Source organism: Bradyrhizobium sp. I71 (assembly GCF_022354745.1).
In the GTDB taxonomy this organism is placed as follows: domain Bacteria; phylum Pseudomonadota; class Alphaproteobacteria; order Rhizobiales; family Xanthobacteraceae; genus Bradyrhizobium; species Bradyrhizobium liaoningense.
The window spans coordinates 4,225,261-4,282,199 of record NZ_CP059398.1 but is presented as its reverse complement, the minus strand read 5'-3'; the positions used below and the strand labels follow the sequence as shown (position 1 = coordinate 4,282,199).

At 65.5% G+C, this 56,939-nt stretch carries 50 protein-coding genes (1 of these 50 running past the window's edge); 26 read left to right on the top strand and 24 right to left on the bottom strand.

Annotated elements, in window-relative coordinates; all coding sequences use genetic code 11:
* The first annotated feature begins 284 nt into the window (after positions 1 to 284).
* Positions 285 to 1,817, top strand: coding sequence for an FAD-dependent monooxygenase (locus FJV43_RS20690; RefSeq protein ID WP_239620372.1), 1,533 nt, complete (start codon positions 285 to 287; stop codon positions 1,815 to 1,817).
* A 140-nt stretch (positions 1,818 to 1,957) separates the two neighbouring features.
* Complete coding sequence (locus FJV43_RS20685) at positions 1,958 to 3,178, top strand: MFS transporter (protein WP_239620370.1); 1,221 nt, start codon at positions 1,958 to 1,960, stop codon at positions 3,176 to 3,178.
* Positions 3,179 to 3,213: 35 nt separating this feature from the next.
* Here FJV43_RS20685 and FJV43_RS20680 read toward each other — a convergent pair whose 3' ends face one another.
* Both FJV43_RS20680 and FJV43_RS20675 read right to left on the bottom strand, forming a co-directional pair.
* Positions 3,214 to 4,347, bottom strand: a complete 1,134-nt coding sequence (locus tag FJV43_RS20680; protein ID WP_239620368.1) for an OpgC domain-containing protein — start codon at positions 4,345 to 4,347, stop codon at positions 3,214 to 3,216.
* A 193-nt stretch (positions 4,348 to 4,540) separates the two neighbouring features.
* Positions 4,541 to 5,002, bottom strand: a complete 462-nt coding sequence (locus tag FJV43_RS20675; protein WP_239620367.1) for a Spy/CpxP family protein refolding chaperone — start codon at positions 5,000 to 5,002, stop codon at positions 4,541 to 4,543.
* A 398-nt stretch (positions 5,003 to 5,400) separates the two neighbouring features.
* Between FJV43_RS20675 and FJV43_RS20670 the strand changes: the two genes are divergently transcribed.
* On the top strand, positions 5,401 to 6,555 hold the full coding sequence (locus FJV43_RS20670; RefSeq protein WP_239620365.1) for an acyl-CoA dehydrogenase family protein: 1,155 nt from the start codon (positions 5,401 to 5,403) through the stop codon (positions 6,553 to 6,555).
* A gap of 512 nt (positions 6,556 to 7,067) precedes the next feature.
* Here the strand turns inward: FJV43_RS20670 and FJV43_RS20665 are convergent.
* Positions 7,068 to 9,239, bottom strand: coding sequence for an EAL domain-containing protein (locus tag FJV43_RS20665; protein ID WP_239620363.1), 2,172 nt, complete (start codon positions 9,237 to 9,239; stop codon positions 7,068 to 7,070).
* A gap of 453 nt (positions 9,240 to 9,692) precedes the next feature.
* On the opposite strand from FJV43_RS20665, the gene mepA reads away from it, so the two are divergent.
* The 5 genes from mepA (at position 9,693) to modC (ending at position 13,884) form a co-directional block, all read left to right on the top strand.
* A complete protein-coding gene (gene mepA, locus FJV43_RS20660; protein ID WP_239620362.1) occupies positions 9,693 to 10,637 on the top strand; it encodes a penicillin-insensitive murein endopeptidase in 945 nt (314 codons plus the stop codon).
* 319 nt (positions 10,638 to 10,956) lie between these two features.
* Positions 10,957 to 11,460, top strand: a complete 504-nt coding sequence (locus tag FJV43_RS20655; RefSeq protein WP_239620360.1) for a hypothetical protein — start codon at positions 10,957 to 10,959, stop codon at positions 11,458 to 11,460.
* Positions 11,461 to 11,710: 250 nt separating this feature from the next.
* Positions 11,711 to 12,496, top strand: coding sequence for a molybdate ABC transporter substrate-binding protein (gene modA / locus FJV43_RS20650; protein WP_239620359.1), 786 nt, complete (start codon positions 11,711 to 11,713; stop codon positions 12,494 to 12,496).
* 27 nt (positions 12,497 to 12,523) lie between these two features.
* Positions 12,524 to 13,219, top strand: coding sequence for a molybdate ABC transporter permease subunit (gene modB / locus FJV43_RS20645; RefSeq protein WP_194391140.1), 696 nt, complete (start codon positions 12,524 to 12,526; stop codon positions 13,217 to 13,219).
* Positions 13,220 to 13,221: 2 nt separating this feature from the next.
* Positions 13,222 to 13,884, top strand: coding sequence for a molybdenum ABC transporter ATP-binding protein (modC, locus tag FJV43_RS20640; RefSeq protein WP_239620357.1), 663 nt, complete (start codon positions 13,222 to 13,224; stop codon positions 13,882 to 13,884).
* Positions 13,885 to 13,943: 59 nt separating this feature from the next.
* Here the strand turns inward: modC and FJV43_RS20635 are convergent, their stop codons facing one another.
* Positions 13,944 to 14,204 (bottom strand): PepSY domain-containing protein, encoded by a 261-nt coding sequence (locus FJV43_RS20635; RefSeq protein ID WP_239620355.1) that lies wholly within the window; start codon positions 14,202 to 14,204, stop codon positions 13,944 to 13,946.
* A gap of 173 nt (positions 14,205 to 14,377) precedes the next feature.
* Positions 14,378 to 16,171 (bottom strand): potassium/proton antiporter, encoded by a 1,794-nt coding sequence (locus FJV43_RS20630; protein WP_239620354.1) that lies wholly within the window; start codon positions 16,169 to 16,171, stop codon positions 14,378 to 14,380.
* A 207-nt stretch (positions 16,172 to 16,378) separates the two neighbouring features.
* On the opposite strand from FJV43_RS20630, the gene FJV43_RS20625 reads away from it, so the two are divergent.
* The 4 genes from FJV43_RS20625 (at position 16,379) to radC (ending at position 21,312) form a co-directional block, all read left to right on the top strand.
* Positions 16,379 to 17,695 (top strand): mechanosensitive ion channel domain-containing protein, encoded by a 1,317-nt coding sequence (locus FJV43_RS20625; protein WP_239620352.1) that lies wholly within the window; start codon positions 16,379 to 16,381, stop codon positions 17,693 to 17,695.
* Positions 17,696 to 17,878: 183 nt separating this feature from the next.
* A complete protein-coding gene (map, locus tag FJV43_RS20620; RefSeq protein ID WP_028179759.1) occupies positions 17,879 to 18,697 on the top strand; it encodes a type I methionyl aminopeptidase in 819 nt (272 codons plus the stop codon).
* Positions 18,698 to 18,805: 108 nt separating this feature from the next.
* On the top strand, positions 18,806 to 20,461 hold the full coding sequence (locus FJV43_RS20615; protein WP_239620350.1) for an ATP-binding protein: 1,656 nt from the start codon (positions 18,806 to 18,808) through the stop codon (positions 20,459 to 20,461).
* A gap of 137 nt (positions 20,462 to 20,598) precedes the next feature.
* Positions 20,599 to 21,312: a DNA repair protein RadC gene (radC, locus tag FJV43_RS20610; protein WP_239620348.1), complete on the top strand. Its 714-nt coding sequence runs from the start codon at positions 20,599 to 20,601 to the stop codon at positions 21,310 to 21,312.
* A 135-nt stretch (positions 21,313 to 21,447) separates the two neighbouring features.
* Here the strand turns inward: radC and FJV43_RS20605 are convergent, their stop codons facing one another.
* Entirely contained in the window at positions 21,448 to 22,164 is a 717-nt protein-coding gene (locus tag FJV43_RS20605; RefSeq protein ID WP_239620346.1) for a tetratricopeptide repeat protein, read from the bottom strand.
* A 398-nt stretch (positions 22,165 to 22,562) separates the two neighbouring features.
* Between FJV43_RS20605 and FJV43_RS20600 the strand changes: the two genes are divergently transcribed.
* The gene (locus tag FJV43_RS20600) at positions 22,563 to 23,954 is read left to right on the top strand and encodes a peptidoglycan-binding protein (protein WP_239620344.1); all 1,392 of its coding nucleotides are present in this window, start codon (positions 22,563 to 22,565) and stop codon (positions 23,952 to 23,954) included.
* 168 nt (positions 23,955 to 24,122) lie between these two features.
* Here the strand turns inward: FJV43_RS20600 and FJV43_RS20595 are convergent, their stop codons facing one another.
* From FJV43_RS20595 to FJV43_RS20575, 5 genes are all read right to left on the bottom strand, one after another.
* Entirely contained in the window at positions 24,123 to 24,815 is a 693-nt protein-coding gene (locus FJV43_RS20595; protein ID WP_239620342.1) for an AprI/Inh family metalloprotease inhibitor, read from the bottom strand.
* Positions 24,815 to 25,804 (bottom strand): 2-hydroxyacid dehydrogenase, encoded by a 990-nt coding sequence (locus FJV43_RS20590; protein ID WP_028181650.1) that lies wholly within the window; start codon positions 25,802 to 25,804, stop codon positions 24,815 to 24,817. The genes FJV43_RS20595 and FJV43_RS20590 overlap by 1 nt, the downstream gene beginning before the upstream one ends.
* Complete coding sequence (locus FJV43_RS20585; RefSeq protein WP_239620340.1) at positions 25,804 to 26,622, bottom strand: ABC transporter permease; 819 nt, start codon at positions 26,620 to 26,622, stop codon at positions 25,804 to 25,806. The genes FJV43_RS20590 and FJV43_RS20585 overlap by 1 nt, the downstream gene beginning before the upstream one ends.
* Positions 26,619 to 27,449, bottom strand: coding sequence for an ABC transporter ATP-binding protein (locus FJV43_RS20580; RefSeq protein WP_239620339.1), 831 nt, complete (start codon positions 27,447 to 27,449; stop codon positions 26,619 to 26,621). The genes FJV43_RS20585 and FJV43_RS20580 overlap by 4 nt, the downstream gene beginning before the upstream one ends.
* Before the next feature lie 251 nt (positions 27,450 to 27,700).
* Positions 27,701 to 28,723, bottom strand: coding sequence for an ABC transporter substrate-binding protein (locus tag FJV43_RS20575; protein WP_239620337.1), 1,023 nt, complete (start codon positions 28,721 to 28,723; stop codon positions 27,701 to 27,703).
* 150 nt (positions 28,724 to 28,873) lie between these two features.
* Between FJV43_RS20575 and FJV43_RS20570 the strand changes: the two genes are divergently transcribed.
* The 3 genes from FJV43_RS20570 (at position 28,874) to FJV43_RS20560 (ending at position 32,417) form a co-directional block, all read left to right on the top strand.
* A complete protein-coding gene (locus FJV43_RS20570) occupies positions 28,874 to 29,683 on the top strand; it encodes a creatininase family protein (RefSeq protein WP_239620336.1) in 810 nt (269 codons plus the stop codon).
* Positions 29,684 to 29,821: 138 nt separating this feature from the next.
* Positions 29,822 to 30,085 (top strand): hypothetical protein, encoded by a 264-nt coding sequence (locus FJV43_RS20565; RefSeq protein WP_239620334.1) that lies wholly within the window; start codon positions 29,822 to 29,824, stop codon positions 30,083 to 30,085.
* Between the two features lie 367 nt (positions 30,086 to 30,452).
* Positions 30,453 to 32,417: a carbohydrate porin gene (locus FJV43_RS20560; RefSeq protein ID WP_239629527.1), complete on the top strand. Its 1,965-nt coding sequence runs from the start codon at positions 30,453 to 30,455 to the stop codon at positions 32,415 to 32,417.
* A gap of 14 nt (positions 32,418 to 32,431) precedes the next feature.
* Here the strand turns inward: FJV43_RS20560 and FJV43_RS20555 are convergent, their stop codons facing one another.
* Positions 32,432 to 34,507: a HAMP domain-containing methyl-accepting chemotaxis protein gene (locus tag FJV43_RS20555; protein WP_239620332.1), complete on the bottom strand. Its 2,076-nt coding sequence runs from the start codon at positions 34,505 to 34,507 to the stop codon at positions 32,432 to 32,434.
* Between the two features lie 244 nt (positions 34,508 to 34,751).
* On the opposite strand from FJV43_RS20555, the gene FJV43_RS20550 reads away from it, so the two are divergent.
* A complete protein-coding gene (locus FJV43_RS20550) occupies positions 34,752 to 36,047 on the top strand; it encodes a hemolysin family protein (protein ID WP_239620330.1) in 1,296 nt (431 codons plus the stop codon).
* 39 nt (positions 36,048 to 36,086) lie between these two features.
* Here the strand turns inward: FJV43_RS20550 and FJV43_RS20545 are convergent, their stop codons facing one another.
* The 3 genes from FJV43_RS20545 to FJV43_RS20535 all read right to left on the bottom strand — a co-directional run bounded on the left by FJV43_RS20545 (position 36,087) and on the right by FJV43_RS20535 (position 39,342).
* Entirely contained in the window at positions 36,087 to 36,326 is a 240-nt protein-coding gene (locus FJV43_RS20545) for a PilZ domain-containing protein (protein ID WP_239620328.1), read from the bottom strand.
* A gap of 134 nt (positions 36,327 to 36,460) precedes the next feature.
* The gene (locus FJV43_RS20540; RefSeq protein ID WP_239629525.1) at positions 36,461 to 38,086 is read right to left on the bottom strand and encodes an FMN-binding glutamate synthase family protein; all 1,626 of its coding nucleotides are present in this window, start codon (positions 38,084 to 38,086) and stop codon (positions 36,461 to 36,463) included.
* Positions 38,087 to 38,568: 482 nt separating this feature from the next.
* Positions 38,569 to 39,342: a ferredoxin--NADP reductase gene (locus tag FJV43_RS20535; RefSeq protein WP_194391116.1), complete on the bottom strand. Its 774-nt coding sequence runs from the start codon at positions 39,340 to 39,342 to the stop codon at positions 38,569 to 38,571.
* Between the two features lie 385 nt (positions 39,343 to 39,727).
* On the opposite strand from FJV43_RS20535, the gene FJV43_RS20530 reads away from it, so the two are divergent.
* From FJV43_RS20530 to FJV43_RS20510, 5 genes are all read left to right on the top strand, one after another.
* The gene (locus tag FJV43_RS20530) at positions 39,728 to 40,546 is read left to right on the top strand and encodes a RimK-like protein (RefSeq protein ID WP_239620327.1); all 819 of its coding nucleotides are present in this window, start codon (positions 39,728 to 39,730) and stop codon (positions 40,544 to 40,546) included.
* A 110-nt stretch (positions 40,547 to 40,656) separates the two neighbouring features.
* The gene (locus FJV43_RS20525; protein ID WP_239620324.1) at positions 40,657 to 41,658 is read left to right on the top strand and encodes an NADP-dependent oxidoreductase; all 1,002 of its coding nucleotides are present in this window, start codon (positions 40,657 to 40,659) and stop codon (positions 41,656 to 41,658) included.
* Positions 41,659 to 41,803: 145 nt separating this feature from the next.
* Entirely contained in the window at positions 41,804 to 42,655 is an 852-nt protein-coding gene (locus FJV43_RS20520; RefSeq protein ID WP_239620323.1) for a cysteine rich repeat-containing protein, read from the top strand.
* Positions 42,656 to 43,029: 374 nt separating this feature from the next.
* Positions 43,030 to 44,169, top strand: coding sequence for an FAD-dependent monooxygenase (locus FJV43_RS20515; protein WP_239620321.1), 1,140 nt, complete (start codon positions 43,030 to 43,032; stop codon positions 44,167 to 44,169).
* Positions 44,166 to 45,779, top strand: coding sequence for a benzoate-CoA ligase family protein (locus FJV43_RS20510; protein ID WP_239620320.1), 1,614 nt, complete (start codon positions 44,166 to 44,168; stop codon positions 45,777 to 45,779). The genes FJV43_RS20515 and FJV43_RS20510 overlap by 4 nt, the downstream gene beginning before the upstream one ends.
* Before the next feature lie 180 nt (positions 45,780 to 45,959).
* On the opposite strand, the gene FJV43_RS20505 is transcribed toward FJV43_RS20510, so the two are convergent.
* On the bottom strand, positions 45,960 to 46,472 hold the full coding sequence (locus tag FJV43_RS20505) for a MarR family transcriptional regulator (RefSeq protein WP_239620318.1): 513 nt from the start codon (positions 46,470 to 46,472) through the stop codon (positions 45,960 to 45,962).
* Positions 46,462 to 47,094: a maleylacetoacetate isomerase gene (gene maiA, locus FJV43_RS20500; protein WP_239620317.1), complete on the bottom strand. Its 633-nt coding sequence runs from the start codon at positions 47,092 to 47,094 to the stop codon at positions 46,462 to 46,464. The genes FJV43_RS20505 and maiA overlap by 11 nt, the downstream gene beginning before the upstream one ends.
* A gap of 141 nt (positions 47,095 to 47,235) precedes the next feature.
* Between maiA and gtdA the strand changes: the two genes are divergently transcribed.
* Positions 47,236 to 48,276, top strand: coding sequence for a gentisate 1,2-dioxygenase (gene gtdA / locus FJV43_RS20495; protein WP_239620315.1), 1,041 nt, complete (start codon positions 47,236 to 47,238; stop codon positions 48,274 to 48,276).
* 147 nt (positions 48,277 to 48,423) lie between these two features.
* On the opposite strand, the gene FJV43_RS20490 is transcribed toward gtdA, so the two are convergent.
* The 4 genes from FJV43_RS20490 to FJV43_RS20475 form a co-directional block, all read right to left on the bottom strand.
* Positions 48,424 to 49,245, bottom strand: a complete 822-nt coding sequence (locus FJV43_RS20490) for an ABC transporter permease (RefSeq protein ID WP_239620313.1) — start codon at positions 49,243 to 49,245, stop codon at positions 48,424 to 48,426.
* Complete coding sequence (locus FJV43_RS20485; RefSeq protein ID WP_239620311.1) at positions 49,238 to 50,011, bottom strand: ABC transporter ATP-binding protein; 774 nt, start codon at positions 50,009 to 50,011, stop codon at positions 49,238 to 49,240. Before FJV43_RS20485 ends, FJV43_RS20490 begins: the two co-directional genes overlap by 8 nt.
* A gap of 185 nt (positions 50,012 to 50,196) precedes the next feature.
* Positions 50,197 to 51,201 (bottom strand): ABC transporter substrate-binding protein, encoded by a 1,005-nt coding sequence (locus tag FJV43_RS20480; RefSeq protein ID WP_239620310.1) that lies wholly within the window; start codon positions 51,199 to 51,201, stop codon positions 50,197 to 50,199.
* A gap of 34 nt (positions 51,202 to 51,235) precedes the next feature.
* Complete coding sequence (locus FJV43_RS20475; protein WP_239620308.1) at positions 51,236 to 52,603, bottom strand: FAD-dependent oxidoreductase; 1,368 nt, start codon at positions 52,601 to 52,603, stop codon at positions 51,236 to 51,238.
* 111 nt (positions 52,604 to 52,714) lie between these two features.
* On the opposite strand from FJV43_RS20475, the gene FJV43_RS20470 reads away from it, so the two are divergent.
* Both FJV43_RS20470 and FJV43_RS20465 read left to right on the top strand, forming a co-directional pair.
* Positions 52,715 to 53,599, top strand: coding sequence for a LysR family transcriptional regulator (locus FJV43_RS20470; RefSeq protein ID WP_239629524.1), 885 nt, complete (start codon positions 52,715 to 52,717; stop codon positions 53,597 to 53,599).
* A gap of 188 nt (positions 53,600 to 53,787) precedes the next feature.
* Positions 53,788 to 54,051, top strand: a complete 264-nt coding sequence (locus FJV43_RS20465; protein ID WP_239620306.1) for a hypothetical protein — start codon at positions 53,788 to 53,790, stop codon at positions 54,049 to 54,051.
* 3 nt (positions 54,052 to 54,054) lie between these two features.
* Here FJV43_RS20465 and FJV43_RS20460 read toward each other — a convergent pair whose 3' ends face one another.
* Positions 54,055 to 54,858 carry an enoyl-CoA hydratase-related protein gene (locus FJV43_RS20460; protein ID WP_239620304.1) on the bottom strand — a complete coding sequence of 268 codons (804 nt, stop codon included), beginning with the start codon at positions 54,856 to 54,858 and terminating at the stop codon, positions 54,055 to 54,057.
* 153 nt (positions 54,859 to 55,011) lie between these two features.
* On the opposite strand from FJV43_RS20460, the gene FJV43_RS20455 reads away from it, so the two are divergent.
* The gene (locus FJV43_RS20455; protein WP_239620302.1) at positions 55,012 to 55,986 is read left to right on the top strand and encodes a ketopantoate reductase family protein; all 975 of its coding nucleotides are present in this window, start codon (positions 55,012 to 55,014) and stop codon (positions 55,984 to 55,986) included.
* A gap of 128 nt (positions 55,987 to 56,114) precedes the next feature.
* Here the strand turns inward: FJV43_RS20455 and FJV43_RS20450 are convergent, their stop codons facing one another.
* Both FJV43_RS20450 and FJV43_RS20445 read right to left on the bottom strand, forming a co-directional pair.
* Positions 56,115 to 56,795: an alpha/beta family hydrolase gene (locus FJV43_RS20450; protein ID WP_239620300.1), complete on the bottom strand. Its 681-nt coding sequence runs from the start codon at positions 56,793 to 56,795 to the stop codon at positions 56,115 to 56,117.
* Positions 56,796 to 56,910: 115 nt separating this feature from the next.
* Positions 56,911 to 56,939, bottom strand: the end of a protein-coding gene (locus tag FJV43_RS20445) for a long-chain-fatty-acid--CoA ligase (protein ID WP_239620299.1). 1,528 nt of this gene lie beyond the right edge of the window; only the last 29 of its 1,557 coding nucleotides appear in the window; its start codon lies beyond the right edge, outside the window; it ends in the stop codon at positions 56,911 to 56,913.

Here is a 56,939-nt window from a genome sequence, read left to right as displayed (position 1 = left end):
GAGCGATTTCGGCTCGCCCTATCGATCCGACGAGCGGCGACCGACAGCCCGTTGACGAGGCCGCGCTCCCGACGCTAAATGACCACGTCGGAAAAGGCAGACTTGGTCTGGTGAGCCCAAGTCCTTTCGGTAACGAAAGCTCTGGTCTTTGGCCTCGTGCCCGGGATCCCCACGACGAACAACGGTCGCCGTTCAGGCGGCTCATGGTTCGTCCGTGAGGTCCTAAAGGTTCGGGAAACGCTCCGGTCGAACATCGACAGTCGAAGATCGACAACGGAGCATTTATGCAAAGTCCCGACACTGCTCTTTATGACGTCATCATCGCCGGTCCCGTCGGCTTGTTCCTGGCCTGCGAGCTGCGGCTTGCGGGCTCTTCGGTGCTGGTGCTGGAAAAAGCGCCGGAGCCGCATTCGCCGCTGAAGGGCTTGCCGTTCGGGCTGCGCGGACTTTCGGTGCCGACCATCGAGAGCCTGGATCGCCGCGACCTGCTGAACGAGCTCACGCGCCGGGCGGTCGGCCGCGACACGTCGGCTGCCGCGCACTGGATGCAGCAGCAGCGCCGCCCAGGCGGTCATTTCGCCGGAATCCAGTTCTTCCACGATCAGATCGACAGCACGCGATGGCCCTATCGCCTGCCCGGTCCCATCGGCAGCATCGCGGCCGATATGGCAAGCATCGAGGCTGTCCTCGCGATCCGCGCGGAGACGCTGGGCGTCGAGATCCGGCGCGGGTGTGGCGTCCAGTCTCTCACGCAATCAGACGACAGCGTCACCGTTGAAACAGCCGACGGAATGGCCCGGGGCCGCTGGCTGGTCGGCTGCGACGGCGGACGCAGCACCGTGCGAAAGGCGGCGGGCATCGGCTTTGTCGGCACCGATCCGGAATTCACCGGCTATTCCGTGCAGGCCGAACTCGCCGATCCGGCCGCGCTTGAGCCCGGTCGCCATTACACGGCGTCGGGCATGTACACCTATGCGGCGCCCGGCACGATCGCGATGGTCGATTTCGATGGCGGCATGGCTCATCGCACCGAGCCGAAACGCGACCAGATCGAGGTCGTGCTGCGCAAGGTCTCGGGCCTGGATGTGACCTTGACGAGCCTTCTGCTCGCCACCACCTGGACCGACCGCGCCTGTCAGGCGACCGGCTATCGCAAGGGCCGTGTGTTGCTGGCGGGTGATGCCGCGCATATCCATTCGCCGCTGGGAGGCCAGGGACTCAACCTCGGCCTCGGGGATGCGATGAACCTCGGCTGGAAGCTCGCGGCGACCATTCGCGGCGACGCGCCGGCCGGCTTGCTCGACACTTATTCTGCCGAGCGGCATCCTGTGGGAGCACAGATCCTCGACTGGTCGCGCGCCCAAGTCGCGCTCATGCGTCCCAGCAGGAGCTCGCGCGCGCTCGAGGCGATCATCCGCGATCTCATCGACACGCGCGACGGCGCGACCTATTTCGCCGAACGCGTGTGGGGCATCTCTCTCCGCTACGATCTCGGCGATACACATCCGCTTGTCGGCCGCAGCGTGCCGGAGTTCACGTTCGCCGATGGCACACGTCCCGCCGAGTTGCTCCGGACCGGACAAGGCCTGTTGCTGGACTTCGACGTCCGGCCATCGCTCGAGGCGCTTGCACGCCGCTGGACCGGCCGCATCAACTATGTCGCAGGCGACGTCGGGAATCGATTCGGCGTGACCGCCTTGCTCGTGCGGCCGGACGGCATCGTGGCGTGGGTCAGCGAGCAGGCGCCTCACCTCGATGACGCAGCTCGAGCCGCGATGCGATGGTTCGGTGCACCTGAAGCGAGCGATTGTCGTTGATCCCATCCGTTGCGAGGATGAGTATGGCGGACCTTCGCCTGGACGAGCGAACAACGCATGGCACCTTGCCCTCCGCCACCCAATGGTGTCACCATCCCTCCCGCGCACCGTCAACAAAACCAAGATCGCCGAGGAAACGCATGAGCAAGCCGTCAGGCTTCGACTATGGCTGGGTCGTTGTCGCCGCGGGAGCGCTGATGACCTGCGTCGGGTTCGGCACGATGCTGTCGCTCGCGGTGTTCCTGCAGCCGATCTCGGAGGCGATGGGCTGGTCGCGCGCCGGCGTGTCGGCGGCGGCGACGCTGGATTTCCTCTGCATGGGCGTGGCCGCTTTTCTCTGGGGCGCGCTGTCGGACCGGTTCGGCACCCGCATCGTGGTGCTCTCGGGAAGCCTGCTGCTGGGGCTCGGCCTCGTGACGGCGAGCCAGGCGGCAACGCTGTGGCAGTTCCAGCTCTCCTTCGGCGTCCTGATCGGCATTGCCGCCGGCAGCTTCTATGCGCCGATGATGGCGCTCGCGAGCGCCTGGATCGAGAAGAACCGCAGCCTTGCGGTAGCTCTCGTCTCCGCCGGCATGGGGGTGTCGCCGGTGACGATCGCGCCGGCCGCGAGCTGGCTGATCACGACCTATGACTGGCGCACCGCAATGCTGGTGATCGGCTTCGCTGCCTGGGCGCTGCTGATCCCCGCCTGCTTCCTGGTGCGTCCGGCTCCAGCAGCGGCAGGCAGCACGAATGCGGACGCCGCGCCTGACGTCGAGCTGAGCGCGGCGCAAGCGCTGCGTACGCCGCAGTTCATTGCGCTCGCGGCGGCGCATTTCGCCTGCTGCGCAGCGCATTCCGGCCCGATCTTCCACATGGTGTCCTATGCGATGGTCTGCGGCATCGCTCCGCTCACGGCGGTGACGGTCTACAGCGTCGCCGGCGTCTCCGGCCTCGGCGGGCGCCTGCTGCTGGGCGCGGCTGCCGATCGCATCGGCGCAAAGCCCGTGCTGGTCGGCGGCTTGCTGGTGCAGGCGATGTGCATCGCGGCCTATCTCGCGGTAGCGCAGCTCGGCGAATTCTACGCGCTCTCGGTGGTGTTCGGCCTCGCCTATGGCGGGGTGATGCCGCTCTATGCGGTGCTGGTCCGCGAATTCTTCGGCGCGCGCATCATGGGTACGGTGTTCGGCGCGGTATCGGCCTTCGCCAGCCTCGGCATGGCGCTCGGTCCCTGGGCCGGCGGGCTCGTGTTCGACAATTTCCAGCGCTACACGTGGCTGCACGCCGGCTCGTTCGCGATCGGGCTCGCCGCCGTCGCGGTGGCGCTGAGCTTCCCGACCAGGCGCCGGCCGTCGCTCGATCTCGGCCGCGTCGCGGCCTGACACCGGAACAATGCGCCTGCGCATTCGTGTTCGAATTACAACGGCCTGAGATGGGGAAACATGCCGCGATCGATTGCGGCGAGCAATGTCGCCATGGCACTCATCAGGCCCAGGCCCAGGAGAGTGATCAGCGTCTGCCATCCCAGGCTGTTCCAGCCCAGGCTGAGCAGTGCATGAGCTGCAAAGGACAGCAGAACACTGGCGCAGTAGATCGCGAGCGAATACTCGCCGCATCGTATCAGCGGTCGCAGTGCACCGGCTTTCAAGATGCTGGCATTGCTTGGAAGAAGGCGCCAGCAGAGCAGCGCGAGCGCAGCAAAATGCAATAATCGCAGGATATCGAGATTGGTCTTGTCGACCGGATAGATCAAACGCGACAGCCAACCCGGCACATAGGCCTCGATCGCGTGGAACTGCCAGCCCAGGGTGATCACGAACGAGAACAGCACGTAGCCCGCCGCCAGAACGGCAAGAGCCCGGGAATTGAGAACGGCAAGCTGCCAATCGCCGCGGTTTGCTCCCCAGCAGATGCCGATCACGAACAGCAGCTGCCAGTTCAGCGGATTGAAATAGAGCTGCCCCCTCGGATAGGCCGGGATGTACCAGTCAAACTGATGGGCGAGAACATAGAGAGCAACGGATCCGGTCAGGGCCAGCGGCCAGGCGCGTATCGTCAGCGGCACGATGAGAATGAGCGCGAAGTGGAGTATGACCATCAGGAGCAGAGGGTCGAGATTGACCGGGGAATAGCGCAGCAGTGCCACCTGAACCAGTGTTTCTGCAGGCTCCTGCAGCAGGATGGCCAGGTTGGCGTGATCGAACATGCCGGGCTGCCATGCCGCGATGTACGCCACTTCCGCCAGCAACAGGACGACAGTCATGATCTGCGCGACATAGATTTCGAACGAACGCCGCAACATGCGCAAGCTCGCGGCCGCAAAGCCGGACTGACGCATCAGGTCGCCGTATACGATGCCGGACGCAAGGCCCGACAGGAATACGAGAATCTCCGCCGCATCGCTGAAGCCGAAATTCTTGGGCGTGAACCGGTTCAGATAGCTTTCCGGGATGTGATTGATATAGATCCACCATAGGGAAAGGCCCCGAAAGAGGTCGATCCGAAGATCGCGCTCCTTCAGGGGTGGTGGTTTGGTCGCAGTCCACTTCACTCCAGCGCACTGCCTCTCTTGATAAGAGCGTCTCGCCACGGCGAGCGCTGACCGGGCCAGCGCGGTGATGTCGTGGACGCCGGCTCATTAATTCAATCAACCGCCGAAGCTACATTGCCGCGCCGCTACGGTCCAGAAAGCATGCCGCAGTTGCCAACATTCTCGAGACATGGCGAGGATGCGGGTGAAGCCCTCATCTTCCGCCCTGCATCGGCATGGCGCCCATCCGGCCACCCTGCATCATCGGCATCATGCCCATGTTGGGCGCGAGCAATTCGTCCGCGGTCTTTTTCTGCTCGTCGGAAAGGGTGCCGACAAGGTTGGTCAGCGCCGACTTCATCGCACGGGTGGCCTCCAGCCGCGCCGACAGCCATTTTTCCTGCCAGGTCACGCGATCCAGCAAGGTCTCTGACCCGGAGCCGGCCATCGACCCGCGGAGCTCCCCGAGAGCCTTGGCATTCGCGCGCAGCGCATCGGCGAACGCGTTCCAGGCCGGCGCTTGAGCATCGGTGATCTTGAGCTCGGTGCGCAGAAAGGCAATCCGGCCCTCCACGCGATCGACGGTCTCCATCCCGCTGATGCAGTCACCGCCGGACTGACGCATCATGCCCATCATCCGCATCATGTCGGACATCGGCATGTTGCCGCCCATCATGTTCATCATACCGCCGCCCATCCTGCCCTGAGATGGAGCGGTGCTGCGCGGCGGCTCCGGCGGCGCGGCCGGACTGGCCGCAGGCGCGTCCTTCTGATCCGGATGATGGGCCTGGTGGTCGGCAGGCGCTTGCGCGAGCGAGGAATTGCCGAGGAGGGGGAGCAGCAGGGCTGCTGCAAGCATCTGATGTCGCATCGTGTGCCTCCCGAGGTCCCGCCCTTCGTTGCAATTAAATTATGGGGCTCGCCCGCCGAATTCGACTTGACCCAAGTCAACGGAACCGCCGCGGCAGGCCATGACGCGCCCGTTCCGGCCGACGGCGTCGCCTTGATCCCATCAGCCAGATGGATCACCATCGCGCCTCTACCGCTCACGGCAGAAGGGGCGAGACAGCGCGAATGTCCGAGCTTCCCGGATTTGGTCTGGTCGAGCGGGCGCGAGCCCTCGCCCCCTTGATTGCACGCGAAGCCGACGCGATCGAGCGGACACGGCGGCTGACGCCGGGCGTCGTTGCCGCGCTGATCGAGAACGGGCTCTACCGGGCGCTGCTGCCGCAGAGCCTCGGCGGCGCGCAAGCCGCGCCGGAAGCCTTCATGCAGATGCTGGAGGAAATCGCCAAGGCGGATGCCTCGACGGCCTGGTGTCTCGGCCAGTGCAGTGTCTGCGCGATGATCGCGGCCTGGCTCGATCACGACACCGCGCAGGAAATCTTCAACACCCCGCCCGGCATCCTCGCCTGGGGCGCGATCGCGCATGAGGCACGCATCGGCGAGGGCGGCTATCGCGTCACCGCGCGCTGGGACTTCGCCTCAGGCTCGCGGCAGGCGAGCTGGCTGGGCGCGCATGTCCGCATCGTCGGAGCTGACGGCGTGCCGCGCAAGAATGCCGACGGGTCGCCGGAGCTGCGCACCATCCTGTTTCCGGTTGCGCACGCGACCCTGCACGACGTCTGGCAGGCGATCGGGCTCGCCGGCACCGGCACGGACTCTTACGAAGTCAACGACCTCTTCATCCCCGAGCGCTTCACGGCGTTTCGCGACGTGCCGTCGGCGCTGCGCGAGCCGGGCCCGCTCTACAAGATCGGCACCGGCGCGACCTTCAGCCTCGGCTTTGCCGCGGTGTCGCTGGGCGTCGCGCGCGCCACGCTGGATGCCGCTATCACGCTGGCACGGGAGAAGCACCAATCGCTGGCGGCCGGCGCCATGCGCGACAACGGTGCGGTCCAGGGGCTGATCGGCCGCACCGAGGGTGATTTGCGTGCCGCCCGCGCCTATCTCTATGCGGCTGCGAACGCGATGTGGCGCGACCTGTCTGCGACCGGCGAATTCAGCGCGGCGCATCGCAGCGCGGTCCGCCTCGCCGCGACCTGGACCATCCATCAATCCGCACGCGTGGTCGACACGGCCTATCACATGGCCGGCGCGACCGCGGTGTTCCGCAGCAACCCGTTCGAGCGCCGGTTCCGCGACATGCACGCCATCGCGCAGCAGATCCAGGCGCGGGACACGCACTATGAGGATGTGGGGAAGACGCTCTTGGCGGAAGGTCGCTAACCGCAGCCACAAGTGACGCTGCGCTCCCTCCCCCGCTTGCGCAGGGCAATCGCATATGGTGCGCATGGTGCGGCGGCATCGGCACTAGGCTCCCTCCCCCGCTTGCGGGGGAGGGTTGGGGAGAGGGTGTCTCCGTGCTGGGATTATTGAGATTAACTGAGAACGTCCCTGCGTGGCGAGAGCCCTCACCCGCCGCGCTCTGCGAGCGCGTCGGCCTCTCCCGCAAGCGGGAGAGGCCGAGCAAGCCTGCAGACAGTCCCCGTGTCATTCATATGCGATAGCCCTGCCCGCAAGCGGGAAAGGCGGAGCAAGCCAGCGGACAATCCCCGTGAAATCCATATGCGATTGCCCTGCCCGCTTGCGGGGGAGGGTTGGGGAGAGGGTTTATCCGCAACGAGGCAATCCCCCAGAGGAAAGAACCCTCACCCGCGCCCCCGGCGCGACCTCTCCCGCAAGCGGGAGAGGTTAACCGAGAGAGCGGCGCGTCCCTTACGTACCAAAGGAACGAGAGATCACGCCACCAGCGCAGCGTCCTCGTCATCGGCGGCATCAATCCCGCGCTGTGCGGCGAGCAGGCTGACGATCTCTGCATTCGGCCGGGCCTTGCTGAACAGAAAGCCCTGGCCCTCGTGGCAGCCTTCGGCGCGAAGACAGCTCAGCTCGGCTTCGGTCTCGACGCCTTCGGCGGTGATGGTGACGCCCAGTCCTTTGCCGAGGCTGACGATGGAGCGGATGATCGCCTGCGCCTCGCGGTTGGCGCCGAGATCGCGCACGAAGGACTGGTCGATCTTGATCTTGTCGAACGGGAAGCTGCGCAAATAGCTGAGGCTGGAATAGCCGGTGCCGAAATCGTCCATCGAGATGCGCACCCCGAGCGCGCGCAGCGCGTGCAGCGTCGCCAGCACCTGCGCGCTCTTCTCCAGGAGCAGCGTCTCGGTGATCTCGAGCTCGAGCCGGCGCGGCGGCAGGCCGGAATGTTTCAGTGCGTCCGTCACCACCGAGAGCAGATTGCCGCTGCGGAACTGGAGCGGCGACAGGTTGACGGCGACGCGAACGTCGTCGGGCCAGGCCGCGGCATCGAGGCAGGCACGACGCAGCATCTGCCCGCCGAGCGGATTGATCAGGCCGGTGTCCTCGGCGACCGGAATGAATTCGGCCGGCGAGACCATGCCCCGCTCGGCATGCGGCCAGCGCACCAGCGCCTCGAAGCCGGTGATGCGGCCGCTCTGGAGATCGATCAGCGGCTGGTAATAGGGACGGAGCACGTCGTTCTGGATCGCGTCGCGCAGCTCGACTTCGGTCTTGCGGCGGCTCTGCGCTTTTGCATCCAGCGCGGCCTCGAAGAAGGCGAAGGTGCCGCGCGCGTCCAGCTTGGCGCGCGACAGCGCCATGTCGGCGCTCTTGAGCAGCTTCTCGGAATCGTCGCCGTCGCCGGGCGACATGGCGATGCCGATCGAGGCGCCGATCACCACGGAATGGCCGTCGAGCAGATAGGGATCGGCGATGGCTTCCAGGAGGCGCTTGGCCAGCATCACCGCGTCCTCGGGACGGGTCAGTCCGCCCTGCACGATCGCGAACTCGTCGGAATTGAGCCGCGCCAGCGCGTCCTCTTCGCGCAGGGTCGAGCGCAGCCGCTTGGCGACACCGCGCAGGAGCTTGTCGCCGACTGCATGCCCCAGCGTGTCGTTGACCGCCTTGAAATTGTCGAGCCCCAGCATCAGGAGCGCGACCTTCTCGGCGCTGCGCCGCGTGTGCAGCAGCATTTCATCCATCTGCTGCCGCAGCAGGCTGCGATTGGGCAGGCCGGTCAACCCGTCATGCTGGGCCATGAAGGCGAGCCGCGCCTCGGCGCGCTTGCGCTCGGTGATGTCCATCAGCGCGAGCAGCACCGCGGGGCGCTCGGCATAGGTCAATTCGCGGGAGTAGATTGCAAGGTCGATCAGCGTCCCGTCGGCCTTGACATGCTTCCAGGTGCGGCCGGCCTGTTCCTCGCTGGAGTGGTCGGCGGTCCAGGGCGGCTCGCTGTCGAAGGCCTGCAGGGAGCGGATCTTCAGCCTCTCGAACTCGGCCCGGCTGTAGCCGTAATGCGCGACCGCGGCGTCGTTGACGGCGATGATGCGCTCGTCATCCAGCGCGCAGACGATCATGGGCACGGGATTGCCGTCGAACAGCAGGCGGAACGAGGCCTCGCGCTGCTTCAATTCGGTGATGTCGACGCGCAGGCCGACGACGCCGCCGTCGTCGGTCAGGCGCTCGTCGATCAGGATGACGCGGCCGTCCGACAGCTTCTGCTCGTGACGCGCACCGGGCTGATAGAGCTTTTGCAGACGTTCGGCGATCCACTCGTCCTCATGACCGATGGCCTCGGGATAGTCGCCGCGGGCGACGCCGATGCGCAGCGTGTCCTCGAGGCGCGCGCCTTCCTCGAACAGATCGGCGGTCTTGCTGTAGATTTCGGCGTATTTCTTGTTCCAGAGGACGTAACGGCCTTCGGCATCGAGGAACACGATGCCCTGCGGCAGGATATCGATGGCCTGGCGCAGGCGTTCATGGGATTTGCGCGCTTCCGCAATCGCGGCTTCCGCCTCGGCGCGGCTGCGCAGGACTTCGTCGCGCTCGACAAGGTCTCGCGGCGCGCACGCGAAACGCGGCTTGCGCGCCTTTCTGCCGGCGCGGGCAAGCACGTCTTGCTTTCGCTTTTTCGTTCTTCGAGACCCCAAACTCAACTTCACTCGTCCCAGTCGCGCGCCCCGGCGGCCGCAAGTCTTGAGGCAAGTGTCTGAAAAAAAAGTAATCTTGCCCGGCCGCGGTCCGCGCGAGGCGCACCTTGCTGCCTGTTTGCGCGGCGCGGCCGCGGCGGCAAGCGCCTTCGGACCGAGTCCGGCATCGCAATCAACGGGCGATCTGGCGCAAAACTGCGCGCGCACCTGAATCAGTTCCGAAATTGCCCGCGATTGCATGCGAACCGCAGATATTCCTCCCTCCACGCACGAATTTTGGTCAATGCAGGATACGGTTATTGCGCCGTTAAAAAGCGGCAATTTGAGACGCGATTTGGACCGTGCGCCGCGACGTTGCGATCCGCTCAATGCCTCGTTCTTAACCCTGATGGCGCATTGGGCTATAAGGACATCAGCATGAGTCGCCGCAGCATCACACTCCTCCTGCTCTCGCTCGCTCTCCTGGCTGCCGGCGGCGCGCTGGCCCAGGACAAGGGCAGCACCAATGCGAAGCCGCTGCCGCCGCTCGCCAATCCGAACGACCCCGATCTCCCCGCCAAGGAGCTGTTCGCGCGAAAGCTGCTGCCGTCGAAGGGGCCGGCCCATGTCATCGGCTCCTACGCCAGGGGCTGCATCGGCGGCGCGGAGCAGATTCCGGTCAACGGCGACCATTGGCAGGTGATGCGGCTGTCGCGCAATCGCAGCTACGGCCACCCCGACATGATCGCACTGATCAAGCGGCTCGCGGCGAAGGCGCACAAGGACGCAGGATGGCCCGGCATCCTGGTCGGCGACATCGCCCAGCCGCGCGGCGGGCCGGCGCTGTCAGGCCATACCAGCCACCAGATCGGTCTCGACGCCGACATCTGGCTGACGCCGATGCCGAACCGCCGGCTCTCGCGCGAGGAGCGCGAGGACATGTCGGCGGTGATGATGGTGCGCCAGGACCGGCTCGATGTCGATCCCAAGGTGTTCACGCCTGGCCATGTGCTGGTGCTGCGCGATGCCGCGCGGGAGCCCGCCGTGCAGCGCATCTTCGTCAACGCCGCGATCAAGAGGGCGTTGTGCCGCGAGGCCAAGGGCGATCGCGCGTGGCTGTCGAAGATCCGGCCGTGGTGGGGCCACGACTACCACTTCCACATCCGCATGCGCTGCCCGCCGGGGGCGGGCGAATGCGAGGGCCAGCCGTCACAGGCCGAGGACGAAGGCTGCAAACCCGCCGATCTCGCCTACTGGTTCTCCGACGCGGTGCTGCACCCCAAGCCGCCGCCGGAGCCGCCAAAACCGAAGCCGCCGATGACGCTGGCGCAGATGCCCGCGGCCTGCAAGGCGGTGCTGCACGCGGGCGACGCGAAACCGTAATATGTGCGGGTGGGCATGCTGTCGCCGCCCGATCGATGTCGTCCCCGCGAACGCGGGACCCATCATCACAGGGAGAAGTTTGGCGCGAAGTGAGAACTCCGAAGTCTTCGCCAAATTGCTGCCTGTGGCTATGGATCCCGGGCTCGCGCTGCACGCGCCCCGGGATGACGAACTCGTTGATTGGTTCGTACTCCCCTGATGCGCTAACATCCTCTGCCGCCGTGCCGTAAGCCCGCGGCATCCCGGGATGTGCATCCCATCTTTCAACAAGCCTGACCGCAAGCCTCGCGCCGTCGCGTGGCCAATGATGGGATTTCACATGCGCGCCCTCACCTTCCTCACTGCGCTCACGATCAGCATGACCTCCGCCCTCGCTGCCGAGGAGCCGAGCGGCTGCGACAAGTTCAAATGGCCGATCGAGCGCGAGCGCGCCGCGCTGACCGCACCCGATCGCGCCAGGCTCGCCACGGGAAGCGAGCAGGCTGCCCTGCCCGCATCGGCCATCACGCTGGGGCTGGTCGCCCCGAGCGACGCGAAATTGCCCGCGCCGCCGGAGCGGGCGCCGAAGGACGGCACCTTTGCCGGCTTCACCAGCATCAAGGCGCCGAAGGCCGGGCTCTACACGATCAGCCTGTCGGCCGGCGCATGGGTCGACGTGGTCCAGGACGGGCAGGTCCTCAAGCCCGTGGACTTCAGCGGCGCGACCGATTGCGATGGCATCCGCAAGACCATGAAGTACGAGCTGTCGGCACAGTCTTTCGTCCTGCAGGTCAGCGGAGCCAAGGAAAATTCGGTCTCCATTGCGATCCTGCCGGCGCAATAAACGGGTACGTCGTTGTTTGCGCATGACCTTTCCGGAAAGCCGCTGCGCACCGTCCGGGTCATGCGGTCAGACCAACGGTCGCCTTTGACCGGAGGCGCAAGCCTGCTATCTTCGCAATCGCGATATCCCTGCCGGTCGTAAGCCGCTGCCGGGCCCCGTGGAGCAGCGCTTCCACCCATCGCATCAACCCACCCAACGCCAGACTTGCGCGTGCATCTTGCCGCGCGCGGACTCGCACGGAGCGCTCCCCATGTTACGCATTTCAGGACTTTTCGCCGCCTTCATGATCCTCGCGGGCGCGGCCCTCTCGCCCGCCGCCGCCGAGGACAAGACCATCACCGTGTTCGCCGCCGCCTCGATGAAGAACGCGCTGGACGAGATCGACGCCGCCTACACCGCCAAGACCGGCGTCAAGTTCAGCGTCAGCTATGCGGCAAGCTCGGTGCTGGCCAAGCAGATCGAGCAGGGCGCGCCGGCCGACGTGTTCGTCTCGGCCGACACCGACTGGATGGACTACGCGATCTCCAAGAAGACCATCAACGAGCCGACCCGGGTCAACCTGCTCGGCAACAGCATCGTGCTGATCGCGCCGAAGGATGCCAGGATCGACAACGTCGACATCGCGCAAGGCTTCGACCTCGCCAGGCTCGCCGGCGACGGCAGGATCGCGACCGGCGACGTCAAGTCCGTGCCAGCAGGCAAGTATGCCAAGGCCGCGCTGGAGAAGCTCGGCGCCTGGCAGGCCGCGGAGCCGAAATTCGCCATGGCCGAGAGCGTCCGCGCCGCGCTGACGCTGGTGGCCCGCGGCGAAGCCGGTCTCGGCATCGTCTACTCGACCGACGCCAAGGTCGAGCCCGGCGTGAAGACCATCGGCACCTTCCCGGCGGCTTCGCATCCCGCGATCGTCTATCCCGTCGCCGCGACCGCGACCGCGAAGGGTGAGACCGGCGACTATCTGGCGTTCCTGCGCTCCTCGGCGGCCAAGTCCATTTTCGAGAAGTACGGCTTCAAGTTCCTGGTCAGTCCCATAACTTAGGGCTTGCGATGTGATATCTGCGGCTTGATGTCGGACCTCTCTCCCGCCGAATGGACGGCGATCCTGCTCTCGCTCAGGGTCGCCATCATCGCAACGCTGGTGGCGACGCCATTCGGCATCGCGCTGGCGTGGCTGCTCGCGCGGCGTGATTTCTGGGGCAAGTCGCTGCTCGACGCGGTCGTGCATCTGCCTCTGGTGCTGCCGCCTGTCGTCACCGGTTATCTGCTCCTGCTGACGTTCGGCCGCCGCGGCCTCGTCGGCGGCTTCCTCGCCGACTATCTCGGCATCGTCTTTTCATTCCGCTGGACCGGCGCAGCACTGGCCTGCGGCGTGATGGCGTTTCCGCTGCTGGTCCGCCCGATGCGGCTGTCGATCGAGGCGATCGATCGCCGGCTCGAGCAGGCGGCCGAGACGCTCGGCGCCGCGCCGTGGAAAGTGTTCTTCACGGTGACGCTGCCCCTGGCGCTGCCCGGCGTGCTCGCCGGCATGGTGCTCGGCTTCGCCAAGGCGATCGGCGAGTTCGGCGCGACGATCACCTTCGTCTCCAACATTCCCGGCGAGACCCAGACGATATCCTCGGCGATCTATTCGCTGATCCAGACGCCGGACGGCGATGCCGCGGCGGGACGGCTGGTGATCGTCTCGATCGTGCTGGCGCTGGGCGCGTTGATTGCCGCCGAGTGGTTCGCCCGCCGCGCCACCGCGCGGCTGCACGGAAACTGACCATGCTGCGCGTCGACATCGAAAAGCAGCTCGGCGAATTCTCGCTGCATGCATCCTTCGCCAGCGAAGGCCGTGCCATCGGCCTGTTCGGCGCCTCGGGCGCCGGCAAGACGTCACTGGTCAACATGATCGCAGGGCTGTTGCGGCCCGACCGCGGCACCATCGTGATCGACGGCGAAACCGTCGACGACACCGCGGCCGGCATCCATGTCCCGACCTGGCGGCGCCGCATCGGCTATGTGTTCCAGGACGCGCGGCTGTTTCCGCACCTCAACGTCGCGCAGAATCTCGACTATGGACGGCGGATGAACCGCCTGCCGCCCGATCCCTCCCAGCACAAGCGCATCATCGACCTGCTCGACATCGGCGCGCTGCTCGATCGCCGTCCCGGAAAGCTCTCGGGCGGCGAGCGCCAGCGCGTCGCGCTCGGACGCGCGCTGCTCTCGAAGCCGCGGCTGCTGCTGCTCGACGAGCCGCTCGGCGCGCTCGACGAGGGCCGCAAGCTCGAGATCCTGCCTTATCTGGTGAGGCTGCGGGATGAAGCCAACGTGCCGATGGTCTATGTCAGCCACGACGCCGCGGAGCTGCGCCAGCTCGCGACGCAGATCGTTTTGCTGAAGCAGGGCCGCGTGACGTCGGTCGGCGGGGTCAAGGTGCTGGCGTGAGGCGGCGGTAGCCCGGATTTCGCCGCTGCGCTCCACCCGGGCCACAGTGTTCCTTTCGGCTACCAGCCGCGGTCGACGTTGCGGACCTCGCCCGTTCGGGCATCGACGTCCACCTCCATCCAGCGGCCGGCGCGGTCGCGACCCTCGATCTCCCATTCATCGCCGAGGAAGTTCGTGTGCGAGACCGTCACGACGCCGAGAGCGCTCGCGACATCGAGCGCGACCTGCATCGAGATCTGATCGCCGGTGTCATAGGCCATCGCCGGCGCCGCCGCGCCGAGCGTAAGGGCCATCGCGATCGGAAGGATGAACTTTCGCATTGGCATGCTCCTGTCGGTTCAAGCTGTTTCGCGGCTTAGAACGAGCGGCGCCGCGGAGCGTTCCGGTTTCGCGCTCACGAAACCGCGCAAATCTTCGGCGGTTGCGGCGATTTGGTGGCGGTTCCCTATTCTCGTCATCCCGGGGCGCACGAATGGCGAACCCGGATCATACGCTAAACCCCTGCCACCGAGGTCCACAGGTCCGCGAGCTTCTTCCGAAGCGCCTGCGCGCGCGTCAGCGGCGGGGGCGTCTCGTCTTCTTCCGGCAGACGCAAGCCGACGAGATTGACGCGACCGCCGGAGATCGAGCGCGCGACAAGGACGATCTCGTCCAGGGCGAGCTCGGCGCCCTCCTTCGGCGCGCGGTCGAGATGGACGTCGAAATAGTCCGCCAAGGTCAGCTTGCCTTCGTCTTCACCGACCTTGACGCCGTAGATCTCGGCGAGCTCGGCGAGTGTGTGGTCGCCGGAGACCATGAAGTCGCCGAGCAGATGCGGATCAGGCGCCGTGCTCGGCTGCATGTCGACGAAGAAGCGGTCGAGCGACTCGGCCTTTTCAGGCGGGGCCAGCAGATAGATGTAGTCGCCGGGCGCGATCGGGTCGGCTTCCGCCGGCGTCAGGATGTTCTCGTTGCGGATCACCAGCGTCGGCTTGGACCAGGACGGGATCAGGCCGCGGCGGAAATACAGGCTCTTGGGCCGCACCGGATAGCCGACCAGCTGCTGCTCGAGCTGGCCGGGCAGATCCAGTTCGACGCGCCGCGGGCCGCGCTCGGCGCGCGGCAGCGCCACGTGCAGCTTGCGTGCGGCGGGCGCCAGCGTCCAGCCCTGCAGCAGGAGGGAGATGATGACGACGACGAAGGCGACGTCGAAATAGAGATAGGCCTTGGAGAGCCCGACCAGCATCGGGATCGAGGCCAGGAAGATCGCGACCGCGCCGCGCAGGCCGGTCCAGGCAATGAAGATCTTCTCGCGCCAGTTGAAGCGGAACGGGGCAAGGCACACGAACACCGCGAGCGGCCGCGCCACCAGCATCAGCACGAGCGCGACGGCGACGGCCGGCAATATGCTGGTGCCGAGGCGGCTCGGCGAGACCAAGAGCCCGAGCAGCACGAACATCACGATCTGCGCCAGCCAGGTCGCGGCATCGAGGAACGTCACCACCGAATTATGCGCGCGCGTCGGCCGGTTGCCGATGATGATGCCGGCAAGGTAGACCGCGAGGAAGCCGGAGGCGTGCATGATCTGCGAGCCGCCGAAGATCACGAGTGCAGCTGTGGCCACGAACGGGGCATGCAGGCCCTGCGGCAGCGCCACCTTGTTGAGCGCGATCACGACCAGGCGCCCGCCGATGACACCGACGATGGCACCCAGGACCGCCTCCTGAATGAACTCCATCAGCACATGGCCGGGCGAGCTCGAGCCGATCGAGATGTATTCCACCAGCATGAGCGTGAGGAAGATCGCGAACGGGTCGTTGGTGCCGGATTCCGCCTCCAGCGTCGCGCCGACGCGCGGGCGCAGGCGCAGGCCCTGGGTGTGCACCAGCAGGAACACCGCCGCCGCGTCGGTCGAGGCCACCACGGCGCCGACCAGCAGCGATTCCGACCAGTTGAGATCGAGCGCGTATTTCGCGAACGGCGCCGTGACAATCGCGGTCAGCAGCACGCCGACGGTCGCGAGCATCACGGACGGGGCCAGCACAGTGCGGATGCTGGCAAAGCGCGTCCGCAGGCCGCCGTCGAACAGAATCAGGGCGAGCGCGACGGAGCCGACCAGATAGGTGGTGCGGACGTCGTCGAACTGGACCTGGCCAGGGCCGGAATCGCCGGCGAGCATGCCGATCGCAAGAAAGACGAGCAGCAAGGGTGCGCCGAAGCGCAGCGCGAGCAGGCTCGAGAGGATGCCGGCCATGACGAGGACGGCGCCGAGCAATATGGCGATGCTGACGGAGTCGAGGGAAGCCATCCACCTTCCGGGTAAAAATCGCTGGGATTGCATCCTTATCGTCGGCGGACTCGCGCGCCAACCCATTTCCCATGGTTCGCGGCAATCTGCCCGCATTTTGCGGCCTTAACGCGCTTCACTTGACGGTGTATCGATGGTCCGGCCGCGCCCCTTGTGGGATTCTGCGGCTCCCTCGAATCAATTCCTCCCCGCTTGCCGACGAGACCGATGGACATGGACCTCAAAGACTTCATGGAGTTCGTGCAGACGACCGCACGCAGCGTCGGGGCGGAAATCTCCTCACCCTGGTTCTACCTGCAATTCGGTCTCATCCTGGCGGCGGCCGGCATCGCCTATGCCGCGGAGACCGCGATTCGCAGCCGCGTCGACATGACCTCGCTGGCGATGCGCTTGCCGCTGCCGCTCCGGCATTTCGTCCGGGTGATGGTCTCCAGCGCCTCCACGGCGGTGTTCACGCTGCTCGTGATCATCTCGCGCGTGGTGATGTACCACGCGACCTGGCCGAGCCGCAGCTATCTCCTGATGGTCGCAGCCAAGCTGGGCTTCGCCTGGCTCGTGATCCGGCTCGTGACCTCGGTGCTGCGCAACGCCTTCATCGTCAAGCTGGTGTCGATCACGGCGTGGTTCGTCGCCGCGCTCTCCATCCTCGGCCAGCTCGACGCCACGGTGGACGCGCTCGATTCCTTTGCGATCGTGCTCGGCGGCCTCAGGCTGACCCCGCTGCTGGCACTCAAGGCCGGTGCGCTCCTCCTCATCGCACTCTGGGCCACCAACATCGCGAGCAATTTTGCCGAGAGCCGGATCAACGCGACCACCGATCTGACGCCGTCGGTGCAGGTGCTGCTGGTCAAGATCATCCGTATCGGGCTACTCACCGTCGCGATCGTGATCGCGCTTGGCGCCGTCGGGATCGACCTGTCGGCGCTCGCGGTGTTCTCCGGCGCGGTCGGCGTCGGCATCGGTATCGGCCTGCAGAAGATCGTGGCCAATTTCATCTCGGGCATCATCCTGCTCGCCGACAAGTCGGTGAAGCCCGGCGATCTCGTCACCATCGGCGACAATACCGGTCGCATCAGCGCGATGAAGACGCGCTATATTTCCGTCGCCGCCGGCGACGGCCGCGAATTCCTGGTGCCGAACGAGGATCTGGTGACGCAGAAGGTCGTCAACTGGACCTATACCGACAAGAACACGCTGGTGAAGATCGCCTTCGGCACCAATTACGATGCCGACCCGCGCCTTGTCTGCACGCTCGCCGCCGAGACCGCCGCCGCCCATCCGCGCGCGCAGAAGGGCAAGCCGCCGACCTGCATCCTGACCGAGTTCGCGGAAGCCGGCATGAAGTTCTCGCTGACCTTCTGGATCGCCGATCCCGACGGCATGGACAAGGTCAGGAGCGACGTGATGCTGGAGCTGTGGGACGCGTTCAAGCGCGAGGGCATCCGGGTTCCCTATCCGGTCCGCGAAATCCGCATCCGCGGCGGCGCCCTCCCCGTGGAAACCACCGTAGAAGTCCCGAATTAGGCCGCTTTCGCCGCCCGGCCGGCAAGCTCTTGTTTTGACGCGTTTTCTTCACGCGAACCGGTAGCCACTTCGCTCGAAAACGCTCTGCCTCGGCTTGCATGAAGGCCCGCAATCATTAAATTGGGGCCCGAAATCAATCCTTTCCGCCGATATCGAGACCAGCCCCGAGAAGACCTGACACGCATGAGCTACGTCGAAGCCACCGATACCTCCCTGCGCAAGACCGGACAGATCAAGCTGCATGGGCCGAGCGCCTTTGCCGGCATGCGCAAGGCGGGCGCGCTGGTGGCAAAATGCCTCGACGAGCTCACTGACATCGTCGGGCCGGGCGTGCCGACCTCCAGAATCGACGAATTCGTCCGCGACTTCGCCTTCAGCCATGGCGCCTATCCGGCGACGCTGATGTATCGCGGCTACCGCTACTCGACCTGCACCTCGCTCAACCACGTGGTCTGCCACGGCATGCCGGGCGACCGTCCGCTGAAGGAAGGCGACATCGTCAACATCGACGTCACCTTCATCGTCGACGGCTGGTATGGCGATTCCAGCCGGATGTATGCGATCGGCCCGATCGCGCGCAAGGCCGAGCGGCTGATCGAGGTCACCTATGAAGCGATGATGCGCGGCATCGCCGCCGTGAAGCCTGGTGCAACCACCGGCGACATCGGCCACGCCATCCAGAGCTTCGTCGAGCCGCAGGGCATGAGCGTGGTGCGCGATTTCTGCGGCCATGGGCTCGGGCGCATGTTCCACGACGAGCCGAACATCATCCATGTCGGCCGTCCCGGCGAGGGCGTGCAGCTCAAGCCCGGCATGTTCTTCACCATCGAGCCGATGATCAATCTCGGCAAGCCGCACGTCAAGATTCTCTCCGACGGCTGGACCGCGGTCACCCGCGACCGCTCGCTGTCGGCGCAGTTCGAGCACTCCGTCGGCGTCACCGCGACGGGCGTCGAGATCTTCACGCTGTCGGAGCGGCACGGCGAGAAGCAGATCGGGTGATTGCCCGGCGGATCCGGCCTCGCACTCTGGAACACGCAAAAGTTGTCTGATAGGACATCGCCGGGTATCGGCGCCGGGAGCAACCGGCGCGCCGGGGGTTCTTCGAACATGTGGTTCAAGGTTGAGCAGGAGCGCTCGTCGACAGGCCAGAAGTATGTAGTGCGCTGCAACTCCGAGATCGCAGGCAAGCCTGTGGTCGAGGAACGGCTGGTCAAGGGGGTGACGGAGGCCCGCAAGACCGCCGAAATCCTGGCCTCGTCGCTCAACGTGACCGCGACCGTCTATGGCACCGACACGGACGGCGAATTCGTCTACGGCGTCTACGAGGTCAGCGAAGGGGCCGCCGTCGCCACCGACCCGCTGATCAAGAAGCTCTATGCCGAGTCCGCCGCGGCATCACTGACGCTTCGCGACCAGTTGCTCGCCGAGATACCCGAAGACACCATCAAGGGCTTTGCGACGATGTCGGCCGCCCTTGGCTACATCGTGGCCCAGCACAAGCAGATCAAGCGTTCGGCGACGCCGCAGATCGGCTATTCGACTTTGTTCCGCATCTTCTGCGGCGGCAAGGACCCGAGCACGCTCTCCCTTCCCACCGACGACGCCACGGTCGCGATCCTGACCCGGAAGCTGGCCGATGTTCCCGGCTGGATGTGGCTGAGCGAGCTTCCGGGCTTGGGCTCGGCCGAGCGCAGCGCCGTCATTCCAGCCTGGCGTCCCAACAAGGTCACGCTCACCATCGACGGCGAATTGCAGGTGATCCGTCCCCGCAGCGTCTTCCGCGGCACGGTCCCGGAGACCGGCGCGCAGTTCATGCTCGTCGTGCAAATGGCCGAGCGCCGGTCATACGGCCAGAGCCCGCTCGACAGCATCGGATTGATCTATCGCGAGCAGGACGAGACCGCAGTCGTCTCGCTGGTCCGCCAATTGCTGCGCGAATCGACCCCGTTCAAAGGCAGGGTGGTGCTGATCAACCGCGACCTGCGCACCGTCCGTTCGCGCATGTCGGATCGCTCCTGGGCCGATATCATTCCTCACGAACACGCCCGTCGCGAGCTCGATTTCATTGCCGCATCGATCCGCAACCGCGACATGTTGAAGGCTGAAGGCCTCAGCATCCGGCGCGGACTGCTGCTGTCGGGCCCGCCCGGCGACGGCAAGTCGACGGCGATCGAGTGTTTCGTCAACGACATCGCCAGTGAGGCCACGATTTTGATCGTCGAGGCGGTCGAACACATCCGCGCGGTCTATCATCTGGCACAGACGCTGGCCCCGACCGTCGTCATCCTCGAAGACCTCGATCTCATGACCAAGAACCGGCAGAATCTCTATGCGGGCGCGAACAAGGACGACGTCACGGGCGAGTTGCTCCAGGTCCTGTCCGGCGGCTCCGCCTATGACGACATCATCACGATCGCGACGACGAACCATCCCGAGGCGATCGACGAAGCGCTGGCAAAGCGGGCCGGGCGTTTCGATGCACATATCCGGATGGGCTATCCGAGCGACGATGACAAACTGCGTATTCTCGAACTCTATCTCGACCGGTTCGGCGTCAACGACGAATTGACGCGGCGCCGGCTGCAACAGACATTGACCCGCGATTTCGGCCGTCTGCACCTCGTTCCCGCGCATATCGAGGAGTTCGTGAAGGCCGGTATCAAGCGGGCTCGCCTGGCCCGCCGGCCGCCCGAATATCTGGATTTCGAGCCGGGCATCGAAGCCACCAAGTCAATCGCCGCGCAGAAGCCGGCAACCGCCTGAACGAGATCTGCACACCGGCCGGGCATGCTGTCGCTGCGGGCGGATGACGGGGCCCGGGCGACGTGTCAATGAGCGAGCCGCCGGGGGCGGACTCTTCTTGGTTGCAAAATGCGCCGGGTGCGGCATGGTTGTGCGCGATGCCCGCCAAGTCCGACCACGACAAGAGCAAGCCTGAGGACGCGCCGCACTATCACGGCCATCGCGAGCGGCTGCGCGAACGCTTCTACAGCGCGGGCGCCGATGCGCTCAGCGACTACGAGCTGCTGGAGATGGCGCTGTTTCCGGCGCTGCCGCGGCGGGACACCAAGCCGCTGGCGAAAATCCTGATCAAGACGTTCGGCTCCTTCGCCGAGGTCGTGCATGCTCCGGTGGCGCGTCTGCGCGAGGTCGAGGGAATCGGCGAATCCGCGATCAACCAGCTCAAGCTGATCGCCGCGGCGGCGCATCGCGTCGCCAAGGGCGGGGTCAACAGCCGCAACGCGTTGTCGTCCTGGAACGAGGTGATCGACTATTGCCGCACCAGCATGGCGTTCGCCGACAAGGAGCAATTCCGCCTGCTCTTCCTCGACAAGCGCAACCAGCTGATCGCCGACGAGGTGCAGCAGACCGGGACCGTCGACCACACCCCGGTCTACCCGCGCGAGGTGATCAAGCGCGCGCTCGAACTCTCCGCCACCGCCGTCATCCTGGTGCACAACCATCCCTCGGGCGATCCCTCGCCCTCGCAGGCCGACATCCAGATGACGAAGGCGATCATCGACATCGCCAAGCCGCTCGGCATCGCCGTGCACGACCACATCATCGTCGGCAGGAACGGCCACGCCAGCCTGCGCGGGATGCGGCTGATCTAAGGCGCGATGCGACTGGCCTGAATCGTCATCGCGCTTCAGCTTGTTGTTCAAGCATGATCTCCGCGCAAACGCGTTCCGCGTTTGTCGCGAGGGAAAACCACTGCACACTTTTCCGGATCATGCTTCCGGGCAAGATCAGAACACCTTGTTCCTGGCAACCTTCAAGTGCTCTTCTGCGGCCCTGATGCCGCTCAATGCCTTGAGCGTCAAAGCAGTCGGTTGCGGCTTCCATTCGGAAACCAATCTTTCGGCCTTCTCGAGCTCCGGCTTGGACAACATGGAAGCCATCTCGTTCACGTTCTTGGCCGGCGCCAGTTGCGAGAGCTTGAAGTACGCATACGACAGAGACAGGTCTCTCGGCGTTCCCTTTCCGGCGGAGTACGCGCGGGACAGGCCGAACAGGGCGCCAGGAAGTCCCTGATCGCCGGCCATCTTCCACCATTTCAGCGCTTCTTCCGAATCTCCTCGTCTGTCGTACAGAAGAGCGACATCGTGCTGGGCACGCGCATAACCGGCTTTGGCGGAAACAAGCTTGTATTTCAACGCCTGATCCTGGTCGGTTGCGACGATGCCCACGCCTTGGCCGTCGTAGTAGCAGCCGAGCTTGTAGGCTCCCAGCGGATCGTTGGCCGCAGCCGCTTTCTGAAACCACTCGAACGCCCGGCTGCGATCCTGTTGGGTGCCGATGCCATTATTGTACATCATGCCGACATGGTATTGCGCCTCGGCATCTCCTTGATTGGCCAGGACCATCATCGCATTGAAGGTGCCCGCGTCACTTGCATTGGCGGGCATCGAGAACGCTAGAAGGCACGAAAAGAGGCACGAAAAAGCCAAAGCAGCAAATTTCATGTCAGATCCCGATCCGCTTCGAAACCAATATGCCTTGGTCGCTCAAGAGGAAGACAAAGTTCGATCCTGGCGGAGATTTCGACAATCGGAAACCGCCATGCCCGCATTGCCGGGTTCGATGCCGATCGCGAGGACCCGCCTGGCCATGCAGGACTCCTTGCCGGACCGTCTCGCCCGCTAGCCGATGGACGGGCGAGCCGGTTCCCAGAACGGTGGTCGCGAGCGCTCCCGGTTCTACCGATGATTTCCCGCCGAAGCTGTAAGCCATTTCACATGCGCCGGGCCGGCAACCTGCCAGATTTCGGAAGATCACGCTGGAGCGACGCGCTGATCACGGCACCTGGTTCACTTTGGCTTGCACGGAGAGTCGATCGTTCAGTCATTTGCGGGAGCGGAAAATGATCTCATTCGAAAGATTGAAAGACGAGTATGAGCGGAATTGGGCCGATCTCGAGATCCGGGCCGGACGCCTGGCCGAGGCGAATGCAGTCGCCCGCAAGGCCCTCAACGGCAAGGCGACGTATCAGCAGATCGAGCGGTTGACGGGGGTCCCCTGGTTCTTCACCGCGCTCTGCCACTACCGCGAGTCCAACTTCGATTTCGACACGTATCTCGGCAACGGCGAGTCGCTTCATCGCGTGACGAAGCTCGTTCCAAAGGGGCGCGGCCCCTTCGCCACGTTCGTGGACGGCGCCGTGGACGCGTTCAGAATCCAGAACTTCATTGGTGCGAACGATTGGAGCATCGCGCGGATGATGTTCCGGCTCGAGGCGTTCAACGGCTTCGGCTATCACTCCAAGGGCGTCAACTCGCCCTATCTCTATGGCGGCTCGACGCTGTACGGCCCGCCGGAGGCAAGGGCGGGAAAATTCGTTCGCGACCATGTGTTCGACTCCAATCACGTCGATTCGCAGCTCGGCACGGCCGTGATCCTGCATGCGATGATATCACTCGACTCCTCGATCACGCTCGACGGCAGCCCGCAATTCGCCGGCCGCAGCGAGCCCGAGGACGACGTCGCCTCGTCGGTCATTCTCATGCAGCAGGCGCTCAACAAGCTCGGCGCCAACCCGCCGCTCGCCGAGGACGGCATCAGCGGACCAAAGACCAGGGCCGCGGTCTCGCAGTTTCAGGAACAGAACGGCCTGAGGGATACCGGGCTTCTCGATGCGGCCACGGTCGCCGCGATCACGCGCGCGACGCAGCCTGGAGGCCCGGTGCAGGCGGTCGACCTGTCGCAGATCCTGAAGCGGCTGGAGGACCTCGCGCAATTGCTGCGACCGTCAGCCGGCGGCGCGACGCTGCCGGCGACCGTGCCGAGCAGGACATTGCCTGCCACGAATGACCCGATCAGCCTGTTCGAGCGGCTTTTCTCGCTCATCAACAGGACGGCGCCCGTGCCGGGACCGGTCGCCCCGGCGAGCCCCGCCCCCGTCGATCAGCTGAAGCAGGTCGTCGACCTGCTCAGCACTCTCCTCAACACGAGCAGAGGCAAGCCCATGCTGGGCCAGGTCAACGGCGCGCTCGGCGAGACCGTCGGCAAGCTGCTTGACGGCAAGAAGACCGCGCTCGGCATCGGCGGCTCGCTGCTCACCGCGCTGCTCTCGTCGGTGACGGCGAGCCCCAACGCCGGCGGCCTTGCCGGATTGCTCGGAACGATCGTGACCGCCGTGCCCGGCATCAGCCAGTTCGCGATGCCGATCTCGCTAGCGCTCGCCGTCTGGGGCGTGCTCGGCAAGATGGAGAAATGGTCGCAAGGCACCGCGCCGCCGCCGAGGGTGACGACGTAACCTGCGGCCATCCTTCGAGACGCCCGCCTCCGGCGGGCCCTCAGGATGAGGTCGCGTTACGCGGCGAGATATCAGACCCTCATGGTGAGGAGCCCGCCAAAGCGGGCGTCTCCGGACGATGCTTCGCATCGCCGGGCGAAACATGCAGGCCGAGTACGGCCGCGTCGCCTATTGACGAAGCATAATCAGGGGATCGGCGGTGTCGGGGACGCGCCGCCACTGCGCGTGGTCGTCGGCCTCGAACTGCCAGGCTTCGCCTGATTTCGACATCAGGATGATCTGGCCGCGCTCGAGGCGCCATTGCGTCGGGTTGAACTGCGCGATCGTCGCGTCGCATTTCGGCTTGAGGAAGACCTGGAAATTGTCCGAGTCCGCCTCGGTGTTGGTCAGCGTCAGCCCGCAGACCGGCTGGCCGTTGCCGCGCACCATCGACCAGTCGCCGATCATCTGGTCCATCGACTTGGCCATCGAACGCGCGGCAGCGAGATCCTGCAGGATGTAGACGCCCTCGCCCTGGCGCAGGCCCTCGAAGATGCCGGCCTCGACCTCGGTGAAGTCGATCACGGCTTCGCCGGTCGCGTCCTGCAAGCGGACGATGTCGAGGCCCCTGACGTTCCAGGCGACGATGTCTTTCGTGAAAGGCAGCGCCGTCTTGCAGGCCGGCTCCAGCTCCAGCTTGAAGCCCTGCGCCGCCGCATCGCTCTTGAGCGTGACGACGCAGGTCTTGCTGCGCTCGGTGGTCGAGAGTTCCCACTGTCCGGGCATCTGCTTCTTCAGGCTCGTCGCATCCTGCGCATGCGCGATGCCGATCGCGGCCAAGGTGGCCGCGACGGCGAATGCAACGACCCGAAGAGCTCTCATCAGCGCCCCTTGACCGGCGTTTCCGCAACCGGCGTCAGCGGCGCCTTGCCGGCAAACCAGGCCTTGAGATTGTCGACCACGAGCTGGTCCATCGCGTTGCGCGTCACCACCGAGGCCGAGCCGATATGCGGCAGCAGCACGACGTTCTGCATGGTCTTGAGCTCGTCCGGCACGTTCGGCTCGGCCGCGAACACGTCGAGGCCGGCGGCGAGGATGGTGCCTGATTTCAGTGCCTGGATCAGCGCCGGCTCGTCCACCACCGAGCCGCGCGCGACGTTGACCAGCACGCCGCGCGGACCGAGGGCCTTGAGCACCTCGGCATTGATCATCTTGTTCGTGGCGGCGCCTCCGGGCACGATCACCATCAGCGTGTCCACCGCCTTCGCCATCTCGAGCAGGTCAGGGTAGTGCTTGTAGGAGACGTCCTTGGACGGATTGCGCGAGTGGTAGACCACCGGCACCAGCGAGGCGTCGAGCCGGCGCGCGATGGCCTGGCCGATCCGGCCCATGCCGACGATGCCGACCTTGCGGTCGCGCAGCGAGCCGACGCTGAGCGGATAGTTCTGCGTCTGCCAGAGGCCGGAGCGGACGTAACGGTCGGCCTTGATGAACTCGCGCAAGGTCGCGATCAGAAGACCCATCGCGACGTCGGCGACCTCCTCGGTCAGCACGTCTGGCGTGTTGGTGACGACGATATTGTTCTCGGCGGCGTATTTGGCGTCGACATGGTCGTAGCCGACGCCGAAGCTCGCCACCATCTCCAGCTTCGGCAGCTGTGACAGCGAATCCCTGTCCGCGCGCACGGTGTGATAGGTCACCGCGACGCCGCGGATCTTGTCGCGGACCGCCGGCGTCAGGCGCTCGAGATCGCCGCGTGTCTCCGCCTTGTGCACGACGAAATGATCGGAAAAGCCGTTCTCGAGAATCGGCCGCACCGGCCCATAGATCAGAAGGTCGATCTTTTCGGACGAAATCGAACCGGCAGCCATCAGTTTTCCTTTCCAAGCGCGCTCTCATGCCAGCGCCGTAAAACGAGGTGGGAAACTAGCGCCAGCACCCCATAGATGACAATCCCGGCCAGCGACAACAGAAGCAGCGCCGCGAACATGCGGGGTATGTTCAAGCGATAGCCGGACTCCGCGATCCTGTAGGCGAGGCCGGAGCCGGCGCCGGCAGTTCCCGCCGCGATCTCGGCCACGACCGCGCCGATCAGCGACAGGCCGCCGGCAATGCGCAGGCCGCCGAGGATGTAAGGCAGCGCCGAAGGCAGCTTGAGAAAGCGCAGCGCTTGCTGTGGCGAGGCACCATAGAGCTGGAACAGGCCGGCGAGATTGCGATCCACCGAATTCAGCCCGAGCGTGGTGTTGGACAGCACCGGAAAGAAGGCGACGATGAAGGCGCAGACCACGACCGCGGTCTGCTGCTCCAGATAGATCAGCAGCAGCGGCGCGATCGCGATGACGGGCGTCACCTGCAGGACCACGGCATAGGGGAACAGCGAATATTCGACCCATTTCGACTGGTTGAACAGCAGCGCCAGCGCGATGCCGCCGATGCTCGCCGCGAGGAACCCCTCGAGCGTGGTCAGCAGCGTGGTGGCGAGCGATTGTGACAGGACCGCCCAGTCCTTGAGCAGCGTCAGGACGATGACGGACGGCGCCGGCAGCACGTAAGGCGGGATCCCTTTGAGGCGGACCACGAGTTCCCAGGCGACGAGGCCGGCCGCGAACACGATGACGGGAAGCACGAAGCGCATCACGCGCTGCGCGCGGGACGATCCCGCGGTGATGGGAGCTTGCGCGCTCATAGCGTCGACTGTCCCGAATACGACGGCGCCAGCGCGGCCGACACTCTTCGGCAGTAATCGGAATAGGCGGCCGAGATCCGAAACTCCTCCCCGCGCGGCTCGACCGTCTCGATGCGGATGTCAGCCTGGATGCGGCCGGGCCGGGCCGTCATCACCACCACGCGCTGCGACAGATAGACGGACTCGAACACCGAATGGGTGACGAAGATGACGGTCTTGCCAAGGCGGCGCCACAGGGCGAGCAGATCGTTGTTGAGGCGGAATCGCGTGATCTCGTCGAGGGCTGCGAACGGCTCGTCCATCAGGAGGATCTCGGGGTCGGTGACGAGCGCGCGCGCCAGCGACGCCCGCATCTTCATGCCGCCGGAGAGCTCGCGCGGATAGGCATCGGCGAAATCGGCGAGCCCGACACTCGCCAGCGCCTCGTCGGCACGCGCGCGCGCGTCTGCCTTCGGCACGCGGGCGAGCCTCAAGGGCAGCCGCACGTTCTCGCGGACGCTGGTCCAGGGCATCAGGGTCGGTTCCTGAAACACGAAGCCGATGCCGTGACCCGGTTGAACATGGCTGGGCTGCACCGAGCCCTCGTGACGCGCCACCCGCACAGTGCCCGAAGACGGCGCACTGAGCCCCGCGATGATGCGCAGCGCCGTCGACTTGCCGCAGCCGGACGGGCCGAGCAGCGAGATGAACTCGCCCTTGCGGACGGCGAGGTCGAACGGGCCGAGTGCCATGACGCCGTTGTCATAGGCCTTCGTCACGCCGCGCAGACTGACGGCAAGAGCCGTCAGGCTGGCCTCGACGCTGGGCGAGGTGTTGCGCTCTACCATTGATCGATGACTGCGGCGTTTCGGGCGCCCTTCACCTCTCCCCAACGGGGAGAGGTCGGCGCGCAGCGCCGGGTGAGGGGGATCAGGGCCCACGAGGGAGCGCAACCCCTCACCCGCATCGCATCTGGCGATGCGACATAGCCGAAGCTTTGCTTCGGCGTTCTTAAGAACGGCCGCCAAAGGCGGCCTATGCCTCTCCCTTCCGGAGAGGTGCAGGACGCCGGACTACCTTCGCCGAATCGCAGCATGCGCTAGGGCTTGTTCGGGCGCAGCTCGATGCCGACGCCCTTGTTGATGAAGCGCAGCGTGTAGGACTTGCGGAAGTCGAGATCCGCCTTCACGACGCCGGCCTTCACCATCTTGTTGAAGAAGGAGGTGTAGCGCTCGTCGCTCATCGCGCCGATGCCGTTCTTCAAGCTGTCGCCGGAATCGACGATGCCGTGTTCCTTCATCTTGGCGACGGAATAGGCAAGCAGATCGTCGGTCATCTCCGGATTGAGCTGCTTGATCAGGGCGTTGCCGGCGGAATTGTCGCGGTAGATGTAATTGTACCAGCCGATCATGGAGGCATCGACGAAGCGCTGGACCAGATCGGGCTTCTTCTCGACGATGTCGCGACGGGTCTCGATCAGGGTCGAATAGGTGTTGAAGCCGTAATCGGCGAGCAGCAGCACGTTGGGCTTGAAGCCGGCGGCCTTCTCCACCGCGAAGGGCTCGGAGGTGACGTAACCCTGCATCGCGCTCTTGGGATTGGCGATGAAGGGCTGCGGATTGAAATTATAGGGACGGACGTTCTTCTCGTTGAAACCGTATTCGGATTTCAGCCATTGGAAGTAGCTGCCCATGCCCTCCTTGGAGACGAACAGCGTCAGCGGCTTGAGATCCTCGATCTTGGCGACCTTGGCGTCGGGCTGCGTCAGCATCACCTGCGGATCCTTCTGGAAGATCGCGGCGATGGTCACGACGGGGACGTTGTTGGCGACGGCGTCGAACGACATCAGCGTGTTCGCGGCCATGAAGAAATCGATCTTGCCGGCGATCAGCAGCATGCGGTTGTTCTCGTTGGGACCGCCGGGGACGATGGTGACGTCGAGCCCGTATTTCCTGTAGGTGCCGTCGGCGACCGCCTGGAAGAAGCCGCCATGCTCGGCCTCGGCGACCCAGTTGGTGCCGAAGGTGACCTTGTCGAGCGTTTCGGCGCGCGCCGGCACAAAGGACACGATAGCGGCCAACAAACCCGCAATTAACGCTCGCCGCAGATGAGAGGGGGTCATGATGGCACTCCGTCGATCGTGGCTGGCCCAATCGTGTCTGGCTCAAGTGAAGGCAACGCGATAAAACCGCATGACATCAGGGGACGCGAACCGGCCAGGCCCGCATCCCCTCATACCCCAAATTACGTGACAAATTCGGGCAAAGAAACCTTGAAGACGCCTCCCCGCGACTGGATCGATATCGACTGGGCCGATGCGGGCCCTGCGGAGGCGTCGCGCTGGATCGCGGTGCTGCCGCTGGCGGCGACCGAGCAGCACGGTCCGCATCTGCCGCTCACGACCGACGTGCTGATCGCGGAGGCCTATCTGGCGCGCGTGCGCGAGCTGCTGCCTGAGAGCATTCCCGCCGGATTTCTCCCGGTTGAACCGGTCGGGATTTCCACCGAGCATATCGACTATCCGGGCACGCAGACGCTGCCGACCGACGTTGCGCTGAAAAGATGGACAGGGATCGGCGAGGACGTTGCACGCCGCGGCGTGAAGAAGCTCGTCATCGTCACCAGCCATGGCGGCAACAGCGCGGCCATGATGCTGGTCGCGCAAGACCTGCGCGCGCACCAAAAACTGTTCGTGGTGACGACGTCATGGTCGCGGCTGTCGGGCGCGGACAGATTGTTCCCGGCCGAGGAAGTGCGCCACGGCATTCACGGCGGCGCGGTCGAGACCTCGATCATGCTGGCGCGCTATCCCGATCAGGTGCGCATGGATGCAATCGCGGATTTCCCTGCGAGCAGCGTCGCGATGGAGCAGCAGTATCGCTGGCTCTCGACGCAGCGCCCCGCGCCGTTCGCCTGGCAGGCGCAGGATCTCAACCCGAGCGGCGCGATCGGCAATGCGACGCTGGCCGTGGCCGAGAAGGGCGAGCGGCTGATCGACCAGGGTGCGCGCGCCTTCTGCGAGCTGCTCAGTGAAGTCGATAACTTCGACGTGAACAGGCTCGCGAAGGGCCCCCTCGGCTAGCCGGCATCCTTCTGGATTCACACGGGAAAGGTCGAGTCTTCGCGGCTACATCTGCGGCCTTCGAACCGGACGCGAAGAACCTCCGTCCAACTGGGCACGCGGGCCACAACGGACCGCCTCAACCCGGATGAGTTTCACATGTCGATCAAGACCAAGGTTGCCGCCGCAGCTCTCGCTGCCCTCGCCGTCGCCGGCAGCATGGTGTCCACCACCTCTTCTGCCGAAGCCAAGCAGCCCGGCTGGGTTTGGGGTGTCGGCGCAGGCATCGCCACCGCCGCCGTCGTCGGCTCCGCGATCGCCGCCAGCAACGACCCCTATTATCACGGCTATCACCGCTGCGGCTGGGTCGCCCAGTACAACGCCTTCGGCCAGTACGTCGGCCGCGTTCGTACCTGCTACTGATTTGGGTATCTGAGGCCGATCTCTCCTGGACCCTGCGTCCGACACGGGCGCCTCATCCACCCCGTGTCGTGCCCCCGACCCCGCCCGGCTGTCCCCCCGGGCGGGGTCATCTGTTTGGAGGCGCAGGGCAGTTGTTGCACCCCCGTCACAAGGCGATGCGAAGCATCCACCTGCAACAATCACCTTAGTTGCTATTAAGAATTAATTGCAATAAGGATAGCAACCGCACGGGACTTGGGACTCGATCGCGTGGACGGCCGAGGCCTGATGACAGGGCGCCGCGAATCGGCAGGGATATCGCGCAGGTGGAATACATTCGCGTTTGGGGGCGTGCGTTTTGACGTTGAGAGGTCACCATTACAGGTACTTGCGGACGGCTGCGGCGATCGCCTCGGGCGCACTGGCTTTTCCGGGCACCGGCCACACGGCTGATCTGCCGCTGAAGGCCTCGGCCTTGAAGGCGGTCTATGACTGGACGGGCCTCTATATCGGTGCGCATGTCGGCTTCACCCGCGGCACATCCGCGGCAACGCTGGCCGATCCCACCCTCGCGACCGACGATCACGTGTTCAACGGCATGACCGGAGGCGTCCAGGCCGGCTACAACTGGCGCCTCAACTCAGGTTTCCTGCTCGGCGTCGAAGGCGATATCTCCTTCCCCAACTACCTCCCCTCAAATCACGTCGTGTCATCGGCGGTGACCGCGCTGTCGAGCGCGGAGGAGCGCTGGGATTATGTCGCGAGCCTGCGCGCGCGGCTCGGTTATGCCAGCGGCAACTGGCTGTTTTATGCGACCGGCGGCGCGGCCTTCGCCGGCGAGCGCTTTCTCTCGACGCCGACCGGCGGGAACGAAGAGAAAGTGTTGCACACGCGGTTCGGCTGGACTGCCGGCGGCGGCGCCGAATACGCCTTTGCACCGCACTGGAGCGCTCGGCTCGAATATCTCTACAGCAAGTTCGAGAACGCCAACGTCACCTTCCCCTCGGGCGGGCAATATTCGTCGTCGATGGATTTTCACAGCCTGCGCATCGGCCTCAATCGCAAGATCGACTGGCCGGGCGTGCCGACCTACGACCCGAAATCCGACGTCACCGACACCGAATCCAGCCGCTGGGAGATTCACGGCCAGTCGACCGTGCTCGGGCAGGGCTACCCCGCGTTCCACGCGCCTTATACCGGACCGAACAGCCTGCTCCCGTCGCCGGATTTTCAGCAGACCTGGAGCAATTCGCTCTATCTGAATGCGCGGTTGTGGGACGGCGGCGAGGTCTACTTCAACCCCGAGCTTCTCCAGGGTTTCGGATTCAACAACACGACCGGCGCCGCGGGCTTCCCCAACGGCGAAGCGCAGAAGTCCGGCTTTCCCTATCCACACTTCAACGCCTCGCGATTGTTCGTGCGCCACACCTTCGGCTTCGGCGGCGAGCAAGAGGAGCTGGCCAGCGGCCAGTTTCAGCTTGCCGGCAAGGCCGACGTCTCGCGCCTGACCTTGCAGGTCGGCAAGTTCTCGGTGGTCGACGTGTTCGACGGCAATGCCTACGCGCACGATCCGCGCAAGGATTTCATGAACTGGTCGATCTGGGCCTCCGGCGCCTTCGACTATGCCGCCGACAAGCTCGGCCTCGGCTATGGCGCCACCGCCGAATTGAACCAGAAGCAATGGGCGCTGCGCGGCGGCTACTTCCTGATGGATGCCGTCTCCAACTCCAACAATTTCGACATGAATATCGGCCGTCGCGGCGAGTACGTCGCGGAGCTCGAGTTGCGTTACTCGCTATTCGGCCAGCCCGGCAAGCTGCGCACGCTCGGTTTCGTCAACAGCGCTTTCTCCGGCAGCTATCGCGAGACGCTGGACAATCCCGCGTTCGGCGTGGACATCAGCCAGACCCGCCGTGGCCGCATCAAGTACGGCTACGCGTTCAACCTCGAACAGGCCATCACCGGCGACATCGGCGTGTTCGGCCGCTGGAGCTGGAACGACGGCCGCAACGAGATCATGGCCTTCACCGACATCGATCGCAGCCTGTCCGGTGGCGTCTCGGTCAAAGGCACGACATGGGGCCGGCCCGACGACGTGGTCGCGATCGCCGGCGCCGTCAACGCCCTGTCGCAGGATCACCGCGACTTCATCGCCGCCGGCGGTCTCGGCCCGCTGATCGGCGATGGCCAGCTCAACTACCGCCGCGAACGCGTGCTCGAGACCTACTACGCCTACGCGCTGAACAAGAATCTCACCTTCACCGCCGACTACCAGCTCATCGTCAATCCCGCCTACAACGCAGATCGTGGTCCAGTGTCAGTGTTTTCGGGGCGCGTGCACGGCGAGTTCTGAGCGGGGGCTCGCCTCTACGCGGCCCGGATCGCGTCCAGGAATTTTCCGACCTCGACCTTGAGACGGCTGCTCTCGCCCGACAGCGATCTGGCCGACGCGAGCACATTGGAGGAAGCCGATCCGGTCTGGCTCGCGCCGCGCTGCACGTCGACGATGCTGGCGGAGACCTGCTGGGTGCCGCGCGCGGCCTGCTGCACGTTGCGGGAGATCTCCCGCGTCGCCGCGCCCTGCTCCTCGACCGCCGAGGCGATTGCGGACGCAATCTCGGACATGCGCGTGATGGTGTCGCCGATCGCCTTGATGGCGCCGACCGAATCCTCCGTTGCGCTCTGGATCCCCGCGATCTGCTGACTAATCTCGCCGGTGGCCTTGGCGGTCTGCTCGGCCAGCGCCTTGACCTCGGAGGCGACGACGGCGAAGCCGCGCCCGGCCTCGCCGGCGCGCGCCGCCTCGATGGTGGCGTTGAGGGCGAGAAGATTGGTCTGGCCCGCGATCTGGCTGATGAGCTCGACGACGTCGCCGATCCGGCCCGCGGCCCTGGCGAGCTCGCCGACATGGTCGTTGGTGCGCCCGGCCTGCTGCACCGCCTCGCCGGCGATGCGCGCGGAATCCTGGACCTGACGGCTGATCTCGTCGACCGACGAGGCCATCTCCTCGGCCGCCGCAGCAACGGTCTGCACGTTCGTGGAAGCCTGTTCGGAGGCGGCCGCGACGGTCGCGGTGACATTCTCCGATTGCGCGGCGGTGCTCGTCAGCGTTCCCGCGGACGCTTCCAGCTCCGAGGAGGCCGACGAGACGGTGTTGATGACGTCGCCGATCATGGCTTCGAACTCGCGCGCGATCTGGTCCATGCGCTGGCTGCGCCGCAGCTTCGCCTCGGCCTCGACCGCAGCGGCCTCGTCGGCGGCTTTCTTGGCGAGCAGCGAATCCTTGAAGTGCTGCAGCGAGCCCGCCACCTGTCCGATCTCGTCGTCGCGGCCGGTCGTGGGAATCTCGACCTCGTGCTGTCCGGCGGCGAGCGCGCCGATCACGTCGGCGATCCGGCCGAGCGGCGTCACCACGCGCCTGCGCAGCATCACGGTCACGCCGCCGAGCGTTCCGAGCAGCGCCAGCACGGCGACAGCGGCCAGCGCGAGCATTGCCAGCGCGCCGTCTCGCGCGGCCGAGGCGCGCTCGGCAGCTTCCGCCAGCGCGGCGTCGCGCACGCCGTAGAACATCTGGATGGCCGGCACGATGACCTTCGCCAGCTCGTCGGCGGTGGCGCCGTACTTGCCGTCACTCCGCGCTGCAGGAAGCTCCTTGTCCACGGCAACCGCTGCCTGTCCAAAATAGGATTCCGTTGCCGCCTTCAGCGCGGCGGCGATGCGGGAGGGATTTCCGAGCTGGTCGATCCCGGCCTCGATGCGCTCGCGGTCGGCCTCCACGCGTCCCTGCATGCGGTCCATCAGCGACAGCTCAGCCGCGGTGAGCGGGCGGCGGGCGGAGAGCGCCGGGGACAGCGTGGCCGCGCGGCTGCCGGCCGAAACCCGCAGATCCTGCGCCGTTCGCGCCAGGCTCAAGAGCGCCGCAAGCGAGGAATCGGCATTGATGACCTTCGCTTCGAGCCGGTTCATGACCGGTTCGATGTTGCCGAGGACCTCGGCAACGCCGGGCAGGAAGCCCTTTATCGCGGTGCTGTCACGCGCCGCCAGGGGGACGCTCATCGCGCGATCCGCAGCGGTGGTAATCTCCTTCAGCCGCCGCGCGGCACGGTCGAGATTTTCGGCGATCGCTCCGCCATCGTCCAGCACCATGATGGCGCGCCTTGCAGCGTCGAGGCCCGCCTCGGCCGTTTTCGTAGCCTTCGCGGCAGCTTCGAGCTGCGCCTGCGTCGCAGCGCCTTCCTGGAAGATCGGTCCGATGTAGGGAGCGCGAAGGCTGGCGAGGTGCTGGCTGGCCATCAGGGTCGCACCAAAGGCATCGACGGTCTTGATCGCGTCGGAGCGGTTCGCGAAGATGCGCGTCTGAGGTATCAGCACCTCGGCGCCAAGGATGACCGCAAATACCGTCACCGTCAGCATCGACAGCGCGAAAAGCTTCCCGATCCGCATCCTGATTTCCCCGAATCCATTTCTGCAATGTCGAAAATCTAGTGGGCGGCCACTAAGGGGGCGTTAAGCGACAATCCGTAGTTCCGCGGAGTGTCAGGTCGTCGCGGACGACCCTCGGGAACACCGCCGGACGCCGGTTCCCTTCGAGGCCTGAATGCGCGAATCACCAGCATCTCCTCACCGAATACCTATATCAATGGCCTGCGCCGTCATCCGGCCACACTTGCTTACCTCCGGAAGGTCAATGCTCTCGCTCGAACTCGTCATCGTCGTCGTCCTGATCGTCATCAACGGCCTGCTCTCCATGTCCGAGCTGGCCGTGGTCTCGTCGCGTCCGGCGCGGCTGTCGCTGCTCGCGGCCAAGGGCGTGCGCGGCGCCGAGCGGGCGCTGACGCTGGCCGCCGATCCCGGCAAGTTCCTGTCGACGGTGCAGATCGGCATCACGCTGGTCGGTGTGCTCTCCGGCGCGTTCTCGGGCGCAACGCTCGGGCAGCGGCTGACGCAATGGCTGCTCGAGCTCGGCCTCTCCAAGGGCATTGCCGACATCGTCGGGGTCGGCATCGTGGTCACGCTCATCACCTACGCCACCCTCATCGTCGGCGAGCTGGTGCCGAAACAGGTGGCGCTGCGCGATCCCGAGAGCATCGCAGTCCGCGTCGCGCCCGCGATGCATGTACTGGCGAAGATATCGCTGCCGCTCGTCTTCCTACTCGACGTCTCCGGAAAGCTGATCCTCACCCTGCTCGGCCGCGGCGGCAAGGCCGAGGAGAAGGTGTCGGAGGACGAGATCCATCACCTCGTCAGCGAAGCCGAGAGCGCGGGCGTGCTCGAGCCGGGCGAGAAGGAGATGATCGCGGGCGTGATGCGGCTCGGCGATCGGCCTGTCGGCGCCGTCATGACGCCGCGCACGGAGGTTGACGAGATCGACCTGAATGACGATCCGGCCGCCATCCGGGAGATCATCGCCAGGAGCCCGCATTCGCGCTTTCCCGTCTCCGACGGCGACCGCGACAAGCCGATCGGCGTGCTCCAGGCCAAGGACCTGCTGGTGGCCTATATGAACGAACGCACGCCGGATCTGCGCGCGCTCGTGCGCGAGGCACCCGGCATCCCGGTGTCGGCCGATGCGCGCGACGTGCTGACCATCCTGAAAGCGGCTCCGGTTCACGTCGGTTTCGTCTACGACGAATACGGTGCCTTCGAAGGCGTGGTGACCGCCACCGACATCCTCGAGTCGATCGTCGGCGCCTTTCATTCCGAGGCGGGGCCGCCGGAGCCGGCCTATGTCAGGCGCGCCGACGATTCGCTCCTGATCTCCGGCTGGATGCCGGCCGACGAATTCGGCGAGCTGCTCGGCGTCGAATTGCCGCCGCACCGCTACAACACGGTGGCGGGCCTTGTGCTGCAACAGTTCAACGCGCTCCCCAGTGCCGGCGATGCCTTCGATTTCCGCGGCTGGCACATCGAGGTGGTCGATCTCGACGGACGGAGGATCGACAAGATCCTGGCAACCCGGCGGAGCGAGCAGGCTGCGGCGTGAGCTGAAGTCTCCGCTGTCGTCCCGGACAACGCAAAGCCCTTACCCGAACCTCACCCCGATCCGCTTTTCCTTGCGCCAGACCACGTTGCAGGACAGATGCGTTCCGTCGGCTGGGACGAACAAGGTGAAATGCTCGGGGATGCCGATGGGGCTGGTGACGTCGAGTGCGGCGCCATGATCGGAGAGATTGCGAACGGTGCAGTCGATCGCGCCGCCGCCGAACTCGATGGTTCCGGCCTTCAGCACCCGATGTCGCGCCTTGCTGCGTCGCTCGTCCATGGGCGGAATTTACACCCAAAGCTGAACCAAACGTTAAGCGCCAAAGCATGATCCGGAAAAGTGCGCAGCGGTTTTCCGAAAAGATCATGCTCAAACAACAACCTGAACCGCGGTGAATTTCTGCGACCGGAATCCTACAGCGCGGGCTCGAACGTCTCGGCGCGCGCCATGCGCCAGGCGTCGCGGAAGCGCGGGTCTTCCGTACCTTCGAGCAGCTCGCCCGGGCGCAGTGCCGGATAGAGCTGCGCGAAGGATTGCACCTGGGTCGTCGAGGTCCGCTGGCTGAAGTGAATCGGGCGCAGCTGCTGCGGATGTTCGAGGCCGGCGGCGGCAATGAGCTCCGTCAGCGAGTGCAGCGTCGCATGATGGTAATTGTGTACGCGATCGATCTTGAGCGGCACGTAGAGCGCACGCGCACGCGTCGGGTCCTGCGTCGCGACACCGGTCGGACAACGGTCGGTGTGGCAGCTCAGCGACTGGATGCAGCCGAGCGAGAACATGAAGCCGCGCGCCGAATTGCACCAGTCGGCGCCGATCGCCATGGCGCGCGCCATGTCGAAGGCGGTTGCGATCTTGCCGGAGGCGCCGATCTTGATGCGATCGCGCGCGTTGATGCCGATCAACGCATTGTGGACGAAGTTGACGCCCTCGCGCATCGGCATGCCCAGATGATCCATGAACTCCAGCGGTGCGGCGCCGGTGCCGCCCTCATTGCCGTCGACGACGATGAAATCAGGATAGATGCCGGTCTCGATCATCGCCTTGCAGATCGCCAGGAACTCCCAGGGATGGCCGATGCACAGCTTGAAGCCGGCCGGCTTGCCGCCGGAGAGGCGGCGCATCTCGGCGATGAACTGCATCATGCCCACGGGTGTGGAAAAGACCCGGTGCGAAGCCGGCGAGATGCAGTCCTCGCCCATGGCGACGCCGCGGATCTTGGAGATTTCTTCCGAGACCTTGGCCGCCGGCAGCACGCCGCCATGGCCGGGCTTGGCGCCCTGGCTGATCTTGAGCTCGACCATCTTGATCTGGTCTTCGCTGGCGACGCGCGCGAACGCTTCGGGATCGAAGGTGCCGTCGAGGCGACGGCAGCCGAAATAGCCCGAGCCGATCTCCCAGATGATGTCGCCGCCCATCTCGCGGTGATAGGGGCTGACGCCGCCCTCGCCGGTGTCGTGCGCGAAGCTGCCCTTCCTGGCGCCGGCATTCAGCGCCCGCACCGCGTTCGGGCTGAGCGCGCCAAAGCTCATCGCCGAAATGTTGAACACCGAGGCCGAATAGGGCTTGGTGCAATCTGGGCCGCCGATGGTGATGCGGAATTTCTCCGCGGCATGCGACTTCGGCGCGACCGAGTGATGCATCCACTCGTAGCCGTCGCGGTAGACGTCCTCCTGGGTGCCGAAGGGACGCTTGTCGAGCTCCATCTTGGCGCGCTGATAGACCACCGCGCGGGTGTCGCGCGAGAACGGCATGCCGTCCTTCTCGCTCTCGAAGAAATATTGCCGCATCTCGGGCCGGATTTCTTCCAGCAGGAAGCGGATATGCGCGGAGATCGGGTAGTTGCGCAGCACCGCGTGGCTCTTCTGCAGGAGATCGCGGACACCGAGCAGCGTCAGCGCGCCGAAGATCAGGATCGGGACCAGCATGATGTCGAAGATCTTGCGATCCGCGATGCCGATGCCGATCAGGAGCGCGGTGACCACCGCGCAGATCGTCAGCACGATGTAGCGCGGCGAGAAGGGCAGCAGCAGGGTTTCCATGATCCCCTCTTCCGCGAGCGGCAGGCGTTTGGGGGATTCATGTGTCTTGTCGTCGTCGGCCACGATTCCCGTCCTCTTGCCTGCCTACAGCAGGCGATACGATACGCCCGCCCCTGTCATACGGATATGACGCCGCCCTTGTTTCTGGCTAGCGAATTCGGCCGAGGCAAATCAATCAGCCTCGATCGCGGGCTGCTGCACCGCAGCAGAAGGGTTGGGAGGAAGAGACCGCAGGCCACAAGGCTCCTATGGGGCTGCGAGCGGGCCACACTGGATCCACAAGCTCAGCCGTCGTCCCGGGCAAGCGTCAGCGCAGACCCGGGATCCATAACCACGAGATTTTGGGGCTGGGAAAGCTGTCCGCTCCGACTCGTCGCATAACCACGGCCTGTGGTTGTCCCGGATCTGCGCGCGCTTAGGCGCGCTTGTCCGGGACGACGAGCCGGGTGTGGCGCGCGATCACGCCGCTTCTTCGACAGAGCTTACCGCTCGACGAAGGCCTTCTCGATCACGAAATGGCCAGGCTTGTTGCCGCTTCCCTCGACGAAATCGCGGCTCTCGAACATCGCCTTCAGCTCTTCGAGCATCGCCGGGCTGCCGCACATCATGATGCGGTCGGTTTCGATATCGAGCGGGCCCTGGCCGATGTCGTTGAAGATCTGCTCGGAGCTGATGAGGTCGGTGATGCGGCCGCGGTTCTTGAACGGCTCGCGGGTCACGGTCGGATAATAGACGAGCTTGTCCGCGAGCAGCTCGCCGAACAGCTCATCCTCGCGCAAGGTCGCGACGAGCTTCTCGCCATAGGCGAGCTCGGAGACCTGGCGGCAGCCATGCACCAGGACGATCGACTCGAACTGGTCGTAGACCTCGGGATCCTTGATCAGGCTCGCAAACGGCGCGAGGCCCGTGCCGGTCGAGAGCAGCATCAGCCGCTTGCCTGGAAGCAAATTGTCGGTGATCAGCGTGCCGGTCGCCTTGCGGCCGACCAGGATGGTGTCGCCTTCCTTGATCTTCTGGAGGCGCGAGGTCAGCGGGCCGTCCTGAACCTTGATCGAGAAGAACTCGAGCTCTTCCTCGTGGTTGGCGCTCGCCATGCTGTAGGCGCGCAGCAGCGGACGGCCGTCGACCTCGAGGCCGATCATGGCGAACTGGCCGTTCTGGAAGCGGAAGCCGGTATCGCGGGTGGCGCGGAAGCTGAACAGCGTGTCGGTCCAGTGGTGGACGGAAAGAACCTTCTCTCGGTAAAACGCGCTCATGATTTTCGATATTCCGAATAACTGCGGTTTTAGGGCAAAAGCGCTGCCCGGCCCCTGACGCGGGGCGGGCACCATCTGCCATGGCGGAGGAATTCGCGTGTGTGATCTACGCCATTGAGACCAATAATCAACCTCGTTTCGGATGCAATTGATGCCGATCAAACCGGCATTTGGGCGGAATTCCGCGCATCATTGATGAATTTGCTGCCGAGCGCGCGCGGTGGGCAATTTCTTTTCCCTGCGGGGCGCGATGGCAGCACTTAATTTCCGTCGCGCTCGCGAGAATTTCATTAAGAATAGCTCTGATTTTCACCCCGGTCTGGCGCCGATTCCCGCATTTTCGCGGCTTTTGGCGCCAGGAACGACTGAAGAGCGACTGGAGCAGATGGCAGACGGCGAGCGGACCTTCGTCCAGGCGATCAGGCGCTATTGCGCCCAGCATGGGATCACGGTCGATGTCCGCCCCGGCGGCTGGCTGATCGCGATGCGCCGGGGCGAAAGGCGCCACTTCGCCTTCGGCTACGACATCGGCCTCAACAGCGCCATCGCCCACCGCCTCGCCAACGACAAATCGGCGACTGCCGAGGCGCTGGAGATGGCCGGTGTGCCATGCGTTCCCCATCGGCTCTTCCTCAACCCAAGGCTCGGCAGGAATATCGTTGGCCCCACCTGGCGAGAGGCCATGCTCGAACTGCTTCGCGACCATCCGCAAGGCGTGGTGGTGAAGCCGAACGAGGGAACGTCGGGACGGTCGGTGTTCAAGGTGTCGACGGTGGCGGAACTCGATCACGCGGTTGACGACGTTTTCTCGATGAACGCTGGACTCGCGATCTCGCCCTATCTGGCGATCGAAGACGAGGTCCGTGTCGTGCAACTCGGCGATCTGCCGCTCGTCGTCTACAGCAAGCAGCGTGGCTCGGACTGGCGACACAATCTCGATGCCACTGCAAAGCCCGTGCTGCTGGAGGACGGCGAGGTTCGAACGGCTTGCGTGAAGCTCGCGGTCGATGCCGCGAGCGCCATCGGCATTGCCTTTGCGTCGATCGACGTGGTGCGTGTCGACGGCGAATGGAAAGTGCTCGAGATCAATTCCGGCGTGATGATGGAAGCGCTGGGCAAGCTGCATCCGGAATTGGTGCAGGCAACATATGACGCGGCGCTGGACCGGGTGTTCGGGGAAGATGAGCGGATGTTCCAGTTGTGAAATGGAACGCAGCGCTCTAGCCTTGAGGCCGCGCACAGCAAATGCGGCCTGCGGGTCTTGTTCGCGGCGGCTGCATCAATGGTCGTCAAAGAATCAAAGAGGGGAACGCCATGAACGGCAACGTCAATCGCCAGATTCTGCTGGTGGAGAAGCCCAGCGGCAAGCTCGGCCCCGAGCATTTCAAGATGGTCGAGGACACAGTGCCGGAGCCGAAGGACGGCGAGGCGTTGCTGCGCGTGCGCTACATCTCGCTCGATGCCGCCAACCGCGCCTGGATGCATGGCGCGACCTATCGCTCCGCGGTCGAAGCCAACAGCGTGATGGCCGGCGGCGCCATCGCCGAGGTCGTCAGCTCGAAGGCGCCGGAGCTTGCGCCGGGCGACATCGTGTTCGGCGACACCGGCTGGCAGGAATTTGCGGCGGTGCCGGCCAGGCATCTCACCAAGATGCCCAAGCTCGAGCCGATGACGCACCTGCTCAGCGTATTCGGCATCGCGGGCCTCACCGCCTATTTCGGCCTGCTGGAGATCGGCAAGCCCAGGGAGGGCGAAACGGTCGTGGTCTCTGCGGCTGCGGGCTCGGTCGGCTCGATCGTCGGACAGATCGCGAAGATCAAGGGATGTCGCGTCATCGGCATCGCCGGCGGCGCGGACAAGTGCAGATGGCTGACCTCCGAGCTCGGCTTCGATGCCGCGGTGGATTACAAGGACGGCGCGGTGTTCAAGGCGCTGCGCGCGGCCGCGCCGAAAGGCATCGACGTCTATTTCGACAATGTCGGCGGCGACATCCTCGAAGCCTGCCTGCCACAGATGAACAATTACGGCCGCATCGCCTGCTGCGGCGCGATCTCGCAGTATGACGGCGCTCCTGCCGCGCACGGCCCGCGCGGTGTGCCCGGGCTGATCGTGGTGAAGCGGCTCGTCATGCAGGGCTTCATCGTGATGGACTACATGAAGGAGAGCCAGCGTGCGCTCGCTGACCTGCAGGCCTGGGTGAAGTCCGGCAAGCTGAGGGTGCAGGAGGACATCATCGACGGCTTCGAGAACACACCGAAGGCGCTGATCGGGCTGCTCGCGGGCGAGAACCGCGGCAAGCGCATGGTCAGGCTCTGAGACGCCGTCGGAGCTGGCACAATTGACTTGCGGGTGAGGTCAAAGCGGCGAATGATGCTGCCTTGCGAGGCGTCACTCGCGACGATTGCGATTGCATCATATTTCAAGAATCCTCGGCTCACCCGACGGGCAGGAAATCATTTAGATGTTCAACACGTTGAAGCATGCATCGCGGCGCAAGGCGCTGCTGGCGGCGGCACTCTTTGCAACCGCGACATCGGCAGCCGCGCAAGCGCCGACCGAGGCCCAGAAGAGCGCCATCCGCTCCGCATGCCGCTCGGATTTCATGGCGCACTGCGCGAGCGTGACGCCCGGCGGCACGGAAGCGTATCAATGCCTGGCGAAAAACATGTCCAGCCTGTCATCGGGATGCCAGACCGCGGTTCGTGCCGTCGAGCCCGCTGCGGCTCCGAAGACCGAAGCCGCGCCCGCCGCGCCGAAGACCGAGGCTGCGCCCAAGGAAGCCGCTCCCAAGGTGGAATCGGCGCCGCCCGCCGCGTCCAAGGCTGAGCCCGCGCCCGCAGCGCAGCCCGCCGCTGCACCGACGCCGAAGGCCGCTGCCGCCAAGCAGCCGAGCAGCGCGCAGGTTGCGGCCGTCAAGAGCGCGTGCCGCGCCGACTATCCCAAGGTCTGCGCCAGCGTGACGCCGGGCGGCGCGGCGGCGCTCGAATGCCTGGAGAAGAACAAGGCCAAGGTCTCGCCGGCCTGCGAGAAGGCCGTGAGCGCCGCAGCCGGCGGCGGCGCAGCAGCAACGGCAGCGCCTGCGGGCGCAGCGCCGGCGGCAGCTGCAGCGGCCGCGCCTGCCGTCATCGTCTTGCGCCCCTTGCTGCCGCGAGAGGAGCTGTTCATCGTGAGGTCGGCCTGCGGCGCCGACATCCGCACGCTCTGCGCCGGGGTCGCGCCCGGCGGCGGCCGCATCATTCAATGCATCTCCAACAGGGCCGCCTCGCTGTCGCCCGCGTGCAAGGACGTGCTCGCCCCGTTCGCGGCACGATGAGGCGGCGCATCGCGCGGCAAGGCGCGCGGCAATGATGGTCGGCGTGCGAAGTGGTGTGCGCCCGCGGCGTGTATCGCGCCGGCTGCGCCGGTCCGAACGCGGCCGTCGTGGTCCGCAAGCCCGTGCCCGCGGTCCGTTGCACCAGGGCGCTGGTGAACGGGGTCTATGTGAAGCGCTGAGTCTGATGCCCCCGGTGGCCAATTCGCCCCGGTTTGGCTATTGTTCGCACCTGAGGTTTCGGACACCAGCGAAACGGGTGTTCGAAGGCGAGCTTTGGCGTGCCGGCCTTGCGGATAATTCCGCTGGCGCCGGGAGCCGGGGCACATTAGTCTACCCCTAGATAGTAAGTATACTGTCAATTAGGGAGGCAGACGTTGCGGATCGCCGTGATTGGCGGGGGGCCAGGTGGGCTCTACTTCGCCTATCTTTGGAAGAAGCGTCATCCCGAGGATCAGGTCGACCTGTTCGAACAGAACCCGGCCGACGCGACCTGGGGCTTTGGCGTCGTGTTCTCCGACCAGGCGCTGGAATTCCTGCGAGCCGACGACCCCGAGACGGTCGATGCGATCGCCCCGCATATGGAGAGCTGGGAGAACATCACGCTGAACCTGCACGGCGACAGCGTCGCCATAGACGGGGTCGGCTTCTCTTCGATCGGGCGCCTCGAGCTGCTCAAGTTCCTGCAGCAGCGCGCGCTCGATGTCGGCGTCACGCCGCGCTTCGACACGCCGATCCAAGGCATCGACCAGCTCAACGGCCACGATCTGATCGTCGCCGCTGATGGCCTGAACTCGCTGGTCCGCCGCGCCTTCGAAGGCGATTTCGGGACGTCGCTGTCCTACTCCTCCAACAAGTTCGTCTGGTACGGCACCTCGAAACGCTTCGACACGCTGTCGCAGACCTTCGTGAAGACCGACCGCGGCGCCTTCAACGCCCATCACTACCGCTATTCGCCGGGCATGAGCACGTTCCTGGTCGAATGCGATCACGCAACCTGGCAGGCCTATGGCTTCGCCTACAAGGACGTCGAGCAGTCCAAGGGTGTCTGCGAGGAGGTGTTCGCCGACACGCTCGGCGGCCATTGCCTCGTCTCCAACAAATCGGTCTGGCGCAACTTTCCCTGGGTCTGGAACGAGCACTGGTCGTTCAAGAACATGGTGCTGCTCGGCGACGCCCTGCATTCCGCACATTTCTCGATCGGCTCGGGCACGCGGCTCGCGATCGAGGACGCGATCGCGCTGGTCAAGGCGCTGGAGTCGGATGCGCATCTTGCGACCGCGCTGCATCGCTATCAGGCCGCGCGCAAGCCCATCGTGCAGAAGCTCGTCGATGCCGCGCGCACGAGCGCGTTCTGGTACGAGCACTTCGCCGAGCACATGAAGCTTCCCCTGCTGGACTTCGCCTACAGCTACATCACCCGCTCCGGCCGCATCGACGATTTCCGGCTGCGCGCGATGTCGCCGGCCTTCATGGCGCGCTACGAGGCGGCCAAGAACGGCGGAGATGCGGCATGAGCAACGAAATCCGCGACCAGGTGCCCGCGGACGGCGCGGGCGCACGCGAAATAGGCTTTGCCGTTCCCGAGATCTACAATGCCAGCCGCGTGCTGTTCGACAATCTCGGCAAGGGCCGCGGCGACAAGATGGCGCTCATGGGCCCGGCAGGCACGCGGACCTATGCCGAACTCTGCGGCGAAGCCTGCCGGTGGGGCAACGGTTTCGCCTCGCTCGGCCTCGAGCGCGGCGATCGCGTGCTCCTGTTCCTCGACGACACGCCGGCCTACCCGGCGGCCTTCTTCGGCGCGGTGCGGGCCGGCTTCGTGCCGCTCCTGATCAACACGTTGACGCCGCCGGACCTTCTGCAATTCTATCTCGCCGATTCCGGGGCGGCCGTCGCGGTCGCGGATGCCGAGTTCGCGGCGCGCTTCAACGCGGAGGCGTGCAAGGATACGAAGCTCCATACGCTGATCGTCGTGAACGGGGCGGTGGGCGAGCATGCCGCGCCTGCGACGCTCGCGGCAGCAGACTGGCTCGCGCAATTCCCGGCTGATCTCGTCGAAGCTGACACGCGTCGCAACGAGATGGCGTTCTGGATGTACTCCTCCGGCTCGACCGGACGGCCCAAGGGCATCGTGCATCTCCAGCACGACATGGCCTATAGCGATGCCGCCTTTGCGCAGAACGTGCTGAAGCTGACGCCAGATGACATCTGCTTCTCGGTGCCGAAGATCTTCTTCGCCTACGGCTTCGGCAATTCCGTCACCTTCCCGTTCTCTGCCGGCGCCGCGACGCTGCTGCTGCCGGGCCAGCCCAAGCCGGCGTCGATCTTCGCGGCGATCGCGCAATACAAGCCGACGGTCTTCTTCGGGCTGCCGACGCTTTATACATCGCTGACAAAGGCCGACGGCGCGGACAAGACGGATTTCTCGTCGCTGCGCATGGCGCTCTCCGCCGCCGAGGTGCTCTCGGCCGAGGTCTTCAACGGCTGGAAGACGCTCACGGGGCTCGAAATCGTCGAAGGCCTCGGCTCGACCGAGGTGCTGCACATCTATCTCTCCAACCGGCCCGAGCAGAGGAAGCTCGGCGCCGCCGGCCTGCGCGTGCCCGGCTACGAGGTCGCCCTGCGCGACAAGGACGGGAACGAGGTCGGCGATAACGAGGAAGGCATCCTGTGGGTGCGCGGCGATTCCAACACGCCGCTGTACTGGAACCGGCCGGACAAGTCCGCGGAAACGATTCGCGAGGGCGGCTGGATCTACACCGGCGACCGCTTCGTCCGCGATGCCGACGGCTTTCACTTCTTCCGGGGCCGCGCCGACGATCTCATCAAGATCTCCGGCCAATGGGTCTATCCACTCGAGGTCGAGCTGTGTCTTGCCGACCACCCCGACATCCGCGAATGCGCGGTGTTCGCCGCCGAATTGCCGGACCGGCGCATGACGCTGAAGGCAGTCGTGGTGATGAACAACCGCGCCGTCGACCAGGGTGAGGCGACGCGCAGGCTGCAGGACTACGTCAAGGGCAAGCTCTTGCCGTACAAATATCCGCGCGAGGTGATCTTCATCGACGAGCTGCCGAAGACGGGCACGGGGAAGATCGACCGGCAGGCATTGCTGAGAATGTGAGGTCGGCGGCCCAGCTGTAGCCGCGGCGCTGTGCCCCGGACGCAGTGCAGCGCGAAGCGATGCGCTGCAGGGCCGGGGCCCACACTTCAGCGCCACGCGTCCAATGTTCTGGGTCCCGGCTCTGCGCAGCAGCGCAAGAGCGCTGCAGCGCGTCCGGGACACGAGACATTGGAAGCCCTCTCACCCAGCCTTCCCCAGATGCTCCAGCGCGTCCTCGGCCCGCAGCGGCACGCGCGAGGCCTCGTTGTTGAGATCGACGAGCTGCACCAGCAGCCCCATCAGCGCCTTGCGGTCGGCGGGCTTCAGCGGCTCCAGCATCCGCGCCTGGGCGCATTCGACGACGGGAATGATGTCGCGCAGGATCGCGGCGCCTGATTTGGTCAGGTGGAGCAGCTTGATCCGCCTGTCTTCTGGCGCCGGCTTGCGCTCGATATAGCCCTTGGCTTGAAGCCGCTCGATCACGCTGCCGAGCGTGGAGCGGTCGAAGGCGATCACCGCCGAAAGCCGCGTCGCGTCGATGCCGGGATGGGTATGGATCGCGACCAGCGCGGCATATTGCACCGGGGTCAGATCGAACGCCTTGCACTCCTCCATGAAGATCGAGACCGCGATCTGCTGCATGCGCCGGAACAGATAGCCCGGCGCGGCATAGACCGCGTCCATCGTGATCGGAGCAGGAGGCTTACTCGGCATCGGGCTGCTTCTCCGGTGCGGCATCGGCGAAGGCGGGCAGCGCCTTGGCGGCGGCCTCGGCCTCGAGCAGGCGCGGATAGGCGGAGACGTCGACGCCGAAGCGGCGCGCATTGGTAAGCTGCGGCACGAGACAGAGATCGGCCAGCGTCGGTGCATCGCCGAAGCAGAACGGCCCCTTCTCATCTCGGATCAGGGTCTCGCAGGCCGACAGGCCCTCGCGATTGACCCACGCCGCCCAGTCCTGGACCTTCTCCTCAGGCAGCCCGAGTTCGCGCAGCCGCGCCAGCACCTTCAAATTCTGCACCGGATGGGTGTCGCAGGCGATCGCCAGCGCGAATGCCCTCACCTTGGCGCGGCGAAGCGGATCCTTCGGCAGCAGCGGAGGACTGGGGTGGGTCTCGTCGAGCCATTCGATGATCGCGACCGATTGCGTCAGCACGGTGCCGCCCTCGCTCTCCAGCGCGGGCACGAGGCCTTGCGGGTTGATGGCCAGATAAGCGGGCGCGCATTGTTCGCCCTTGCGAAGATGATGCGGCAGATGCTCGGCGCCGAGCCCCTTGAGGTTCAGCGCGATCCGCACCCGATAGGCGGCGCTGGAGCGGAAATAGCCGTGCAGCTTCATCGGGACCTCCCTGTTTTCGTCATTCCGCGGCGGATCGAAGTGCCGAACCCGGAATGACTGTCTTATACATAGGCTCGTCGCATTGACGCAACCTGGATCGTAAGTATACTGTCAATCAACAAACGATCGGGAGCAGCAACCATGGAAGCCGTGACCAAGACGCCGGAACGCGAGGCGTTCTACCGCGAGATCGACGGCGAGAATCTCACCGCGCTGTGGACGGTGATGAGCGACCTGATCACGCCGGAGCCGAAGAGTGCCTGCCGGCCGCATCTCTGGAAGTTCGACGTCATCCGCGACTACATGCTGGAGGCCGGCAAGCTCATTACCGCCAAGGAAGCCGAGCGGCGCGTGCTGGTGCTGGAGAACCCGGGGCTGCGCGGCCAGTCCAAGATCACGACCTCGCTCTACGCGGGCGTGCAGATGGTGGTGCCCGGCGACGTCGCCCCTGCGCACCGGCACAGCCAGTCCGCGCTGCGTTTCGTGCTCGAGGGCAAGGGCGCTCACACCGCCGTCGATGGCGAACGCACCGCGATGGAGCCCGGCGATTTCATCATCACGCCGTCCATGACCTGGCACGATCATTCCAACGAGACCGACCAGCCGATGTTCTGGCTCGACGGTCTCGATATCCCCTTGGTGCAGTTCTTCGACTGTTCCTTCGCGGAAGGATCGAAGGAAGACCAGCAGAAGATCACGAAACCCGCCGGCGACAGCTTTGCGCGCTACGGCCACAACCTCTTGCCGGTCGATTTGAAGCGGAGCTCGAAGACCTCGCCGATCTTCAGCTATCCCTATGCCTACACCCGCGAGGCGCTGGAGAAGGCCCGCGCGAGCCAGGAGTGGGACGCCTGTCACGGGCTCAAGCTGAAGTTCAGCAACCCCGAGACCGGCGATTTCGCCATGCCGACCATCGGCACCTTCATCCAGCTTTTGCCCAGGGGCTTCAAGACCGCGCGCTATCGCGCGACCGATGCGACGGTGTTCTGCCCGATCGAAGGCAAGGGCCGCAGCCGCATCGGCGATGCGGTCTTCGAGTGGGGTCCGCGCGATCTGTTCGTGGTGCCGAGCTGGCACTGGGTGACGCACGAGGCGGATGACGACGCCGTGCTGTTCAGCTTCTCGGACCGGCCCGTGCAGCAGAAGCTGGATCTGTTCAGGGAAGATCGCGGCAACGCCTGAGGCCCTGCTCTATCCGTCATGGCCGGGCTTGACCCGGCCACCCACGCGTCACCGCGCCTGAGGAAAGACGTGGATGCCCGGGACAAGCCCGGGCATGACGATCCGTTACGAATCGAAGCTCGCTCCACATCGTCATTGCGAACCCAGCTATCGCCAGTGCAACAGCCGCGTCTCCAGCCAGCCGATCACCTTGCCCACTGTGAGCCCGAACACCGACAGGATCACCACGCCCGCGAGCAGCTGATCGGTCTGCATCAGATTTCCGGCCTGCAGCACGAAGGCGCCGATGCCGTATTGCGCGCCGATCATCTCGGCGCTGACGACGAGCAGCAGCGCCACGGAGGCAGTGATGCGGAAACCGGCGAGGATCGCGGGCAGCGCGCCCGGCCAGATCACCTTGCGCACGATGGTGGCAAACGGAACGTTGAAGCTCTGCGCCATGCGGATCAGGTTGCGCGGCACCGCATCGACGCCGCTATAGACCGAGATCGCGGTCGAGAAAAAGACGCCGAGCGCAATGGTCGCGATCTTCGGCTCTTCGCCGATGCCGAGCCAGAGGATCAACAGCGGCAGCAGCGCGATCTTCGGAATCGGGAACAGCGCCGAGATGAAGGTGATGCCGACGCCGCGCGCCAGCCGCGACAGGCCGATGGCAAAGCCGACGGCGACACCGGCCGCGGTGCCGAGCAGCCAGCCGACGCCGATGCGCAGCAGCGAGGCCGAGACGTGCTGCCAGAGCGCGCCTGAGATCGCGAGCTGGTAGACCGCGCGCGCGATCGCCGAGGGCGCCGGCAGGAACAGCGGATTGACGAGGCCGGCGCTGCCGGCGGCCTGCCAGATGGCGATGACCAGCGCGAGCGCGATCCAGCCGCCGTAGCGGCTCGAGTCCGGCACGAAGCCCGCGCCGCGGAAGCGGACGCGGCGCGTCACAGTGTCCTTCGCAATGTCCGCCGGCGCGCGATCAAGCATGCTGGACCTCGCGCTCGGCATCGATCGCCTCGTTGCGGATCAGCGACCAGATCTGGTTCTGGAGCGCAAGCAGCCTTTCGCGCGCCGCCGCTTCGCCCCGCGCCGCGCGCGTCATCGGCACGGTCACGACCTCGCGGATGCGTCCCGGCCGCCGCGACAGCACCACGATGCGGTCGGCAAGCCGTGCGGCTTCTTCGAGATTGTGGGTGACGTAGACCGCGCCCATGCCGCCATCGGCGAGCAGGCGGACAAAGTCTTCCATCAGGAGCTCGCGGGTCTGCGAATCCAGGGCCGAGAGCGGCTCGTCCATCAGCAGGATCGCGGGCTTCACGGCAAGCGCGCGCGAGATGCCGACGCGCTGGCGCATGCCGCCGGAAAGCTGCTTTGGATAGGTCTGACGGAAATCGGTCAGGCCGGTGCGGCGCAGCGCGTCTTCGACCAGCGCACGGCGTTGCGCAGCGGTAAGCTGGGCATGCAGCAGCGGGAATTCGACATTCTCCTCCACCGTGGCCCAGGGCAGCAGCGCGAAATCCTGGAACACGAAGGTCAGCGGATTGAGACTGTCCGCCGGCGGCGCGCCGCGCAGTTCGGGCGCGCCGGAACTCGGCTGCAACAGCCCGCCGAGGATCGACAGCAGCGTGCTCTTGCCGCACCCCGAGGGCCCGACGATCGCCACCACCTCGCCGGCGCTGACGGTGAAGGAGACATCGTCGAGCACGGCGAGATCGCCGAAGCGATGGGAGATGTGGCTGGCGATCAGGTCCATTCGATCGCCCTTCCCGATCCGTCATCCTGAGGTGCTCTCATTGCGATGCGAACGCATCGCAATGAGAGCCTCGAAGGATGAGCGGCCCCGCTGCATCCGGGCCGTGCGCCCTTCGAGGCCCACCTTGCGGCACGCCGCAAGGTGGGCACCTCAGGGTGACGGGGATGGTTGGGAAAGCGCATCGATCAATCCGCCTTCACGAATTCCTTGGCGATGATGGCATTCACGTCAAAGCCCTTGTCGGCAAAGCCCTGCTCCTGCAGCCATTTGATCTGGTTGTCGACATTCTTGACGTCGAGCTTGCCGTCGGGATCGACATAGGCGCAATTGCCGACCACCTGCTCGACCGGCAGATTGGTGTACTTCGCGATGATCTCCAGCAGCGGTTTCGTCTGCTCGTTGATCGGCGCGACACCGTCCTTCATCGCGGCAAGGATGACATCGTGATATTCGCGATCGGCCTTGGCGAGCGCGCCGAGCAGCTTCGTCACCAGCGTCTTGTTGGTCAGCGTCTTCGGCGAGACGAACACCGCTCCCAACTGCCACGGCGTCTCGTCGCCGACCCAGCCCAGGAACTTCGCGCCGCCTTCGTCCATCAGCTTTCGCGCCGTGGAGATCGGCAGCAGCGCGGCATCGACGGTCTCGCCCTTGAGCGCAGCCGCCGCATTCGACAGCGATTGCAGCGGCACGATCTTCACGTCGGCGAGCCTGAAGCCGTATTTGTCGGCGAGCAGGCCGAGCGAATAGTGAAAGCTCGATCCGACCTGCGTCACCGCCACGCGCTTGCCGGCGAGATCCTTCGGGGTCTTCAGGCCGGCGGCGTAGGCGTTGTTGCTGGCGAAATAGCCGATCAGGGGATAGCCGGGTTTCTCGCGGCTCATGCCGCCGATCACCTTCAGCACGCCCTTGCCGGCGAGATTGTAGAGGCCCGCGGTGAAGGCCGTGACGCCGAAATCGACGTCGCCCGAGGTCGTCGCCACCGCGATCGGCTGCGCCGCGTCGAAGAATTTCAGCTCGACCTCCAGGCCGGCGTCGCGGAAATAGCCCTTGTCCTGCGCGATGAAGACGGGCGCGGAAGACGACAGGCGGAGCACGCCGATCTTGGCCTTCAGCACATCCTCGGCCCGCGCCGTGCCCATCGCCATGATCGCCACCAGGCCCGCTATCGCGAGCCGCGCCATCCCGATCATTCCAATTCCTCCGCCGTCGTTGTCTTGCAGTCCGCTACAGCCCTTCGGGGACGGCCTGGTCCCGCCCGATGAAGGCGCCCTGTTGCTTCAACGTTTCCTGCAGCTTTTCAATGGGGATGTCACGCGGGATTCGGTTTCCGGAGAGCGCCAGCGCGGCGGCGGAACCGGCAGCCTCGCCCATCACGAAACAGGCACCGGAGACCCGCGCCGCCGACTGGCCTTCGTGTGTCATCGAGGCACAGCGGCCGGCGACCAGGAGATTGTCGACGCCTTGGGGCACCAGCATCCGGTAGGGCAGCTCGTTGTAGCCGCGCGATTCCGGAATTGGCGGAAATGTGAAGACGACGTCGCCGGGAACATGGGCCTCGATCGGCCAGCCATTGACGCCGATCGAATCCTCGAACGAAGCGCAGCCGAGCACGTCCTCGCCGCCGAGCTGATAACCGCCCATGATGCGGCGGGTCTCGCGGATACCAAGCTGCGGCGGCAGGTCGACGATGTAGGAATTTTCAAAGCCCGGCACGGCGCTGCGCAGGAATTCGAACGCGGCGAGCGCCTGCTTGCGGCCCTCGATCTCGCCGCGGGTGAGATCGTCGGGCTCGATGCCGTTGATGGCATGGCCGTCCTCGCGCGCGACTTGCGTAAAGTTCACGCGCCATTCGATGCCGGATTTTTGCGGCCGCACGATGGCGCTCTTGCGCGGGAATGTGTGTGTGCCGGCCGCGAGCGCCTTCTCCATCAGCTGCGGGATGGTCCGCCAGGCCTCGCCCGCCTTCCCGGGATCGATGCCGTTGAGGCGGAGCATCATCGAGGGATAGAGCGGATGGCCGTGTTCGTCGCCGATCTCGAACGGCGCGCCGGCCCACACGGCGAGATCGCCATCGCCCGAGCAGTCGATGAAGATTTCCGATCGCACCGCCTGCCGGCCGGCCTTGGTCTCGACCAGCAGCGCGTCGATGCGGCGGTCATCGCCCATCACGACGCCGGCACCGAGCGCATGGAAGAGGATATGCACCCTGTGACTGGCCAGAAGCTGGTCAGCGGCGATCTTGTACGCGGCGGTGTCATAGGCCTGCGCGAAGACCTTGCCGAGGATCAGGTGCGGCGTGTTGAGGCCGTTCAGCCGATCAATCCGCGCCAGCAGATCCGACGCCATGCCCTGCACCAGCCGCCGTTGCTCGCCATGGACATTGCCGTGCAGGCCGCAGAAATTGGTGACGCCGGCCGCGGTGCCCATGCCGCCGAGGAAGCCGTAACGCTCGATCAGCAGCGTCTTCCGTCCCGCGCGCGCCGCTGAAGCTGCCGCCACGATGCCGGCCGGTCCGCCGCCGAGCACGACAACTTCGTATTCGCCATAGAGCGGCACTTGTCGTGCCGGCTCTTCGATCATCATGGCCCGCATGGCGCGTCCGCTCCCGAAATCTCTTGCTTGAGGGCGACTATGAATTAACGCGCAGCAAGCTACAATCCACCAAAATACGCGATCAGCTTTCGCGAATCGAGAAAGGTGGATATGGACATCCTGGTGAACCTTCAGGCCTTCCTCGCCACCGCGGATGCGGCCGGATTCTCCGCCGCTGCACGAAAGCTCAATGTTTCGACCTCGGTCGTCGCCAAGCGCGTCACGCAACTGGAGGCCCGAATCGGCACGCCGCTGTTTCATCGTTCGACGCGGCAATTGCGGCTCACCGAAGCCGGGCAGCGCTATGTGCATCGCGCGCGTGGTGTCGTGGCCGACGCCACCGACCTGCTCTCGCGCATGGGCGAGAAGGGCCACGACCTCGTCGATCACCTGCGCATCAAGGCGCCGACCTCGCTGACGGTGGCGCGCCTCGCCGATGCCTTCAGCGCCTTCCAGACCCAGAACCCGCGGCTAAAACTCGAGATCGTGCTGATCGATCGTCCGGTCGATCCTGTGGCCGAAGGTTTTGACATCGCCATCGGCGCCTTCCCGCATTCCTTCGGCGGCGTCATCGACGAGCCATTGTGCCCACTGAAGCGGCTGCTCTGCGCCTCGCCGGCTTACCTGAAGAAGCACGGCACACCAAGACATCCGCGCGACCTCGTCGAGCATCGCTGCCTCAGTTTCATGCCGACCGGCCCCGAATGGGTCTTCGACGGACCGCGCGGCCGCATCAGCGTCCAGGTCAGCCCGCTGCTGTCGTCCAACGAAGGACATGTACTGGCGCGCAGCGCCATCGCCGGCAACGGTATCGCGCTGATCTCGCATTATCTCGTCGCGGACTCATTACGCGACGGCACGCTCAAACCGGTGCTGCGCGACTTTCCGATTCCCGAATTGTGGGTGAAGGCCGCGATCCCCGAACGGCGGCGCAATGCCGCCGCGGTGCAGGCGCTGCTCACCCTGCTGAAAACGTCACTGGCGCGGTCGCTGTAGGCTGCGTCGCGAAGGTGTCACAAGATGGCGGTTGCTCTCGCAGAATGGACCTGAGAGAAGGTGCGCCAAGTACGCGGAGGCCGTAGCCCGCATGAGCGAAGCGATATGCGGGGCCGCTCGCCGTATTCCCGGATGTCGCTTCGCTCATCCGGGCTACAGTGCCGCGCTCATGTCAAACAACGGATCCGATGCTCTTGAAACATGCCCTGCCCGCCGTCTTCGCCCTCGCGCTCTCAACCACGCCCGCCGCAGCCCTCGAGCAGAACTGCCGCTTCATCCAGGCCAAGCCTGATCGCGAGGCCTGCTACAAGCGCCAGGAGGAAGTGCTGGCCGCAAAGCGCAAGCCTGCACCTGCGGCCGACGAGGGCAAGACACTCGAAACGATGCGCCGGCTGCGGCAGGACGACGACGCGGTCTACCGCAGCATCAACAACATCTGCCGCGGCTGCTGACGTTCAGCTTTTTGCGCCGCCCCAGTTCGCCGCACGCTTTTCCGCGAACGAAGCCAGCCCTTCCGCCGCCTCGGCGCTCTGGCGCTTGAGCGAATGCAGCTGCACGAGCCGCCTGTAAGCGGCATCGTCCACCGCCATGCCGCCGAACGAGCTTTCCAGCGCGAGGCGCTTGGTCTCGGCCATCGCCTCCGGCCCGTTGGCGAGCAATTGCGCGACCACCTTGCTGCCGGCGGCCTCGAGTTCGGCGAGCGGCACCACCTCGTGGACGAGGCCGATGCGGCGGGCATCCTCGGCGCCGAAGCGCTCGCCGGTCAGCGCGTAGCGGCGCACCTGCCGAACGCCGATGGCGTCGCAGAGCTGCGGGATGATGATCGCCGCGGTCAGACCCCAGCGCACTTCGGTGATCGAGAACAGGGCGTTGTCCGCGGCGATCACGACATCGCAGGCCGCGATCACGCCGGTACCGCCGCCAAAGCAGCCGCCCTGCACCAGCGCGACGGTCGGGATCGGCAGCGTGTTGAGCCGCTGCACCGCCTCGAAGGTGGCCCGCGACGCCGCTTCGTTCGCTTCAGCCGATTGCGGCCGCACGCCGTTGATCCATTTGAGGTCGGCGCCGGCCTGAAAATGCCTGCCGTTGCCCCTGAGCACGACGACGCGCAGGTTCGGCTTTCTGCCGAGATCGTCCATGGCCGCGAGCACGCCCGCGATCAGCGCGCCGTCATAGGCGTTGTTGACCTCCGGCCGGTTCAACGTGACGGTCGCAACCCCACGCTCATCGAGAGTCCACAGGACGGGGCTGGCAGTCATCGGCGATCCTCCGGTCGGTCTGTTTGCTGCGCACTATGACCGAGACGGCGCGTCCTGATCCATATCTTTCCGGCGTGGGGCGGCCGCGTCCATCGCATGGCGGCTTGTGTCATGCTGGCGCCGGGCGGCAAGAGACCAGGACGGGACATCATCATGCGCATCTGCATTTTCGGCGCGGGCGCCGTCGGCAGCCACATTGCGGTCCGGCTGGCGCGCGCCGGCCACGAGGTCAGCTGCGTGATGCGGGGGGCGCATCTGGAGGCGGCTCGCGCAAGCGGGCTCAAGCTGCGCGTCGGCGATTCCGAGGTCGGCGCCAAGGTGAACGCCTCGGGTGACCCGGCCCAGCTCGGCCCGCAGGACGTGGTGATCTCGACGCTGAAGGCCACCGCGCTTCCGGGACTGGTCGGCAGCATCAAGCCGCTGCTCCGGGACGACACCGCGATCGTGTTCGCGCAGAACGGCATTCCCTGGTGGTACGGCATCGGCCTGCCGCCGCGGCACCCGACGCCGCCGGACATTTCCTTCCTCGATCCCGGCGGACGCTTGCGCGCCTGCATCCCGAAGGAGCGCATCATCGGCGGCGTGATCTTCTCCTCCAACGAGGTGACCGCGCCGGGCGTGGTGCACAACCTCACGCCAGAGCGCAATCGCGTCTTGATCGGGGAATGCGACGACCGCCATTGCGAGCGCATCACCAGGCTGCGCGGTATCTTCAATGACGCGCGGCTGGAATCGCCGCCGGTGGCCGAGATCCGGGAGGCGATCTGGTCAAAGCTGCTGACCAACATGTCGCTGTCGGTGCTGTGCCTGCTCACCGGCCAGACCGCGCGTGGCGTGCGCGACGACCCCGCCTTTGCGGAGGTGATTCCACGCATGCTGAGCGAGGCCAACGAGATCGCCCAGCACTTCATTCCCGAGGTCAAGCGCGTGACCCGAAGCGGCTCTGCCCCCAATCACAAGCCGTCGCTGCTCCAGGATTACGAGCTTGGCCGCGCCATGGAGATCGACGTGCTGGTAAGGGCGCCCCAAGCCTTCGCGCGCACCGCCGGCCTGTCGACGCCGACGCTCGACCTGATCGCCGCGCTGGCGATTCAGAAGGCACGCGACAAGGGGCTTTACGCGGCGTGAGCTTTACGCCTGAAGGGATGAGCCTCGCTAGCGCCTCGATCGAGATGCGTTCCCTCCCCCCTTGCCCGCAAGGGGGGAGGGAACGAGAGGAGCTTTGCTGTTGCCTGAACACAATCGCGCTCAGGTCATCACGCGCTAACCGATTCGTCGATCCAGGCCGCGAGCACGTCCAGCACTTCCGTCAGCGCTTCGTCATTGCTGCGGCCCGACTTTTTCAGGACCGCGAAGGAGTGATCGCCACCCTCGACCTCATGCAGCTTCGCCTTGGTTCCGAGCGATGCAATGACGGGCCTGAGATGGCCGAGATCGGCAAGCCCGTCGCGCGTGCCTTGCAGGAACAGCATGGGGATCGTGATACCGGCAAGGTGCTCGGCGCGCTCGCTGGACGGCTTCTTGTCGGCATGGAGGGGAAAGCCGAGAAAGGCGAGCCCTTTGACACCGGGCAGCGGTGCCTTCGACTGCGCCTGCGAGGTCATGCGCCCGCCGAACGATTTTCCGCCGGCGACGAGCTTCAATCCAGGACAGAGCCGCGCCGCTTCCTCGACCGCCGCGCGGATGGCGGCGTGCGCGACCGCCGGCTGGTCGGGACGCCCCAGCTTCTTCTCCATGTAAGGGAAATTGAAGCGGAACGTCGCGATGCCGCGGCTCGCGAGGCCTGCTGCGACCTTCTCCATGAAGGCATGCCGCATGTCCGCGCCAGCGCCGTGCGCCAGCACGTAGCAGGCGCGCGCACGGTCCGGCTGCGTCAGGATCGCCGAGACCGTCCCGATGCGCTCGATGTCGAGCTTGAGCTCGCGCGTCTCGACCAAGACTCACTATTCCCGAATGGATCGGGCCCGATGGTACCTGCGCGACCGCGATCTGAAAACATGAAACTTCGCGCGCACGTCGCGGGCGTGCGCACCTCGACGCGAGCGGAAGCCGTCAGCTGACCCGCCGTTCCCGACCTTCCC

Bases quoted from the DNA above. Each gene is read 5' to 3' on its own strand.
- FJV43_RS20545 (WP_239620328.1), bottom strand. From the start codon at position 36,326: ATGGACGAGCGACGCAGCAAGGCGCGACATCGGGTGCTGAAGGCCGGA.
- FJV43_RS20605 (WP_239620346.1), bottom strand. From the start codon at position 22,164: ATGAAATTTGCTGCTTTGGCTTTTTCGTGCCTCTTTTCGTGCCTTCTA.
- FJV43_RS20510 (WP_239620320.1), top strand. From the start codon at position 44,166: ATGAGCAACGAAATCCGCGACCAGGTGCCCGCGGACGGCGCGGGCGCA.
- map (WP_028179759.1), top strand. From the start codon at position 17,879: ATGAGCTACGTCGAAGCCACCGATACCTCCCTGCGCAAGACCGGACAG.
- FJV43_RS20685 (WP_239620370.1), top strand. From the start codon at position 1,958: ATGAGCAAGCCGTCAGGCTTCGACTATGGCTGGGTCGTTGTCGCCGCG.
- FJV43_RS20455 (WP_239620302.1), top strand. From the start codon at position 55,012: ATGCGCATCTGCATTTTCGGCGCGGGCGCCGTCGGCAGCCACATTGCG.
- FJV43_RS20580 (WP_239620339.1), bottom strand. From the start codon at position 27,449: ATGGTAGAGCGCAACACCTCGCCCAGCGTCGAGGCCAGCCTGACGGCT.
- mepA (WP_239620362.1), top strand. From the start codon at position 9,693: ATGAGTCGCCGCAGCATCACACTCCTCCTGCTCTCGCTCGCTCTCCTG.
- modC (WP_239620357.1), top strand. From the start codon at position 13,222: ATGCTGCGCGTCGACATCGAAAAGCAGCTCGGCGAATTCTCGCTGCAT.
- FJV43_RS20535 (WP_194391116.1), bottom strand. From the start codon at position 39,342: ATGAGCGCGTTTTACCGAGAGAAGGTTCTTTCCGTCCACCACTGGACC.
- FJV43_RS20625 (WP_239620352.1), top strand. From the start codon at position 16,379: ATGGACATGGACCTCAAAGACTTCATGGAGTTCGTGCAGACGACCGCA.
- FJV43_RS20565 (WP_239620334.1), top strand. From the start codon at position 29,822: ATGTCGATCAAGACCAAGGTTGCCGCCGCAGCTCTCGCTGCCCTCGCC.
- FJV43_RS20690 (WP_239620372.1), top strand. From the start codon at position 285: ATGCAAAGTCCCGACACTGCTCTTTATGACGTCATCATCGCCGGTCCC.
- FJV43_RS20460 (WP_239620304.1), bottom strand. From the start codon at position 54,858: ATGACTGCCAGCCCCGTCCTGTGGACTCTCGATGAGCGTGGGGTTGCG.
- FJV43_RS20585 (WP_239620340.1), bottom strand. From the start codon at position 26,622: ATGAGCGCGCAAGCTCCCATCACCGCGGGATCGTCCCGCGCGCAGCGC.
- gtdA (WP_239620315.1), top strand. From the start codon at position 47,236: ATGGAAGCCGTGACCAAGACGCCGGAACGCGAGGCGTTCTACCGCGAG.
- FJV43_RS20600 (WP_239620344.1), top strand. From the start codon at position 22,563: ATGATCTCATTCGAAAGATTGAAAGACGAGTATGAGCGGAATTGGGCC.
- FJV43_RS20575 (WP_239620337.1), bottom strand. From the start codon at position 28,723: ATGACCCCCTCTCATCTGCGGCGAGCGTTAATTGCGGGTTTGTTGGCC.
- FJV43_RS20675 (WP_239620367.1), bottom strand. From the start codon at position 5,002: ATGATGGGCGGCAACATGCCGATGTCCGACATGATGCGGATGATGGGC.
- FJV43_RS20485 (WP_239620311.1), bottom strand. From the start codon at position 50,011: ATGGACCTGATCGCCAGCCACATCTCCCATCGCTTCGGCGATCTCGCC.
- FJV43_RS20590 (WP_028181650.1), bottom strand. From the start codon at position 25,804: ATGGCTGCCGGTTCGATTTCGTCCGAAAAGATCGACCTTCTGATCTAT.
- FJV43_RS20630 (WP_239620354.1), bottom strand. From the start codon at position 16,171: ATGGCTTCCCTCGACTCCGTCAGCATCGCCATATTGCTCGGCGCCGTC.
- modA (WP_239620359.1), top strand. From the start codon at position 11,711: ATGTTACGCATTTCAGGACTTTTCGCCGCCTTCATGATCCTCGCGGGC.
- FJV43_RS20465 (WP_239620306.1), top strand. From the start codon at position 53,788: ATGCTCTTGAAACATGCCCTGCCCGCCGTCTTCGCCCTCGCGCTCTCA.
- FJV43_RS20470 (WP_239629524.1), top strand. From the start codon at position 52,715: ATGGACATCCTGGTGAACCTTCAGGCCTTCCTCGCCACCGCGGATGCG.
- FJV43_RS20480 (WP_239620310.1), bottom strand. From the start codon at position 51,201: ATGATCGGGATGGCGCGGCTCGCGATAGCGGGCCTGGTGGCGATCATG.
- FJV43_RS20530 (WP_239620327.1), top strand. From the start codon at position 39,728: ATGGCAGACGGCGAGCGGACCTTCGTCCAGGCGATCAGGCGCTATTGC.
- FJV43_RS20635 (WP_239620355.1), bottom strand. From the start codon at position 14,204: ATGCGAAAGTTCATCCTTCCGATCGCGATGGCCCTTACGCTCGGCGCG.
- radC (WP_239620348.1), top strand. From the start codon at position 20,599: ATGCCCGCCAAGTCCGACCACGACAAGAGCAAGCCTGAGGACGCGCCG.
- FJV43_RS20525 (WP_239620324.1), top strand. From the start codon at position 40,657: ATGAACGGCAACGTCAATCGCCAGATTCTGCTGGTGGAGAAGCCCAGC.
- FJV43_RS20505 (WP_239620318.1), bottom strand. From the start codon at position 46,472: ATGCCGAGTAAGCCTCCTGCTCCGATCACGATGGACGCGGTCTATGCC.
- FJV43_RS20615 (WP_239620350.1), top strand. From the start codon at position 18,806: ATGTGGTTCAAGGTTGAGCAGGAGCGCTCGTCGACAGGCCAGAAGTAT.
- FJV43_RS20655 (WP_239620360.1), top strand. From the start codon at position 10,957: ATGCGCGCCCTCACCTTCCTCACTGCGCTCACGATCAGCATGACCTCC.
- maiA (WP_239620317.1), bottom strand. From the start codon at position 47,094: ATGAAGCTGCACGGCTATTTCCGCTCCAGCGCCGCCTATCGGGTGCGG.
- modB (WP_194391140.1), top strand. From the start codon at position 12,524: ATGTCGGACCTCTCTCCCGCCGAATGGACGGCGATCCTGCTCTCGCTC.
- FJV43_RS20490 (WP_239620313.1), bottom strand. From the start codon at position 49,245: ATGCTTGATCGCGCGCCGGCGGACATTGCGAAGGACACTGTGACGCGC.
- FJV43_RS20555 (WP_239620332.1), bottom strand. From the start codon at position 34,507: ATGCGGATCGGGAAGCTTTTCGCGCTGTCGATGCTGACGGTGACGGTA.
- FJV43_RS20520 (WP_239620323.1), top strand. From the start codon at position 41,804: ATGTTCAACACGTTGAAGCATGCATCGCGGCGCAAGGCGCTGCTGGCG.
- FJV43_RS20475 (WP_239620308.1), bottom strand. From the start codon at position 52,603: ATGCGGGCCATGATGATCGAAGAGCCGGCACGACAAGTGCCGCTCTAT.
- FJV43_RS20670 (WP_239620365.1), top strand. From the start codon at position 5,401: ATGTCCGAGCTTCCCGGATTTGGTCTGGTCGAGCGGGCGCGAGCCCTC.
- FJV43_RS20595 (WP_239620342.1), bottom strand. From the start codon at position 24,815: ATGAGAGCTCTTCGGGTCGTTGCATTCGCCGTCGCGGCCACCTTGGCC.
- FJV43_RS20540 (WP_239629525.1), bottom strand. From the start codon at position 38,086: ATGGAAACCCTGCTGCTGCCCTTCTCGCCGCGCTACATCGTGCTGACG.
- FJV43_RS20550 (WP_239620330.1), top strand. From the start codon at position 34,752: ATGCTCTCGCTCGAACTCGTCATCGTCGTCGTCCTGATCGTCATCAAC.